45 protein-coding genes (2 of these 45 only partly in view) are annotated in these 57671 nt (G+C 32.2%); 30 read left to right on the top strand and 15 right to left on the bottom strand.

The window, feature by feature from the left end; all coding sequences use genetic code 11:
- From BUA99_RS10845 to BUA99_RS10810, 8 genes are all read left to right on the top strand, one after another.
- Positions 1-861, top strand: the 3' portion of a protein-coding gene (locus tag BUA99_RS10845) for a bifunctional UDP-3-O-[3-hydroxymyristoyl] N-acetylglucosamine deacetylase/3-hydroxyacyl-ACP dehydratase (RefSeq protein WP_072992139.1). It extends 525 nt beyond the left edge of the window; 861 of the gene's 1386 nt are visible here — the last part of the coding sequence; its start codon lies beyond the left edge, outside the window; it ends in the stop codon at positions 859-861.
- A gap of 72 nt (positions 862-933) precedes the next feature.
- Complete coding sequence (gene lpxA / locus BUA99_RS10840) at positions 934-1719, top strand: acyl-ACP--UDP-N-acetylglucosamine O-acyltransferase (RefSeq protein WP_072992051.1); 786 nt, start codon at positions 934-936, stop codon at positions 1717-1719.
- Between the two features lie 102 nt (positions 1720-1821).
- Positions 1822-2388, top strand: a complete 567-nt coding sequence (efp, locus tag BUA99_RS10835) for an elongation factor P (protein WP_072992049.1) — start codon at positions 1822-1824, stop codon at positions 2386-2388.
- A gap of 76 nt (positions 2389-2464) precedes the next feature.
- The gene (locus BUA99_RS10830; RefSeq protein ID WP_072992046.1) at positions 2465-3394 is read left to right on the top strand and encodes a UDP-3-O-(3-hydroxymyristoyl)glucosamine N-acyltransferase; all 930 of its coding nucleotides are present in this window, start codon (positions 2465-2467) and stop codon (positions 3392-3394) included.
- Between the two features lies 1 nt (position 3395).
- Positions 3396-3758, top strand: a complete 363-nt coding sequence (locus BUA99_RS10825) for a nuclear transport factor 2-like protein (protein ID WP_072992045.1) — start codon at positions 3396-3398, stop codon at positions 3756-3758.
- A gap of 96 nt (positions 3759-3854) precedes the next feature.
- On the top strand, positions 3855-4727 hold the full coding sequence (gene sucD / locus BUA99_RS10820) for a succinate--CoA ligase subunit alpha (RefSeq protein ID WP_072992042.1): 873 nt from the start codon (positions 3855-3857) through the stop codon (positions 4725-4727).
- A 143-nt stretch (positions 4728-4870) separates the two neighbouring features.
- Complete coding sequence (locus tag BUA99_RS10815; RefSeq protein WP_072992040.1) at positions 4871-5293, top strand: hypothetical protein; 423 nt, start codon at positions 4871-4873, stop codon at positions 5291-5293.
- A 622-nt stretch (positions 5294-5915) separates the two neighbouring features.
- Complete coding sequence (locus BUA99_RS10810) at positions 5916-7541, top strand: amidase (RefSeq protein WP_072992037.1); 1626 nt, start codon at positions 5916-5918, stop codon at positions 7539-7541.
- Between the two features lie 65 nt (positions 7542-7606).
- Here the strand turns inward: BUA99_RS10810 and msrB are convergent, their stop codons facing one another.
- Complete coding sequence (gene msrB / locus BUA99_RS10805; RefSeq protein ID WP_072992034.1) at positions 7607-7999, bottom strand: peptide-methionine (R)-S-oxide reductase MsrB; 393 nt, start codon at positions 7997-7999, stop codon at positions 7607-7609.
- Positions 8000-8053: 54 nt separating this feature from the next.
- Entirely contained in the window at positions 8054-8923 is an 870-nt protein-coding gene (locus BUA99_RS10800) for an alpha/beta hydrolase (protein ID WP_072992032.1), read from the bottom strand.
- Between the two features lie 171 nt (positions 8924-9094).
- Between BUA99_RS10800 and BUA99_RS10795 the strand changes: the two genes are divergently transcribed.
- The 6 genes from BUA99_RS10795 (at position 9095) to BUA99_RS10770 (ending at position 18872) form a co-directional block, all read left to right on the top strand.
- The gene (locus BUA99_RS10795) at positions 9095-10522 is read left to right on the top strand and encodes a glycogen synthase (protein ID WP_072992030.1); all 1428 of its coding nucleotides are present in this window, start codon (positions 9095-9097) and stop codon (positions 10520-10522) included.
- A complete protein-coding gene (locus tag BUA99_RS10790) occupies positions 10512-11792 on the top strand; it encodes a glucose-1-phosphate adenylyltransferase (RefSeq protein WP_072992027.1) in 1281 nt (426 codons plus the stop codon). Before BUA99_RS10795 ends, BUA99_RS10790 begins: the two co-directional genes overlap by 11 nt.
- A gap of 68 nt (positions 11793-11860) precedes the next feature.
- Positions 11861-13768 (top strand): 1,4-alpha-glucan branching protein GlgB, encoded by a 1908-nt coding sequence (glgB, locus tag BUA99_RS10785; protein ID WP_072992025.1) that lies wholly within the window; start codon positions 11861-11863, stop codon positions 13766-13768.
- Between the two features lie 286 nt (positions 13769-14054).
- Positions 14055-16454: a glycoside hydrolase family 31 protein gene (locus BUA99_RS10780; RefSeq protein WP_072992022.1), complete on the top strand. Its 2400-nt coding sequence runs from the start codon at positions 14055-14057 to the stop codon at positions 16452-16454.
- Positions 16455-16540: 86 nt separating this feature from the next.
- Positions 16541-17353: a M48 family metallopeptidase gene (locus BUA99_RS10775; RefSeq protein WP_072992019.1), complete on the top strand. Its 813-nt coding sequence runs from the start codon at positions 16541-16543 to the stop codon at positions 17351-17353.
- A 190-nt stretch (positions 17354-17543) separates the two neighbouring features.
- A complete protein-coding gene (locus tag BUA99_RS10770; protein ID WP_072992017.1) occupies positions 17544-18872 on the top strand; it encodes an MFS transporter in 1329 nt (442 codons plus the stop codon).
- A 31-nt stretch (positions 18873-18903) separates the two neighbouring features.
- Here the strand turns inward: BUA99_RS10770 and BUA99_RS10765 are convergent, their stop codons facing one another.
- The 4 genes from BUA99_RS10765 to BUA99_RS10750 are packed head-to-tail and all read right to left on the bottom strand — an operon-like array spanning position 18904 to position 21803.
- On the bottom strand, positions 18904-19638 hold the full coding sequence (locus BUA99_RS10765; protein ID WP_072992015.1) for a head GIN domain-containing protein: 735 nt from the start codon (positions 19636-19638) through the stop codon (positions 18904-18906).
- 32 nt (positions 19639-19670) lie between these two features.
- Positions 19671-20732, bottom strand: coding sequence for a hypothetical protein (locus tag BUA99_RS10760; protein WP_072992137.1), 1062 nt, complete (start codon positions 20730-20732; stop codon positions 19671-19673).
- Entirely contained in the window at positions 20716-21252 is a 537-nt protein-coding gene (locus BUA99_RS10755) for an anti-sigma factor (RefSeq protein WP_072992135.1), read from the bottom strand. The genes BUA99_RS10760 and BUA99_RS10755 overlap by 17 nt, the downstream gene beginning before the upstream one ends.
- A complete protein-coding gene (locus BUA99_RS10750; protein ID WP_072992012.1) occupies positions 21249-21803 on the bottom strand; it encodes an RNA polymerase sigma factor in 555 nt (184 codons plus the stop codon). Before BUA99_RS10750 ends, BUA99_RS10755 begins: the two co-directional genes overlap by 4 nt.
- A 307-nt stretch (positions 21804-22110) precedes the next feature.
- On the opposite strand from BUA99_RS10750, the gene lon reads away from it, so the two are divergent.
- From lon to BUA99_RS10720, 6 genes are all read left to right on the top strand, one after another.
- Entirely contained in the window at positions 22111-24561 is a 2451-nt protein-coding gene (lon, locus tag BUA99_RS10745) for an endopeptidase La (protein ID WP_072992009.1), read from the top strand.
- Positions 24562-24704: 143 nt separating this feature from the next.
- Positions 24705-25724: a type IX secretion system protein PorQ gene (porQ, locus tag BUA99_RS10740; RefSeq protein ID WP_072992006.1), complete on the top strand. Its 1020-nt coding sequence runs from the start codon at positions 24705-24707 to the stop codon at positions 25722-25724.
- 30 nt (positions 25725-25754) lie between these two features.
- Entirely contained in the window at positions 25755-26450 is a 696-nt protein-coding gene (gene cmk / locus BUA99_RS10735; protein ID WP_072992003.1) for a (d)CMP kinase, read from the top strand.
- 71 nt (positions 26451-26521) lie between these two features.
- A complete protein-coding gene (locus BUA99_RS10730; RefSeq protein WP_072992000.1) occupies positions 26522-27898 on the top strand; it encodes a nucleoside permease in 1377 nt (458 codons plus the stop codon).
- 641 nt (positions 27899-28539) lie between these two features.
- Positions 28540-30324, top strand: coding sequence for a 30S ribosomal protein S1 (gene rpsA / locus BUA99_RS10725; protein WP_072991997.1), 1785 nt, complete (start codon positions 28540-28542; stop codon positions 30322-30324).
- 352 nt (positions 30325-30676) lie between these two features.
- Positions 30677-31231 carry a fasciclin domain-containing protein gene (locus tag BUA99_RS10720; RefSeq protein ID WP_072991994.1) on the top strand — a complete coding sequence of 185 codons (555 nt, stop codon included), beginning with the start codon at positions 30677-30679 and terminating at the stop codon, positions 31229-31231.
- Between the two features lie 112 nt (positions 31232-31343).
- On the opposite strand, the gene pheT is transcribed toward BUA99_RS10720, so the two are convergent.
- The 5 genes from pheT to recG all read right to left on the bottom strand — a co-directional run bounded on the left by pheT (position 31344) and on the right by recG (position 42191).
- A complete protein-coding gene (gene pheT / locus BUA99_RS10715) occupies positions 31344-33764 on the bottom strand; it encodes a phenylalanine--tRNA ligase subunit beta (protein ID WP_072991992.1) in 2421 nt (806 codons plus the stop codon).
- Positions 33765-34159: 395 nt separating this feature from the next.
- Positions 34160-35470: a TolC family protein gene (locus tag BUA99_RS10710; RefSeq protein ID WP_394333250.1), complete on the bottom strand. Its 1311-nt coding sequence runs from the start codon at positions 35468-35470 to the stop codon at positions 34160-34162.
- 51 nt (positions 35471-35521) lie between these two features.
- Positions 35522-38617 (bottom strand): efflux RND transporter permease subunit, encoded by a 3096-nt coding sequence (locus tag BUA99_RS10705; RefSeq protein ID WP_072991986.1) that lies wholly within the window; start codon positions 38615-38617, stop codon positions 35522-35524.
- Positions 38618-38676: 59 nt separating this feature from the next.
- A complete protein-coding gene (locus BUA99_RS10700; protein ID WP_072991984.1) occupies positions 38677-39741 on the bottom strand; it encodes an efflux RND transporter periplasmic adaptor subunit in 1065 nt (354 codons plus the stop codon).
- 341 nt (positions 39742-40082) lie between these two features.
- A complete protein-coding gene (gene recG / locus BUA99_RS10695; protein WP_072991981.1) occupies positions 40083-42191 on the bottom strand; it encodes an ATP-dependent DNA helicase RecG in 2109 nt (702 codons plus the stop codon).
- Between the two features lie 165 nt (positions 42192-42356).
- Here recG and BUA99_RS15125 point away from each other — a divergent pair, with 165 nt between their 5' ends.
- The 4 genes from BUA99_RS15125 (at position 42357) to BUA99_RS10675 (ending at position 45459) form a co-directional block, all read left to right on the top strand.
- On the top strand, positions 42357-42533 hold the full coding sequence (locus BUA99_RS15125; protein ID WP_159430946.1) for a hypothetical protein: 177 nt from the start codon (positions 42357-42359) through the stop codon (positions 42531-42533).
- A 349-nt stretch (positions 42534-42882) separates the two neighbouring features.
- A complete protein-coding gene (locus tag BUA99_RS10685; RefSeq protein ID WP_072991975.1) occupies positions 42883-43110 on the top strand; it encodes a hypothetical protein in 228 nt (75 codons plus the stop codon).
- A gap of 97 nt (positions 43111-43207) precedes the next feature.
- On the top strand, positions 43208-43753 hold the full coding sequence (locus tag BUA99_RS10680; protein WP_072991972.1) for a DUF1697 domain-containing protein: 546 nt from the start codon (positions 43208-43210) through the stop codon (positions 43751-43753).
- A gap of 494 nt (positions 43754-44247) precedes the next feature.
- On the top strand, positions 44248-45459 hold the full coding sequence (locus tag BUA99_RS10675) for a sensor histidine kinase (RefSeq protein ID WP_072991969.1): 1212 nt from the start codon (positions 44248-44250) through the stop codon (positions 45457-45459).
- Positions 45460-45472: 13 nt separating this feature from the next.
- Here BUA99_RS10675 and BUA99_RS10670 read toward each other — a convergent pair whose 3' ends face one another.
- Positions 45473-46210 (bottom strand): Dph6-related ATP pyrophosphatase, encoded by a 738-nt coding sequence (locus tag BUA99_RS10670; RefSeq protein WP_072991966.1) that lies wholly within the window; start codon positions 46208-46210, stop codon positions 45473-45475.
- Between the two features lie 98 nt (positions 46211-46308).
- Between BUA99_RS10670 and BUA99_RS10665 the strand changes: the two genes are divergently transcribed.
- The 3 genes from BUA99_RS10665 (at position 46309) to BUA99_RS10655 (ending at position 50658) form a co-directional block, all read left to right on the top strand.
- Complete coding sequence (locus BUA99_RS10665; protein WP_072991964.1) at positions 46309-48375, top strand: M1 family metallopeptidase; 2067 nt, start codon at positions 46309-46311, stop codon at positions 48373-48375.
- 39 nt (positions 48376-48414) lie between these two features.
- The gene (locus BUA99_RS10660; protein ID WP_072991961.1) at positions 48415-49314 is read left to right on the top strand and encodes a patatin-like phospholipase family protein; all 900 of its coding nucleotides are present in this window, start codon (positions 48415-48417) and stop codon (positions 49312-49314) included.
- Positions 49315-49527: 213 nt separating this feature from the next.
- Complete coding sequence (locus tag BUA99_RS10655; RefSeq protein ID WP_072991959.1) at positions 49528-50658, top strand: serine hydrolase; 1131 nt, start codon at positions 49528-49530, stop codon at positions 50656-50658.
- A 3-nt stretch (positions 50659-50661) separates the two neighbouring features.
- On the opposite strand, the gene BUA99_RS10650 is transcribed toward BUA99_RS10655, so the two are convergent.
- Positions 50662-51183: a DUF7935 family protein gene (locus tag BUA99_RS10650; protein WP_072991957.1), complete on the bottom strand. Its 522-nt coding sequence runs from the start codon at positions 51181-51183 to the stop codon at positions 50662-50664.
- 129 nt (positions 51184-51312) lie between these two features.
- Here BUA99_RS10650 and BUA99_RS10645 point away from each other — a divergent pair, with 129 nt between their 5' ends.
- From BUA99_RS10645 to BUA99_RS10635, 3 genes are all read left to right on the top strand, one after another.
- Positions 51313-52080 carry a sulfite exporter TauE/SafE family protein gene (locus BUA99_RS10645; protein WP_072991954.1) on the top strand — a complete coding sequence of 256 codons (768 nt, stop codon included), beginning with the start codon at positions 51313-51315 and terminating at the stop codon, positions 52078-52080.
- 117 nt (positions 52081-52197) lie between these two features.
- Entirely contained in the window at positions 52198-54534 is a 2337-nt protein-coding gene (locus tag BUA99_RS10640; protein ID WP_072991951.1) for an ATP-dependent helicase, read from the top strand.
- 81 nt (positions 54535-54615) lie between these two features.
- Positions 54616-55236: an L-threonylcarbamoyladenylate synthase gene (locus BUA99_RS10635; protein ID WP_072991949.1), complete on the top strand. Its 621-nt coding sequence runs from the start codon at positions 54616-54618 to the stop codon at positions 55234-55236.
- An 802-nt stretch (positions 55237-56038) separates the two neighbouring features.
- Here the strand turns inward: BUA99_RS10635 and BUA99_RS15120 are convergent.
- Both BUA99_RS15120 and BUA99_RS10630 read right to left on the bottom strand, forming a co-directional pair.
- Positions 56039-56215, bottom strand: a complete 177-nt coding sequence (locus BUA99_RS15120) for a hypothetical protein (protein ID WP_159430945.1) — start codon at positions 56213-56215, stop codon at positions 56039-56041.
- Positions 56216-56330: 115 nt separating this feature from the next.
- Positions 56331-57671, bottom strand: partial view of an acyl-CoA dehydrogenase family protein gene (locus BUA99_RS10630; protein WP_072991946.1) — the 3' portion only. Its footprint extends 918 nt past the window's final position; the window shows 1341 of its 2259 coding nt (coding positions 919-2259); its start codon lies beyond the right edge, outside the window; its stop codon occupies positions 56331-56333.

The raw sequence follows: 57671 nt of genomic DNA, 5'->3' as shown, positions 1-57671 counted from the left end.
AGCATTGCTGATTTTAAAACTGAAATTGCGCAATCTAGAACATTCAGCTTTTTGCATGAATTAGAATTTCTTTTAGAAGAAGGTTTGATAAAAGGCGGTGACTTAAATAATGCTATTGTTTATGTTGATAAGGAAATATCAGCTGCTACAATGGAAAATTTGAAAGTTGCTTTTGGTAAAGATGAAATAACAGTAAAACCAAATGGGATTTTAGATAATCTTACTTTACATTATCCCAATGAAGCGGCTCGCCACAAACTATTAGATGTAGTTGGAGATTTAGCACTAATAGGTACAAAAATACAAGGAAAAATTATTGCAAATAAACCGGGACATTTTGTAAATACACAATTTGCAAAGAAAATGGCTAAAATTATAAAAATTGAACAAAGAAACTTTGTTCCTGTGTACGATTTAAATCTTGAGCCCTTGATGGATATTCATAAAATAATGGCTGTTCTTCCACATAGACCTCCTTTTTTATTGATTGATAGAATCATTGAAATGTCAGAGAGTCATGTTGTAGGAATGAAAAATGTTACAATGAATGAAAACTTTTTTGTAGGTCATTTTCCTGAGGCTCCAGTAATGCCAGGAGTTTTAATTGTGGAGGCGATGGCTCAAACAGGAGGGATATTAGTTTTAAGTACAGTTCCAGATCCAGAAAATTATTTGACTTACTTTATGAAAATTGATAATGTTAAGTTTAAACAAAAAGTTTTACCAGGAGATACCTTAATTTTTAAATGTGATTTGATTACTCCAATTAGAAGAGGAATTTGTCACATGCAAGCGAATGCCTACGCGAATGGAAGACTAGTTGCTGAAGCAGAATTAATGGCTCAAATTGCAAAAAAATAATAATTTTTATTGATTTGATTAATCGATTATTCGATTAATCGGTTTAACATTTAATCGATTAAACAAAAAAAAATGAATCAACCACTTGCTTATGTGCATCCTGGAGCAAAAATAGCTAAAAACGTAGTTATTGAACCCTTTACAACTATTCATAACAATGTAATTATTGGAGATGGAACGTGGATCGGTTCTAATGTAACCATCATGGAAGGCGCGCGAATTGGAAAAAATTGTAATATATTTCCAGGTGCAGTAATATCAGCAGTCCCTCAGGATTTAAAATTTGGTGGCGAAGATTCGCTAGCTATTATCGGTGATAACTGTACTATTAGAGAATGTGTCACAATAAATAGAGGTACAATAGCATCTGGTCAAACCACATTAGGTGATAATTGTCTTGTTATGGCAACTGCACACATAGCTCACGATTGTCATATTGGTAATAACGTAATTATCGTAAATGGAGTTCTTCTAGGAGGTCACGTCACCGTGGGAAATTATGCCATCATTGGAGGACTATCGGCGGTGCATCAATTTATCAGTATAGGTGATCATGCAATGATTTCTGGTGGTTCACTCTTAAGAAAAGATGTTCCTCCTTATACTAAAGCCGCAAAAGAGCCATTGTCTTATGTCGGAATTAACTCAGTTGGACTAAGAAGACGCGGTTTTACATCAGAAAAAATTAGAGAGATTCAAGGTATATACCGAATTCTTTATCAAAAAAATTTCAACACTACGCAAGCTTTAGGTATTATTGAAGCCGAGATGGAAGCAACACCAGAAAGAGATGAAATTATTGATTTTATTAGAAATTCATCTCGAGGAGTAATGAAGGGTTACTCTGGTAATTATTAGAAAAAGTATGTGGCTATCGGCATTTTGCCTTTACCTAAAAAAATCAATAAAGAAATATAAATCGCTAGCAGTTAACAACTAATAGCCAAAATTAAATTACAAATGGCATCAACATCAGATATTAAAAATGGATTGTGTATTAAGTTCAATAATGACATCTATAAAATTGTAGAATTCCTTCATGTAAAACCAGGTAAAGGACCTGCTTTTGTAAGAACAAAATTAAGAAGTTTGACTAATGGAAGAGTTTTAGACAATACCTTCTCTGCAGGGCATAAAATTGAAGAGGTCAGAGTTGAAAACCATAAATTTCAATTCTTATATCCTGAAGGCGAAGAATTTCATTTTATGAATACTGAAACTTTCGAACAAATTACATTAAATAAAAATATTTTAGATTCGCCAGGATTATTAAAAGAGGGAGAAAATGTGATGATAAGTATTAATACAGAAACTGATTTGCCACTTTCAGTAGATATGCCAGCTTCAGTTGTTCTAGAAGTTACTTATGCAGAGCCTGGAATTAAAGGAAATACTGCAACTAATGCTACTAAATCAGCAACAGTTGAAACTGGTGCAACTGTAAATGTTCCTTTATTTATAAATGAAGGTGACAAAATTAAAATTGACACAACATCTGGAAATTACATGGAACGTGTAAAAGAGTAAGTAAATTGATAATTAGCAATTATAGTAATTAGATCATTTTCATTTTTGTTACTATAAATATTTTCTAAATAATATTATGAAATTCCCAAAAGTTTACTCGTTAGAAGAAATAGCAATTATTATCGGCAGTGATTATGTTGGTGATAGCAATTTCCCTGTATTGGGAATGAATGAAATTCATGTTGTTGAATTGGGTGATATTGTTTTTGTAGATCATCCAAAATATTATGATAAAGCACTGCATTCAGCGGCTACCATTGTTTTAATAAACAAGGAAGTTGATTGCCCTGAAGGTAAAGCATTATTGATTTCAGATGATCCATTTAGAGACTTTAATAAATTGACACAGTTTTTTAAACCGTTTCAGTTTTCAAATGTCTCGATCTCGCCTTCTGCAGAAATAGGTGAAGGAACTATTATTCAACCTAATACCTTTATTGGAAATAAGGTTATAATTGGAAAAAATTGTTCGATTCATTCTAATGTATCTATTTATGATCATACTGTGATAGGTGATAATGTTATTATTCACGCAGGTACAGTTTTAGGAGCTGACGCTTTTTATTATAAAAAAAGAGTCGAAGGTTTTGATCAACTGCTTTCTGGAGGAAGGGTAGTAATTAAGGATAATGTTGGAATAGGAGCACTATGTACTATTGATAAAGGAGTTAGCGGCGATACAATCATTGGCGAAGGCACAAAGATTGATAATCAAGTGCATGTTGGACACGATACTGTAATTGGTAAAAAATGTTTAATTGCCTCACAAACTGGAATTGCTGGATGCGTTATAATTGAAGATGAAGTTACAATTTGGGGACAAGTAGGAACCACTAGCGGAATCACAATAGGTTCTAAAGCAGTAATTTTAGGTCAAACGGGAGTTACAAAATCTGTTGAAGGAGGAAAATCTTATTTTGGAACACCTATTGAGGAATCACGAGAAAAATTAAAACAATTGGCTAATATCAAGAAAATTCCAGAAATTTTAAATAAAATTAAATAATATGTCTGCTAAAGAAATAGTTAAAAAATTTTATAAATCGGATGCCTTAATTGACAGCGAAGTATTAAAGGAATATTTACACCCTGATATAATTGTTGAATGGAACAGTAGTAAAGGTTTTGTTGAACTTAAGTATAATGGGTTAATTGACTTATCAGAGGAACTAAGTAAAGCATATGTGCGTTCTAAAGTTAGAATTAGTCACATAACATCAGAAACCGATATGGTTTCTGTTCGGTATTCACATTTTGTAAAAACAATTGAGAATCCAAGAGAGGAGATGTTATTAGCTCATTTTATGGTTATTTGGCAGATAAAAGACAATAAATTGTTTCGTGGATACCAGATGAGTCAGTTGTCTTAATTTTATATCAAAAAACTAAATAGCTAATGACCATTTAGTGCTTTCAATTTTATACTTTTGCATCACAATTTTAAAAACTACATAAAATAATATATCATGAGTGTTTTAGTTAATAAAGATTCCAAAATAATTGTTCAAGGTTTTACAGGAAGCGAAGGAACTTTCCATGCCTCTCAAATGATTGAGTATGGAACTAATGTTGTGGGTGGAGTAACTCCAGGTAAAGGAGGGACTACACATTTAGAAAGACCTGTGTTCAATACTGTAAAAGATGCTGTTGAACAAGCAGGAGCCGATACAACTATTATTTTTGTTCCACCAGCTTTTGCTGCTGATGCAATTATGGAAGCTGCAGACGCAGGTATTAAAGTAATTATTGCAATTACTGAGGGAATTCCTGTTGCTGACATGATAAAAGCGAACAGTTATGTTAAAGAAAGAAATGCAAGATTGATTGGACCTAACTGTCCTGGAATCATTACACCAGGCGAAGCTAAAGTTGGAATTATGCCAGGTTTTGTTTTCAAAAAAGGTACAATTGGAATTGTTTCTAAATCAGGAACTTTAACTTATGAAGCAGCTGACCAAGTTGTAAAACAAGGATTAGGTATTACAACTGCAATCGGTATTGGAGGGGATCCAATCATTGGAACAACTACTAAAGAGGCCGTTGAATTATTGATGAATGATCCTGAAACGGAATGTATTGTAATGATAGGCGAAATAGGTGGACAATTAGAAGCAGATGCTGCACACTGGATCAAAGCTGATGGAAATCGTAAACCAGTTGTAGGTTTTATTGCAGGAGTAACGGCTCCTCCAGGAAGAACTATGGGGCATGCTGGTGCTATTGTAGGTGGATCTGATGATACAGCTGAGGCTAAAAAACAAATTATGAGAGAGTGTGGAATACACGTTGTAGATTCTCCGGCAGAAATTGGAAAAAAAGTAAAAGAGGTACTGGGATAGACCTAAATAGAGTAATAGAAGAAATACCTCACGGACTTGTGGGGTATTTTTTTTATAACACAATATTCTATAGATGGGTATAACAGGAAGATAATTAATAAAACACATCTAGCCTAAAAGCTTTTGTGATAAAAACTAAATATATGTATAAGGAATTAAAAAAATTTAAAGTTACCAATCAGTTTTCATTTTCAACTGAAGATAGTTTGGCCGAAGTTTGTAATGCGTCGGAAGGATCTGGAGTATTCCTAGTTTATTCAGTAGGGGAAGAGAAGGAATTAATTATGGTAGGTTCAACTGGCACTATTCAAAACGATGGAACTTTAAAAATAAAAAATGGTGGTTTGAGAGACAAAATCGTTGAAGGACATCAATTTGCTAAAACTGGAAGAAAATATTCTTGGCCAGCACAAATGAAAATTGAACATATAAGCTCTCTTGAAGTAGTTTGGTATGAAACTTTTAACGATAAAACTAAAGTAATACCAACATTTGTAGAAGGTCAAGTTTTACAAAATTTCTTAGATGAAAATGGAAGATTACCAAAATGGAATGTAGCATTTTAAATGTGAATTTACGAAATGCGCCTTTCTACGAAGGCGCATTTTTATTTGTGGGATCTCCTTACATTCTATTCATAATTGGCAATAATTATTTAATTATATACTAATTGATTTTGTTGCACTACTATTTTTTTGCTATGCCAAGCATATTAATATTAATTCGTAAATTTTAAAAAGTAAAGGCACTTAATTTCCTTAAGTCTAATCAATTTTAAACAATTGCAGCTATTTTATTCAGTTATCCTATTCAAGTTAGCTTCCAAGCTTTAATTTTTATTACACTTCTAATCGTTTATTTGAATTAAAACACGTGGCGATTATTATGGAGACAAAATTGAAATCATAAATATTTAGGATAGCGATACAACGCGAAAACTTCAAATTATATTGAGATTCTAAACCATATTATTTTCATTTCTAATTTTTTAATATTTAGCATAAAATAATTTTATCTATTTTTGAGTTTTTTAATGACTTTAATAATGCTCCATTTTAAATTCCATCGTTTAAATTCTTCCCTTCAAAATTTTAACATTCGTTTTGTCAAATAATATTCAATTATTAGTAAATAAAAATTACTTTAGATAAACATTTGTTTAAATAATTACTTTAAAACAATTAATTTATGAAAAGAAGATCTTTTTTAACCACTGCAACTCTGGCATCTGCAGGCATCACTACACTTTTAATAACCGGTTGTAATTCTAGCACTACTAAAAATGAAGGTGCTGCCTTAGTTGAAAATTCAGGTAGTGACTTTGAATTAGACGAAGAAACCATTAGTAGTTTGAATGAAAAATTATCATCTGGGAAATACACTTCGAAACAACTGGTTGAAATGTATTTAGAACGAATCAAAGCCATAGATCAGAATGGGGCGAAGTTAAACTCCATTATTGAGGTGAATCCTGATGCGGTTGCAATAGCAACTATGATGGATAAAGAGCTTAAATTAGGTAAAAGTAGAGGTCCTTTACATGGAATTCCGGTGGTTATAAAAGATAATATAGATACTGCTGATAAAATGCAAACCACTGCAGGATCTCTGGCGATGGTTGGTAATATTGCCAAAAATGATGCATTTGTGGTTAAAAAATTGAGAGAGGCTGGAGCCGTAATAATTGGTAAAGCAAATTTAAGCGAATGGGCAAATTTTCGATCAACTCAATCTTCTTCTGGATGGAGTAGTAGAGGTGGACAATCAAAAAATCCTTATATTTTAGATCATAATCCTTGTGGTTCTAGTGCCGGTTCTGGCGTTGCTGTGTCTGCTAATCTTTGCGTAGTAGCAATAGGCACAGAAACAGATGGTTCTATTGTTTGTCCAGCTTCAGTGAATGGAATCGTCGGTATTAAGCCAACGGTTGGTTTAGTTAGTCGTTCTGGAATTATACCAATATCAAAAACACAAGATACTGCTGGTCCTATGACACGGACTGTTACGGACGCAGCAATATTATTAAGTGCAATTGCTGCAGTCGATACTAATGATGAAGTAACTCTCGAAAGTGCAGGTAAAGCAAAAAAGGATTACACTGGGTTTTTAGATTTAAATGCTTTAAAAGGAAAAAGAATTGGAATTGAAAAAAAGCCGCAAGGTAATGATATCAATATTAATAATTTGTTAGATGCCGCTCTAGATCTATTAAAAAAACAAGGTGCAACTGTAGTAGAGATTGACTATATTGAAAAAATAAATGCATTAGGTCAATCAGAATCTGATGTGTTACACTATGAATTTAAAGATGGAGTAAATAAGTATCTTTCTAATAGTACTGCCAAAGTTAAAACCTTGAAAGAGGTGATTGAATTTAATAAGAACAATGAAGATAAAGCAATGCCTTACTGCAAACAAGAAATCTTAGAAAACGCTAATGATAGACAAGGCCTTGATGATAAAAAATATATCGAATCATTAACAGCAAGTTTTGAAGGAAGTAAAAGTATTTTAGATGCTGTTTTTCAAGAGAATAAGTTAGATGCTATTTGTGGAATTACGATGGGACCAGCGTGCAGTATTGATGTAATTTACGGTGATAAATGGGGTAGCTATTCACTAACATCACCGGCAGCTATGAGCGGTTATCCGCATATAACAATTCCATGCGGACAGGTTTACGATCTTCCGGTAGGTTTTTCTTTTTTCGGGAAGCCGTACAGTGAAGGTGAGTTAATAGGTTTTGGATTTGCGTATGAACAAGCCTCTAAAAAAAGAGTGAAACCGGGTTTAAAACCTTCGTTTCTTTCTTAATTTAAAATAGATTTATGAAAAAGGGGTAAAAAGATTAGTTCTTTTTACCCCTTTTTATTATTACTTTATTCTTCTTTAAAATCTACGGATAAAGAGTTTACGCAATATCGTTGACCTGTTTTTGTGGGTCCATCATCAAAAACGTGGCCTAAATGACTTCCACAATTGGCACATAAAATTTCAGTACGTTTCATGCCAAGAGTAACATCCGAAATATATTCTACTTTGCCCGGAATTGACTCATCAAATGAAGGCCATCCACAATGCGCATCAAATTTAGTATTGCTTTCAAACAAGTTTTCACCACAAGCACCACAACAGTATGTTCCTTTTTCAAAATTTAGGTTGTACTTACCTGTGTGAGGATACTCAGTTCCTTTTTTTCTAAGAATTCGATAACGTTCCTCTCCTAATTCTATTTTCCATTGCTCTTCTGATTTTTCTATTGGATATTTCATTGTTTAAGTTTAAAATTTATTATTCTAATGTATTAAGTAATTATAATGTTGAGTTTATGATTTTAGTTTTATGAATTGAATTATCTTTTCTAAAACGTCATCATTTCCTAGTATTTTACGATGTCCCAAACCTTCGGTGAGTAATAATTCTCCATTTTTCAAATGTTTGTGAATATTAATTCCCGCTTTTACTGGAACTTCAAAATCATTTTTATCGTGAATTACTAGAACAGGTATAATTGTTTCTGCTGCTGCTAAATAAGCTGAATAATTATTCATTTTTTCGCCATATTTTTTCTCAAAGTGCAATCTCAATTGTGTGCTTATATTTGGATTAAGTTTTAATTTTGCTACAAAATCATCTATTATATCCTCTACTATATCTCCGCTTCCTATTACAACCGCTTGATTTACTTTTAAACCTTGTTTTATCGCATTTAAAACTGACATTCCTCCGAGAGAATGACCAATTGCAACTTCAAACGGGCCTTCTTGCTTATTAATTTCTAAAATTATCGAAATAAAATCAGTCATAATACTTCTGTTTCCTGGTGATTTTCCATGCCCAGGCGCATCAAAGCTTATAGTTGAATATCCAATGCCTAGTAGCTCATCGGCTATTTTATACAATTGTGTACCTCGACCTGACCAACCATGAACTAGCAAAATTTTCTTGTCGCTTTTGCCATATTTGTACATATTAATTTGCTTATTTATCACTGGAATATGGATCAATTTTTGAAAACTTTTTTGATCCATTCCTAATTCTCTTTTAGGAATCTTGTGTTTAAATGGAGTAGTAAATAATTTAGCAGTAAATAGAGTTAGTAATTTTGTTGAAATAAAAGAGATTAATTTACTAGTTATTATAATAATTTTCGGAATTTCTAGTGATTGGGTATGTATTGAAGATTTTTTTGTCATTATAATAAATTTTCTTGTATGTATTTACTTTAATTATTTTTTGCTAAATTTAGAAAAACATAAAAGTACAATTTTTTTGTGACGGTTCTTTCAGGCCTTTCGAGATTGTGAAATTTTTATCGTTTGCTTAAACAGCTTAAATAGATTCTAAACTAAAACTATAATTTATAAATGGAAATTTTTCATATCAGTGCAGAATGCTATCCCGTTGCCAAAGTGGGTGGTTTAGCAGATGTAGTTGGGGCGTTACCTAAATACCAAAATAAAGCAGGTCATCTAGCTCGAGTAGTAGTTCCATGCTATGATACAAAATTCAAAAGAGATAATGAGTTTGAATGTGTTCACTGGGGCCATATTAAATTAGGGAACTTTAATTTTCCTTTTAATATTCTAAAAGAAGTCAACAACATACTAGGATTTGAATTGTATTTAGTTGAAATTAATGAATTATTTGACAGGAAAGAAGTTTACGGCTATCAAGATGATATCGAGCGATTTATAGCTTTTCAAATTGCGACATTAGATTGGATAATAAATCGAGAAAATATTCCAGATGTAATAAATTGTCATGATCATCAAACTGGATTAATTCCTTTTATGATGCTATACTGTCATAAATATCAGAAACTCATTAATACTCCATCAATCATAACAATTCATAATGGATTGTATCAAGGACGGTTTGGTTTTGATAAACTGTATTATTTACCAGAGTTTGACTTGGCTCATGTCAAAGTCTTGGAATGGGACAATTGTATTAATTCTTTGGCTGTGGCTGTTAAATGTGCGTGGGCTGTTACCACAGTTTCACCTAATTATTTAAATGAAATCAATTATTCAGCTAATGGATTAGAATCTTTATTCAATATGGTAAGATATAAATCTAAAGGAATATTGAATGGAATTGATATTGAAGTTTGGGATCCGGCGACAGATGGTATGCTTGAAAAAAACTACTCTATTATAAATTATGAAATTGGCAAACAAGAGAATAAAGAAAAATTATGTAATCTTTTTAATCTAGACCCTACAAAGCCTTTATTCAGTTTTATTGGTCGATTATTAGAAGAAAAAGGAGGTGATTTATTACCTCAAGCTGCGGCAATAGCATTATCAGAAAATTATCAGCAAATTAATATTTTAATTTTAGGTTCTGGAAATACTGCCATAGAAAAGCAATTAAATAGTTTGTTGCAAGATTATAAAGGTAATTATAATACGTTTATAGGGTATAATGAAGAGCTAGCACATTTGATCTATGCAGGTTCTGATTTTTTATTAATGCCGTCACGAGTAGAGCCCTGTGGATTGAATCAAATGTATTCTTTACGTTATGGAACTATCCCAATTGTTAGGAGAACGGGAGGTTTAAAAGATACCGTAATTGATTTTGGAGATGATGGTAATGGAATTTGCCATGATCAAGCTAGCGTGGGGGATATTTGTTATTCTATTCAGCGAGCTTTTGCTTTATATGATGACAAAAAACAGTTAAATACTATTAGATTAAGAGGAATGAATATTGACCATTCATGGGAGCGTGTTTGCCAAAAATATATAGAAATGTATAAATTAATAATCAACAAAAATGAAAGCTAAAAAGAAAAATGTAATTGCAATTATCCTTGGTGGTGGACAAGGATCTAGATTATATCCATTAACAGAAACAAGATCAAAACCAGCAGTACCGATAGGAGGAAAATATCGTTTAGTTGATATTCCAATCTCAAATTGTATGAATTCAGATATTTATCGCATGTTTGTTTTGACACAATTTAATTCAGCTTCATTAAATGCGCACATAAAGAATACGTACAACTTTAGTATTTTTAGTCATGCTTTTGTAGATATTCTCGCTGCAGAGCAAACTCCTGACAATCCAACGTGGTTTCAAGGCACTGCCGACGCGGTTAGGCAATGTATGCCACACTTTCTAAATCACGATTTTGATTACGCATTGATTCTTAGTGGTGATCAATTATATCAAATGGACTTTAACGACATGTTAGAAGAGCATATTAAAAATGAGGCGGATATTTCTATTGCTACATTGCCTGTAAACGCTAAAGATGCTCCTGAATTTGGAATTTTAAAAACCAATTCAGAAAGCTATATTGAATCATTTATCGAAAAACCTGCCAAGGAATTATTACCAGATTGGGAGTCAGATGTTAGCGACCAAATGAAAAGTGAAGGCAAACATTATTTAGCTTCAATGGGAATTTATATCTTCAACAAAAAATTGTTGATCGATATTATGTCGGATAAAGAAACTAAGGATTTTGGTAAAGAAATTATTCCACAAGCCGTAGGAAATAAAAAGATATTGAGTTATCAATACGAAGGATATTGGACAGATATTGGTAACATAGATTCGTTTTTTGAGGCTAATATTGGACTTACAGAGGATTTACCAAAGTTTAATCTATTTGATAATGAAAATAAAATCTTTACTAGACCACGATTATTACCACCTTCTAAATTCCAAAAAACAACGGTTGATAAATCGCTAATATCTGAAGGGTGTATCTTGAATGCTAAAGAAATAAATCGATCCGTAATTGGTATTCGTTCAAGAATAGGTGATGGAACAATAATCCAAAATTGCTATGTTATGGGCAATGATTACTACCAAAATATTGATGACATGAATGAGGATCTTAGAAATCGAAAACAATTAGTAGGAATCGGCGAGCGTTGCTTTATCAATAATGCTCTAATTGATAAAAACTGTAGAATAGGTAATGATGTTTATATCAACGGAGGAAATCATTTAGAAGATTTTTCAAATGAATTGTATGCGATAAAAGATGGAATTGTAGTTATCAAAAAAGGAGCTGTAATTCCGGATAATTACATCATAAAATAGATTTTAATTAATTTTCTTTGAATAATATTCTAGTTGTTTTTACAATATTTGAATAATACAATTTTTATATGGCTACTGTAATCTCGCACTCACTTTTTACTGATTTTGATATTGATTTATTTAAATCAGGAAAGCATTTCCGCCTTTACGAAAAACTGGGTGCTCATATAATATCTGTTGACGGAGTTGACGGTGTTTATTTTGCTGTTTGGGCACCAACTGCGAAATCTGTTTCTGTAGTTGGCGACTTTAATTTTTGGACTTTTGGTGAGCATCAATTAGAAGTTCGCTGGGATTCTTCAGGAATATGGGAAGGTTTTATTCCAGATGTTACAAAAGGATCGACTTATAAATATAATATTCAATCCAATAATGGCGGAATAATTACTGAAAAAGCTGATCCTTTCGCGTTTTACTGTGAAAAACCGCCTCATACAGCTTCAGTCGTTTGGGGTTTAGATTATCAATGGAAGGATAGTAAATGGATGAAAACGCGTCAAGACTTTAATGGACTTAATAAACCTTTCTCCGTTTATGAGGTGCATTTAGGATCTTGGAAGCGACATATTGAAGGAAATAAATTTTTAACATATTTAGAATACGCAGAAGATTTAGTAAATTACATAAAAGAAACTGGGTTTACGCATGTTGAGTTTATGCCTATTATGGAATATCCTTATGATCCTTCTTGGGGTTATCAGTTAGTGGGTTATTTTGCACCTACCTCTCGATTTGGCAATCCACAAGAATTTATGTTTTTAGTTGACAAACTTCACGGCGCTAACATAGGGGTAATTCTCGATTGGGTTCCTTCTCATTTTCCAGATGATGCGCATGGTTTAGGATTTTTCGATGGCTCAAATTTATTCGAACATCCTGATCGCAGGAAAGGTTATCATCCGGACTGGAAAAGTCTGGTTTTTAATTATGGTCGCAATGAAGTTAGGTCGTTCTTAATAAGCAATGCACTATTTTGGTTGGATTATTATCATGCCGATGCTTTGCGTGTTGATGCTGTTGCATCTATGCTGTATTTAGATTATAGTAGAAATGAAGGAGAATGGGAACCAAATATATATGGAGGTAGAGAAAATCTTGATACGATAAGCTTTCTAAAGGAATTTAACGAAGCCGTATATTCTAATTTTGAAGGAGTGCAAACAATTGCCGAAGAAAGCACTTCTTTCCCATTGGTTTCGCGGCCGACATCTATTGGAGGTCTAGGTTTTGGAATGAAATGGATGATGGGCTGGATGCACGATACATTAGAATATTTTCAGAAAGAAACTGTCTACCGAAAATACCATCAAAATGATTTGACTTTTTCGATGACTTATATGTTTTCAGAAAATTTCATGTTACCGCTATCTCATGACGAAGTTGTGTATGGTAAAAAATCAATTGTCGATAGAATGCCGGGCGATGAATGGCAGAAGTTTGCGAACTTAAGATTATTGTATGGATACATGTTCATGCATCCTGGAACGAAATTACTGTTTATGGGATGTGAGTTTGGACAGACAAAAGAATGGAACTTTGAAGAAAGTTTAGATTGGCATTTACTGAAATATCCCGCACATAATGGTATAAAAAAATTGATTACTGATTTAAATTATCTATATAAAAACCAACCTGCATTATATGAAAAACAATTTAGTGCTGAAGGTTTTGAATGGATTAATTATTCTGACCATCAAAATGCCGTAATAGCTTTTATTAGAAAGGGAATTAATGTCAAGGAGGACGTCATTGTAGTTTGTAATTTTACACAAGTTGTTCGAGAAAATTATAGAATAGGAATACCTCGTAAAGGAAAACTAATTGAAATTTTTAATACAGATGCAATATTTTATGGCGGAAGCGGTGTTTCAAACTCTAAGAAAATGATAGTGGAAGCTGTTCCTTATGACGGTAGAGATTATTCTATTGAAATGATTTTAGCCCCTTTAAGTGTTAGTGTTTTTAGAATCAAGTAATTGTGGGAATAAAAGTCATAGCGAATAATTCACATATGTTTATTGATAAATATCTTCCTCTCTTGTGATTAAACACCGAGTTACAACTGGATAATCAAATGGCTTGAATGCCATACTTCAATAGATTGAAAGTTAATTAAGTTTGAAAGTAAAGTAGAAAAATTTAAAAAAATAAGTACTTAAAAGCTATAACGTTTTCGTTAATACTTAGTTCTCAAAGCATTGTCTACGAAGTATTTTTGTATTTTTGAATTCCAAAAATGTCTATAAAATAACATCATAAAAAATGATTACAAAAACCGAATTAGAATATAAAGGAGATTTATATCCCACAAAAATAGTATCATTCGAACATGATGTAGATTCCATAAGTTTTTACACTGATAAAAGCGTAATTCTCAAAGTTACCGTTCTTAGAGATAGTTTAATACGATTTAGATTTACCACAAAAGGCTATTTTAGCAATGATTTCTCTTATGCTATTGATAAAAGTCACAGTCACGGTTATAATTTTTTAGATGTCACTGAACAAGATGATTGTTATCAAATCGTTACAAGTAAAGTTAAATGTAAAATCCAAAAGATTGACATGAGACTTTCTATCTATGATCTAGATAATAACATTATTCTTGAAGATGAATTAGGCTTTCACTGGGAAGAAAGTTACGAGTTTGGTGGAAATATTGTAAAAATGAGTAAATCCTCAAAAGAAGGTGAATGTTTTTACGGACTTGGTGACAAAGCAACTCAACTTAATTTGAAAGGAAAAAGACTAGAAAATTTTGCAACAGATCAATATGCATTTCAAAAAGATCAAGAGCCATTATACAAAGTGGTCCCTTTTTATATAGGCTTACACAATAAAAAATCTTACGGAATATTCTTTGACAATACTTTTCGTACTTACTTTGACTTTTGCCATGAAAGACGTAACGTAACTAGTTATTGGGCTGAGGGTGGCGAAATGAACTATTATTTTATTTACGGTCCTCAGATGGAAGATGTAGTAACCACTTACACTGACCTAACTGGTAAGCCAGAGCTACCGCCACTCTGGGCATTAGGATATCATCAGTGTAAATGGAGTTATTATCCAGAAAGTAATTTAAAAGAAGTTGCAGCTAAATTTCGAGAACTTAAAATCCCATGTGATGCGTTGTATTTAGATATCGATTATATGGATGGATTCCGCTGCTTTACTTGGAATAAAGAATATTTTCCAGATCCAAAAAGAATGGTGGCTGAATTAGCCGAGGATGGTTTTAAAACTGTCGTTATTATTGATCCGGGGATAAAAATTGATAAAGAATACTCAATTTATAAAGAGGCTTTAGAGAAAGATTACTTCTGCAAGCGAGCTGATGGACCTTATATGAAAGGAAAAGTATGGCCTGGTGAATGTAATTTTCCCGACTATACAAATCCTGCAGTTAGGGAATGGTGGGCTGGTTTATTTAAAGAGTTAATATCAGATATTGGCGTAAAAGGAGTGTGGAATGACATGAATGAACCCGCTGTGATGGAAGTTCCTAATAAAACCTTCCCAATGGATGTACGTCATGATTATGATGGAAATCCATGCAGTCATAGAAAAGCACATAATATTTATGGAACTCAAATGGCTCGAGCAACTTACCATGGCGTAAAGCGTTTTGCTTATCCTAAAAGACCTTTTGTTATTACAAGATCAGCATACGCAGGAGCACAGCGATATACATCTTCATGGACAGGAGATAATATTGCCACGTGGGAACATTTGTGGATTGCAAATATCCAAATGCAACGCATGTCTATTTCAGGAATGGGCTTTACTGGATCAGATATTGGAGGTTTTGCCGAGCAGCCTTCCGGCGAATTATATGCGCGCTGGATTCAATTAGGCGTTTTTCACCCATTTTGTCGAACGCACTCTTCTGGAGATCATGGAGATCAGGAACCATGGGCATTTGATGATGAAGTAATTAATATTACTAGAAAATTTGTCAATCTACGTTATCAATTACTACCTTACTTATATACAATGTTTTGGCAGTACATAGAACAAGGTATTCCTATGTTGAAACCATTGGTTTATTATGATCAAGAAGATATTCAAACCCATTATAGAAATGATGAATTTATTTTTGGAAATCAAATTTTAGTTTGTCCTATTTTAGAACCAAATTCTTTAGGAAGAAGAATGTATTTGCCAAGAGGTGAATGGTATAATTACTGGACAAATGAGGCAATTAAAGGAGGTAAAGAAATTTGGGTAGACACTAAATTTGATGAAATTCCAATTTTTATAAAAGCGGGATCGATTATACCTAAATATCCTGTTCAGCAATACGTAGGTGAATTAGAATTTGATGAGTTAACTTTAGATTTATATTTTAAGGAGGGTAAAGAAAAGTCAGTCGTTTATGAAGATGCGCAAGATGGTTATGATTATAAAAAAGGGCGCTATAGTTTTCTATCATTTAAAGTAACAGGAAAAGAAAAAGAACTATTTATACAGTTGCATAAAGATGGTAAATATGATACTAATTATTCAAAATATAGAATGAATCTTATAGGTTTACCATTTGAAATACAAAGAATAGAAATTGATAATGTAGCAATTGAATTTGACAAAGAATCGTTCGAAAACGAAAAATATTTGCTGGTAAATAAAGATTTTACAGCATTACATATTATAGGATATTAACGGTAAAGTTTTAGTATTTATCTCAAATTATGTAAGAATAGAAGTTTTTAAAACGTTTACCTTTATCAGCTAATAAAATAAATATCATGAAAAAACAAATAGTATTAGGAATATGCGCACTAGGTTTAGTGTTCTCGTGCGCAACAAATCCTATCACTGGGAAAAAAACTTTAAACTTTGTTTCCAACAGTGAATTATTTCCATCAGCATTTCAGCAATATGGAACTTTTTTGAAAGAGAATAAAGTCATTACTGGAACAGCTGATGCAAGAAAAGTAGAATCTATTGGTTTAAAAATTAAAGCTGCAGCTGAAAAGTATTTAACTTATCTGGGTCAATCTCAATACTTGAAAGATTATCGATGGGAATATAAGTTGATCGACAGCAAAGAAGTTAATGCCTGGTGTATGCCAGGTGGTAAAATAGTGGTATACTCAGGAATTTTACCAATAACAAAAACGGATGCAGGTTTAGCAACCGTAATGGGTCATGAAGTTTCTCATGCTCTAGCAAATCACGGGGCACAACGTATGAGTGCCGGTCAATTACAACAATTAGGTGCAGTAGGAGTAGCGGTTGCAACTAGCGGTAAGAGCGCTGAGACTCAACAAATATGGAATCAAGCTTATGGAGTGGGCTCTCAAGTAGGAGTAATGTTGCCTTTTAGCAGAGGTCATGAAACGGAAGCAGATAAAATTGGCTTAACATTGATGGCTATTGCAGGATATAATCCAGAGGAATCAATCACTTTTTGGTCAAGAATGGCAGCACAATCTTCGGGACAGGCACCACCAGAATTTATGAGTACACACCCATCTGATGCTACAAGAATCGCCAATTTAAAAGCATTAATTCCAGAGGCTAAGGCAATGGCTGCTAAAGTTGGGATACTTAAATAAAAATTTGCTTTTTGAATTAAAAGAGGACTATTTCGTTGAGAAATAGTCCTTTTTTTATTTTAACAGTTTTCTATGTTATTTTTTACTTCATAAATTTTATAATTATTTCTAATAATATTGACTTTTGGCTTACAAAAAATTGTAAGTATTCAAAATAATTTAAATAAATTCGCATCACAAAAAATTACTTATGGCAGATTTACCTAAGGGGAGTAAAAAACTATTAAACGCATGGGCTTTTTACGATTGGGCAAACTCTGTTTATACCCTTACAATTGCTTCAGCAGTATTCCCAATTTTTTATGAAGCTTTGTTTTCAGATCGAAGTCATTACATTTCTATTTTGGGTTTTAATTTAAAAAATTCTGCATTAATCAGTTTTGTAACTGCTGCAGCTTTCATGCTTGTATCAATTTTATCTCCTTTGCTGTCAGGAATTGCAGATTACGTTGGTAACAAAAAGTCATTTATGAAATTTTTCTGTTACTTGGGTGCATTGTCATGTATGGCTTTATACTGGTTTAACCTCGAAAATATCTATACTGGATTGTTTTTTTATTTTTTTGGATTAATCGGTTATTGGGGAAGCTTAGTTTTTTACAATTCGTATTTACCTGATATAGCATTTGTAGAGCAGCAAGATAAAATCAGTGCGAAAGGTTATTCTATGGGATACATTGGGAGTATACTACTATTGATTATTAACCTTGCAATGATAATGAAACCAAAAATTTTTGGTATTTCAGGTTCAGATGGAGAAGCAGCCATGAAAGCTATGCGATATTCATTTGTAATGGTGGGAGTCTGGTGGATTCTCTTTAGTCAATATTCCTATTATTATTTACCTAAAGGCAATAAAAAATCAGAAAGTAAAGTAACCTACCATGTGATTTTTAACGGTTTTGCAGAATTAAAAAAAGTGTGGGCTTTGCTGCAAGCGAACATTCCTTTAAAGCGTTACTTAGGAAGTTTTTTTGTCTCTAGTATGGCTGTACAAACTGCAATGCTCGTCGCTACTTATTTTGGTGCTCAAGAAATTTCTTGGTCATCTAAGGAACAAAGCACTATTGGACTGATTGTTTGTATATTACTGATACAATTAGTTGCGGTTTTAGGTGCTTATCTAACATCAAGAGCGTCGGCAAAATTTGGAAACATCCCCACCTTAATTTTTATAAATAGCTTTTGGATTATACTTTGTGCTGGAGCATTTTTTATCACTAAACCACTTGAATTTTATGTTATGGCAAGTTTAGTAGGTCTTGTAATGGGTGGAATTCAATCATTATCTCGCTCTACTTATTCTAAACTTTTACCTGAAACTGATGATACTGCCTCGTTTTTTAGTTTTTATGATGTAGCAGAGAAAATTGGAATTGTAATAGGAATGATGGTTTATGGAATAATTGACCAAGTTACTGGAAGTCCAAGATTTGGAATAGCATCGTTAGCTTTATTTTTTATCATAGCAGTAATTCTTTTAAATAGAATTCCAAAAAAAGCTGTTCTACAGCAGTAAAACAGCTTTTTTGAAAAATCTAAAATTTTTTTTAATATTTTTTTATACTTCCAGATCCAGTCACTTTAGAATCTTTTTTCTTTGGTTCTCCTGCATACTTAATTTCTCCAGAACCTGTAACTCTTCCATAAAAACTTTCAGAACAGTTTACTGCGTTATCTCCCGATCCAGAAACTGTTACATTAGCATTAAGTGCTTTTAGCTTAGTAGCATCAATGTCACCTGAACCGTTTAAATCACTATTTATATTCTCCGTATTTCCTGATAAATCTATATCTCCAGAACCCGTTAAGTTTACATCCACATTAGTTGCTTCAATTTCTAAATCTACATCTCCAGAACCTTTTAATGTAATAGAAAAGTTTTTTGATTTAATTTTATTTTTCCCAATTATATCGCCTGATCCAGAGAGCGTAACTTGATTGATAGCTTCAAACGGAACAATAATTACAATTCCTTTTCTTTTACTTACGCTAATGTATTTATTTTTTTCAATTGAGATTTTTAAAACTTGATCTACAACTTCAATTTTAATAAATGGTAGTAGATTTTCCTCTCCTTTTACAATTATATTACCTTCTTTACCCGAAACTAATTCGACATCAAAAAAACCAGCAATAGCAATTTTTTCGTAGGAACTTGTAATTCTATTTTCTGATATGAAGTTGCCGTTGCCTCTTATTTTTTGATTAGACGACCATTGCGCCTGCATTAATGTTGGCATTAATAGCGCGCACATTATAAGTAATACTATAGATTTTTTCATAATAAATTAGATTTTTGATTAATGATTGTTGATTATTGATTTTTGGTTAATGTTATACTCCCATAATCTGAAATTATGGTTAAATTATTATTATCTTTTTTCTTGTAAAACCCCGTATATTTTTTTGAATTAGAAATCTCTTCTTTCGTATAGAAATCTAATTCATTTCCATATTTAAAATTAGCATATTTCAAAGAAATACTAAAATCAAAAGCGAAATTAGCATCAAATCCTATTGCAATTCCAGTATATCCAGAAACAATAGAAATTTTATTTGCGCGTTCATTGATTGAGTCAATCTTGAGAGAGCTATATTTTGTATTTAGTTTTAAATTTTCAAAAACTTCTCCTAAACGAATGGTTAAATAATTTCCGGATGCGTCCAAAGTTTTAATATTTTTGACTTTTATTTTTCCATATTTGCTTTCATATTTAAGAACATTACAATCATCAATTTCTATATCAGTGTAATCAGATACTAAATCGAGCTTATCTACTTCCATTATTTTTAAATTGGAATATTTTGCATTTAGCGTTCCGTTTTTCACATAATTAATAACAGAATTAGAGCAGTAATCTATTTGAATAGTACTTTGATTCCATAATTTTCCTAAAATTATTTTCCCATATTTGCAATTAATATCTACGTTGGCAAAGAGATCGGTCGTTATTATATTGCCGTATTTATTAGTAAGTTTAACACTTCCATTTTTTGGAATTTTAAGATTATAGTTTATTTCAAAACTATTATTTCTACCTTGATTTTGATAACCTGAATTACCTAAAATTGTTTTTGCAGATATGATAGCTTTTAAAGCATTGATATCTATGTCAATATCATTAATTCTTTGGTTGACCCACTTTTCATTATCTCCACTAACTTTTATAGTAATGTCCAGTTCTATTTTATCCTCATTCCAAGTTGTAACTGAAATTGTGCCGTACGAATTCTCTACAGCAAGAGTCGCATCTGAATTGACTATGTAGGCTTTACTAATGTTTTTTTGTTTCGTGTAATTAAAATCATTTTCTATTGAAAATCCTAAAAATGGAATCAAAAGTAATATAAATAATGATCTATAATGTTGTTTCATTTGGAAATTGTAATGATTGTTCATTTTTTTCAATATGTTTTAGAACTGTTTGTAAAAAGGAGATCCTTGTTTGAAGGTTATTTAGCATGGCATAAATTATCTGTTTATTTTCACCATTTGTTTCTAGTTCTTTAATAATTTTTTCATAATCCTGATCTAACACTTTCATTTGTATTAATGCGTCAGTAATTATTTTTTTGTTTTCGGGTGATCTTTTATCTTTTAATTTTTCTAATTCTCTATTGATTATAATTGTAAAAATTGAATCAGTTTGCTTTGTTTCTCTCGATGCAAATTGCAATTCATTTTTTTTATCATCATTGTTATAAAACAGAGAAAGTCCCAGAAAAAGTACAATTGAAGCCGCGATTGTTAGGGGTAAAAGATATGTGCGAATTGATTTCGTACCGTTTAATTTATTCAAAAATCGTTGTTTATGATTCTCTCTAATTTCTTCAATATCCCATTGCTGATTAAACTTTTCAAATAAACCGTCTAATTTTTCATTTTCCTTTTTCATATTTCCTTTAATTTTTTTCTTAACCATTCTTTTGCCCTGCTTAGTGTTGTTCGACAATTAGCGCAGCTAATATTTAAAATTTCACTGATTTCTTCTGAGTCATAACCTTCAATGTAAAACAACGTCAGTACCATTCTATAATTATACTTTAGTGAATCGATTGTTTTTAAAACTTGTTTTACTTTTAGTTCATTAAATGAATTGGTTTCAGATAGATCAACAACAGTTTCCTCTATTTTATAAAGTGTAGCTTCAAAATCTTCAGGTTTAAATTGATTGTTTTTTTTATAAAAATCAATGCTACAGTTTACAATTATTCTCTTTAACCAAGCGCCAAAAGCGACTTCTTGTTTAAAATCATCAATTTTAGTAAATGCTTTTAAAAACCCTTCTTGCATAATATCCTCTGCAAAATGTACATCTTTCACTATTCTGAATGAAACATTATACATTGATTTTGCGTAGCGAGTATAAATTTCGCCTTGTGCTCTCTGATTTTTCTTCTTACAGAGTAAAATCAATTCGTCGGTATTAAGTTGTTTTAGACTCAAGCGGTTGTTAATAATTTATAGTAAAGACTTATTAATATTTCATTTGTTACAGTTTATAAAATTAAACTTTATTTATTTTAGTGATAAAATCTTTAAGCTTTTAATTGTGTAGCTTCTTTTTTAAAAACTCTCTAAATCATTACTTTCAATAGTTAATTAAATCGCATCTTGGCACAATGATTGAACCTTCAGGTGATTAGTAATTATTCGTTTTCAAAGAATGTATTTATAGCAAAAAATTACTTTGAAACCTTATATTTGCTCTATAATCGATAATTTTTAATGACAAAAAGACTTAAAATAATATATGTCAAATCATAAAATACTTACTATTGACAATCTGTCACTTCAAGAATTTGATTCAGAAGCAGATTTAATTCCACTTTTGACTCCTGAAGATGAGGAGGAAATGAATAATGAAGAATTACCAGAAGTTCTTTCAATTCTACCACTACGAAATATGGTATTATTCCCGGGAGTTGTAATACCAATTACTGCTGGACGTGATAAATCTATAAAGCTGATAAATGATGCGAACGCTGCTGGAAAAAATATTGGTGTTGTAGCGCAGATTAATGAGGAGGAGGAAGACCCAACTAAAAAAGATATTCATAATATAGGAACTGTAGCACGAATTCTTCGAGTTCTTAAAATGCCTGACGGTAACATTACTGTAATTCTTCAAGGTAAAAAGCGTTTCGAAATTGAGACTGTTATTGAAGAAACGCCCTATATAACCGCTAAAATTAAAGAGGTTGCTGAAAAAAGACCTAAAAAAAATGATACTGAATTTGTTGCAATTCTTGATTCAGTAAAAGAACTTGCGATCCAAATAATAAAGGAAAGTCCAAATATTCCTAGCGAAGCAACTTTTGCAATAAAAAATATTGAAAGTCAATCTTTCCTGATCAATTTTGTTACTTCAAACATGAATTTATCAGTTAAAGAAAAACAAGATTTGCTTGCTATTAACGAGCTAAAAGAAAGAGCATTAGAGACCTTGCGTTATATGAATATTGAGTTACAAAAACTCGAATTAAAAAATGATATTCAGTCTAAAGTTAGGTTTGATTTAGACCAGCAACAACGGGAATACTTTTTGCAGCAGCAAATGAAAACTATTCAGGAAGAACTTGGTGGTGTTTCCCAAGAAGAGGAAATGGATGAAATGTTGCAAAAGTCTTTGAAAAAGAAATGGGACGAGAAAACGAAGAAGCATTTTGAGAAAGAGCTATCTAAAATGCGTCGCATGAATCCACAAGCGCCGGATTTTGGAATTCAACGCAATTATTTAGAGCTTTTTTTAGAATTACCTTGGAATGAATATTCTAAAGATAATTTTGATTTAAAACGTGCACAAAAAATTCTTGATAAAGATCATTTCGGTTTAGAGGAGGTAAAGAAAAGAATGATTGAACATCTAGCAGTTTTGAAATTGCGAAATGATATGAAATCACCTATTATTTGTTTGACTGGACCTCCAGGTGTTGGTAAAACTTCTATTGGTCGTTCGATTGCAGAAGCTTTAGGAAGAGAATATGTGCGTATTTCACTTGGTGGATTGCGTGATGAATCTGAAATTAGAGGTCATAGAAAAACGTATATTGGCGCAATGCCAGGAAGAATAATCCAGAGTTTAAAAAAAGCGGGAACTTCAAATCCTGTTTTTGTCTTAGATGAAATCGATAAGCTATCGAACAGCCACAATGGGGATCCATCTTCGGCATTATTAGAAGTTTTAGATCCAGAACAGAACAATTCTTTCTATGATAACTTTTTAGAAATGGGTTATGACTTATCAAAAGTCATGTTTATTGCTACTTCTAATAATATGGCAGCGATTCAGCCAGCTTTGCAAGACCGAATGGAAATAATTAGAATGTCTGGTTACACAATTGAAGAAAAAGTAGAAATTGCACGTCAGCATTTATTTCCTCGTCAATTAAAAGAACACGGAATGACGTCTAAGCATTTGACAATTGGAAAAAAACAATTAGAAAAAATAGTTGAGGGTTATACAAGGGAATCTGGAGTTCGTGGCTTAGAAGCTAAAATTGCTCAAGTAATTCGAAATGCAGCTAAGTCAGTTGCTATGGAAGAAGACTATAATAAGAAAGTTACGGACGAAGACATTATTAAAGTATTAGGCGCCCCAAGATTAGGTAGAGATAAATATGAAAGTAATGATGTTGCTGGTGTGGTAACTGGACTGGCGTGGACATCAGTAGGTGGTGATATTCTTTTTATTGAGTCTTTACTTTCTCCAGGAAAAGGAATAATGACTATTACAGGAAACTTAGGAACTGTAATGAAAGAAAGTGCAACAATTGCGTTAGAATATATAAAGGCAAATACTAAGTTATTAGGATTAGATTCAGATATTATTTCGAAATACAATATCCATTTACACGTTCCTGAAGGTGCTACTCCAAAAGATGGTCCAAGTGCTGGAATTGCGATGTTAACATCACTAGTTTCATTATTTACGCAAAAAAGAGTTAAAAATAATTTAGCAATGACTGGTGAAATTACGTTGCGTGGAAAAGTTTTGCCAGTGGGTGGAATTAAAGAAAAAATTCTAGCTGCAAAGCGAGCAAACATAAAAGAAATTATTTTATGTCAACAAAATCAGAGTGATATTGAAGAAATAAAACCTGAATATTTAGAAGGACTTACTTTTCATTATGTAAAGGAAATGAGCGATGTTTTAAAATTTGCTTTAACCGATCAGAAAGTGAAAAATGCTAAAGAGCTTTAGATAATAAGATTTAAAATTTTTGAATTCCAAATACCAAAACTTGTAAAATAAGAATTGGAATTTGGAATTTGTTTTTTGATTAATTTTAAAATTATAATTTTATCTTCGCAACTGCGTTTTTCTTGCAACATGTCATTTACTATATGTTTAAAAAATTTCTATTTTTCTCATTTTTTATGGTTTGTGCTGTTTCTCAAGGACAAATAGGAGGAAAGTACACCTATCAGTTTTTGAACTTAGTTACCTCACCAAGACAAGCAGCTTTAGGTGGAAAAGTAATCACTATTTACGATGATGATGTCAATCAAGCACATTTTAATCCGGCTACTATCAATGCAGACATGGATAATCATTTAGCACTCAACTACGGAAGTTATTTTGGTGAAGTGACTTATGGAACCGCGTCATACGCTTATACTTATGACCGTCATCTTCAAACTTTTCAAGCTGGAGTGAACTATGTTAATTACGGCAATTTTGAAGGTTATGATGAAAATGGTTTAGCTACGTCCTCGTTTACAGGAAGCGAAATAGCCGTAAATCTAGGCTACTCCTACAATGTTCCTTTTACAGACCTTCATATTGGAGCTTCTGCAAAACTCATTTCTTCAACTTTAGAATCCTATAACTCTTTTGGTGGAGCCTTCGATATTGGTGCTTTGTATATTGACGAGAGAAATGATGTTAATTGGGCTTTGGCAATACGTAACATCGGAACTCAGTTTTCTACCTATAATGGTATAAATGAAAAATTACCGCTAGAAATAATTGTAGGAGTTTCTCAAGAACTAGAAAATGTTCCTATTCGCTGGCATCTAACTTTAGAAAATATACAACAATGGAACATTAGTTTTTCAAATCCAAATAGAGCGCAATCTTCCTTTTCGGGAGATTCTATTAATGAAAAAGTATCTTTTTTTAATAACGCCTTAAGACATGTAGTAATGGGAGTAGAGCTTTTTCCTAGAAAAGCTATAAATTTACGGATAGGATATAATTTTAGAAGAGCTGAAGAGTTGCGTATTGAAGAACAACGCAATTTTTCTGGAATTTCACTCGGATTTGGACTCAAAATGAACAAACTTAAATTTAATTATTCCTATTCGAGGTACACTTTAGCAGGAAATACAAGCCTTTTTGGCTTGACCGTAAACTTTCAATAATTAGGCATTATAAAATTTTAATTAAATATTTTGGAAAAAAAAATTACTATCGCAATTGACGGCTTTTCATCCACTGGAAAAAGCACTTTAGCAAAACAACTCGCAAACCATTTAGGATATGTATTTGTAGATACTGGAGCTATGTATCGAGCAGTAACATTATTTGCAATGCAAAACGGTTATATTGCTGCTAATTTTTTTGATAAGGAAACTCTAATTAATAGTTTGCCATTTATAAAATTGGTTTTTAAATACAACGATGCCTTAGGTCACGCAGAGATGTACTTGAACGATGAAAATGTTGAAAATGAAATTCGGAAAATAGAAGTTTCTCATTTTGTTAGTAAAGTTGCCGAAATTTCAGAGGTTAGAAGCAAGTTAGTCGAGCAGCAACAAGAAATGGGAAAGGATAAAGGAATTGTGATGGATGGCAGGGATATAGGAACCGTTGTTTTCCCAGACGCAGAGCTCAAAATTTTCATGACAGCTAGTCCGGCAACTAGAGCTCAAAGGCGTTATGACGAATTAATTGCAAAAGGAGATAGCATAACATTTGAAGAAGTATTAGAAAATGTTGAAGAACGTGATTATATTGATTCACATCGTAAAGATTCTCCACTTGTTATGGCAAATGATGCTGTTGAAATTGACAATTCGTACATAAGTAGAAAAGAGCAATTTGAACTGGTTTTAGATTTAGTAAATGAACATACTAAATCGTTATAATTATTTGCAGATCTCATTTTAAATAGTAGATTTACGACCTGTTATTTTTTAAAATAAAAACAAATTAACACATGGGTATTAAAAATAGATTAATCATAATGAGTTTTCTACAATTTTTTGTTTGGGGAGCTTGGTTGATTACAATTGCAAATTATTGGTTTGGTACTAAAAATTGGGATGGAACACAATTTGGATTAGTGTTTGGAACAATGGGAATTGCCTCGTTATTCATGCCAACACTTACGGGAATCATGGCCGATAGATGGATAAATGCCGAAAAACTATATGGAATTTTGCATCTTTTATATGCGGGAGTTTTATTTTATATTCCGCAGGTTACCACACCAGAAAATTTTATTTACATAATGCTTTTAGCAATGTGTTTTTACATGCCAACGATTGCTTTAAGTAATTCTATTTCGTACACCGCGCTTAAATTAAATAACAAAGATGTTATCAAAAGTTTTCCTCCTATTCGGGTTTGGGGGACAATAGGTTTTATAGTGGCGATGTGGATCACTAATTTAACAGGAAATAAAGCGACTGAATATCAATTCTACATTGCAGGATTAGCTGCTTTGTTGCTGGGAATTTATGCTTTTACCTTACCAGAATGTAAACCGCAGCGCTTGTCAAAAGAGAATGCCTCTTTAATGGAAACATTAGGTTTAGAATCATTTAAATTGTTTGCTGATTATAAAATGGCCTTGTTCTTTATATTTTCTATGTTTTTAGGAGGCGCATTGCAATTAACCAATGCGTATGGTGATGTGTTTTTAGATGAATTTAAGCACTTCCCTAAATACGCCGACTCATTTGTGGTTACATATTCAACAATTATCATGTCCATTTCACAAGTTTCAGAGACTTTATTTATTCTTGCTATTCCATTCTTTTTGAAACGCTTTGGAATCAAACAAGTTATGTTGATTAGTATGTTAGCTTGGGTACTACGTTTTGGATTATTTGCTTATGGCAACCCAACCACAGGTTTATGGATGATTATTATGTCTTGTGTGGTATATGGAATGGCGTTTGATTTCTTTAATATTTCAGGATCATTATTTGTGGAGACTAACACGGATCCTAAAAATCGATCATCAGCTCAAGGTCTATTTATGATGATGACAAATGGTTTTGGAGCAGTTTTAGGAAGTTTTACATCAGGATGGGCAATTGATAAATTCTTTACAAAATCCTTTAATAATACATCAGCATTAGCCGATTTTTTAGAAACGCAAGCAACAAATTCAAAAATGATTGAATTTATAACAAGTCAAGGAAATACAATAAGTAGTAATGGTTTGTTTAGCAAAGTAGTTCTAATGAAAGATTGGCATACGATTTGGCTTGCTTTTGCGGCCTATGCTTTAGTTATTGCAATTGCATTTGCTATTTTGTTTAAACACAAACATGATCCAAAAGCTTTAGAAAATGTAAGTCATTAAAACTTCTTCAATAAATAATAAGCCCGATAAATTTTTACAATTCAGCGGGCTTTTTTGCTTTATAAAATAATGTTTCCAATTCTTGCTCATAATCAATGATTACAGAGCTTGCAGCACTGCAAAGATTGGAAGCTTTAAAAACAATTGATGAAAAGAAGAACAATATTTTTTTTAAACTACTAAAAGTTGTTTAGTCTCCAGTAAATCAATTAATTAATATTACTTCTTAGCGTTAAAGAATTTAAGTCGTTACTGATTTGGATAGAATCTAAAACGCATAAAAATTTATAGTAATAATTGCACTTTACGATTCTCAAAAAAACGAATTAATGTAATTTAGCCCCGATTGAAGTGGCATCCTTTTTTATAGCTTCCAGCCTTTTGAAGGCTGGAAGCTATAAAAAAGATATAGCGTAAAGCGGGTGAAAATTTGTAAAAAAATATTAAAAGTTGTGCTCCTAATAATCAATGAATTATCCTGATTATAAAGTTTTGTTGTTTGACATAAATGTGTTACTTTTGCAAACCTTTTGGTGAGTAAGAGTTTCCTCTAGGTCTCAATTAATTATACAAACAACTTCTGCTGTTTTCTAACACATTAAGAAACTCGAGAGAATACAGAATACAAATTTTTAATCAGCATGTCTGAACAAGTAAAATCACAAGAAGAGTTTTTAGCAAATTTTAACTGGCACAATTTCGAAGAAGGTATTGATGCTGTTGATGAGAAAAACTTATTAGAATTCGAAGAATTAGTTTCAAAAACTTTTATCGCTACTGATCAGGAAGAAGTGGTAGATGGAACAGTTGTTAGAATCACAGATAGAGACGTAATTGTTGATATCAACGCAAAATCGGAAGGTGTTATTTCATTGAATGAATTCCGTTACAACCCAAACTTAAAAGTAGGTGATACTGTTGAAGTATTAATCGACATTCGTGAAGACAAAACTGGTCAATTAGTTTTATCTCACAGAAAAGCGCGTACTATCAAATCTTGGGATAGAGTTATTTCGGCTAACGAAACAGGAGAAATCGTTAATGGTTTTGTAAAATGCAGAACTAAAGGTGGTATGATCGTTGACGTTTTCGGAATTGAAGCGTTTTTACCAGGATCTCAAATTGATGTTAAACCAATTAGAGATTATGATGTTTACGTTAACAAAATGATGGAATTTAAAGTTGTGAAAATCAACCACGAATTCAAAAACGTTGTTGTTTCGCATAAAGCGCTTATTGAAGCGGATATCGAAATTCAGAAAAAGGAAATCATTGGTCAATTACAAAAAGGTCAAGTATTAGAGGGTGTTGTTAAAAACATTACTTCTTACGGTGTCTTTATTGACTTAGGTGGAGTTGATGGATTGATTCACATTACTGACCTTTCTTGGTCTAGAATCAACCACCCATCTGAAGTGCTGGAATTAGATCAAAAATTAAACGTTGTAATCCTTGATTTCGATGATGAGAAAACAAGAATTCAATTAGGATTGAAACAATTAAACGCTCACCCTTGGGATGCTCTTGATGCTAAATTAGCAATTGGAGACAAGGTAAAAGGTAAAGTAGTTGTAATCGCTGATTACGGTGCATTTATCGAAGTTGCTGAAGGTGTTGAAGGTTTGATCCACGTTTCTGAAATGTCATGGTCTACTCATTTACGTTCTGCTCAAGATTTCGTAAAAGTAGGAGATGTTGTTGAAGCAGTTATCTTAACTTTAGATAGAGATGACCGTAAAATGTCATTAGGTATCAAACAATTGTCTCAAGATCCTTGGACTGATATCACTGCTAAATACCCAGTAGGTTCTAAGCATACAGGTATCGTTAGAAACTTTACAAACTTTGGTATTTTCGTAGAACTTGAAGAAGGAATTGATGGATTAATCTACATTTCTGATCTTTCTTGGACTAAGAAAATCAAACACCCATCTGAATTTGTAAATGTTGGTGAGAAACTTGACGTAGTAGTATTAGAATTAGATGTTGACGGACGTAAATTATCTTTAGGTCACAAACAAACTACTGCTAATCCTTGGGATCAGTATGAAGATTCTTTCGCTGTAGGAACTATCCACAACGGTGAAATTTCTGAAATTGTTGACAAAGGAGCTACTGTAGAATTTGGAGAAGATATCGTTGCTTTCATTCCAACTCGTCACCTTGAAAAAGAAGACGGAAAGAAATTGAAAAAAGGAGATACTGCTGATTTCAAAGTAATCGAATTCAACAAAGAATTTAAAAGAGTTGTTGCCTCTCACACTGCAATCTTCCGTGAAGAAGAAGAGAAAAATGTGAAAGCAGCTACTGAAAATACTTCTTCTGCATCTTCATCTACTAATAATGCAGCAGCTGCAACCTTAGGAGATAACAATGATGTATTAGCAGCATTGAAAGCTAAAATGGAAAAATCAGAGAAAAAATAATTTCTTGAATTTTTTTGAATATAGAAAGCCTCACAGTAATGTGAGGCTTTTTTTTGCTCTATACTATTTTGTTATTTCTTAGGAGCACAGTTATTTGTTTTTATATTCACTAGTAGTCCCGCTTTCCGCTTTATCTTTTATAAAGCTTCCAACCTTTTAAAGACTAGAAGCTGTGTAAAAGGATACCGCTTCAATCGGGGCTATTCTATAACTTTCTATTTTTACATGATTATAAATCATTGATTTTAATTTACTATAAATCAGCATTTTAAAAAATAATTTAATTTTTTTAAAACCAAATTTAATCTTTGTGCGTAAATGACTTTATATAACTTTAAAAAAATAGATTATCATGAAGACTAGAAAATTTTTATCAGTTGCTTTTATAGCATTAGTATTTGGAGCTACATCATTTGCTCAAAAAACAGTAATGGTTGGTGGCGCAGCAATGTATCCTACAAAAAATATTGTTGAAAATGCTGTTAACTCAAAAGATCACACAACTCTTGTAGCGGCTGTAAAAGCGGCAGGATTAGTTGAAACATTACAAAGTAAAGGACCATTCACCGTTTTTGCTCCAACAAATGCAGCGTTTGATAAATTACCAGCAGGAACTGTTGATACTTTATTAAAACCTGAAAATCTTAAAACTTTGCAAACAATTCTTACCTACCATGTTGTTGCAGGAACAATGAACTCAATGGATATAGCAAAAGCCATTAAAAAGGGTAAAGGTAAAGCTACATTAAAAACAGTAAGCGGTGGAACCTTAACGGCTATGATGAAAGGTAAAGCATTGATGATCACTGACGAAAATGGTAATAGTGCAAAAGTAACTATCGCTGATGTAAACCAGTCAAATGGAGTAATTCATGTAATTGACGCAGTAGTTTTACCAAAGAGTTAATTTCGATAATAGTTTGGTTTTGTTTTTTGAAAAAGTGCTGCAATTTGTAGTGCTTTTTTTTTATAAAAAAATCCCATCTACCGAAGCAAATGGGATTTCAAAAAAAAAAAAATTATCTTAAGCTAGCTCCAAGTTCGGTTTCAAAATTATTTTGCAATTTACTCATGATTTTATCAATTTGAGTATCGGTCAAAGTTTTTGTATTATCCTGAATTGTAAAACTTAGCGCGTATGATTTTTTATCTTCAGGCAAATTTTGACCTTCGTAAACATCAAAAAGATTAACATCTTTTAATAATAATTTCTCTGTTTGTCTCGCTAGATTGTAAATACTATCATAGGTTACATTTTTATCAACTAGCAACGCTAGATCTCGTCTAACTTCAGGATATTTTGGAATATCGGTAAACTTTATTTTAGTTGAAATTGTCTTTAAAATTAAAGCCCAATTGAAATCAGCATAGAAAACTTCCTGTTTAATTCCAAAATGCTTTAAAATAGATTTTTTTACAATTCCCAACTTCACTAAACTGTCATTGCCATATCCAATTGTAATTCCCTCTGAAAAAACATCAGAATCTACAGGTTGATTTTGAATTTTCGTAATACCTAACCTCGATAATATTCCTATCGCATAACCTTTAAATAAAAAGAAATCTGATGGTTTTTGAGTTTGTGTCCAACTTTCTCGGTTTCTATTACCTGTTAGGAATAAACTTAAATGTTTTTTCTCCTCATATCCTGCAAGGTAATTATGATAGGTTTTGCCAAATTCAAATAGTTTTAAATCAGCATTTTTTCTATTAATATTATAGGAAACCGCTTCTAGTCCTGAGAAAAGCAATGATTGTCTCATAGTTGATAAATCAGCACTTAAAGGATTTAACATGCTAACATTATGGGATGTTTTTAATTCTGCTGATAATTCTGCGTAATCGGCGGTAGTTAATGAATTGGCCATTATTTCATTAAATCCTTGCGAATTTAACTGAGCCGCAACAATATTTTGGATTTTGTAATCTTCATTTCTTGGAGCATTGGAGACTGACGCATTTAATTTTTTGGAAAAATTAATATTGTTGTAACCGTAAACTCTCAATATTTCTTCAATTACATCTATTTCTCTTTGAACGTCTACACGATAAGCAGGAATTGTTAATCCTAATCCAGCATCAGAAACGCTATTTACTTTTATGTCAAGGGAAACTAAAATCTTTTTGATAATATCTTTTGGTAATTCTTCGCCAATAATTTTTGCCACTTTAGTAAAGTTCAAAAACACGCTAAAATCTTCAATCTTTTTTGGATATAAATTGATTATATCGGACGTAATTTCTCCGCCAGCAACTTCTTGAATCAATAAAGCCGCTCGTTTTAAAGCATATTCCGTAATAGTTGGATCAATTCCTCTTTCAAATCTAAAAGAAGCATCAGTATTTAATTGATGTCTTTTTGCTGTTTTACGAACACTAACAGGATTAAAATAGGCACTTTCTAAAAAAATAGAACTGGTACTCTCTGAAACTCCTGATTTTTTTCCACCAAAAACACCAGCAATACATAAAGGTCCTTTTTCGTCACATATCATTAAATCTTCTTCATGTAATGTTCTTTCAACATCATCAAGTGTGGTAAATTTAGTGCCTCCTGGTAAAGTCTGAACTATTATTTTTCCATTTATTTTTGCAGCGTCAAAGGCATGTAGCGGTTGACCTAGGTCATGTAAAACATAATTAGTAACATCAACAATATTATTTTTTGGATTTATTCCAATCGCTTTTAACCTATTTTGCAACCAGTCTGGCGATGGTTTCACTTCAATTCCTGAGATTGTTACACCACAATATCTTGGTGCTAATTTTGAATCTTTAACATCGATATCAATTTTTAAAGTTCTCTTATCCACTCTAAAATTACTAACCGATGGTGTAATTAGTTCAACAGTAATACCCTTTTGTAACATTCCTGCTTTTAAATCCCGAGCCGTTCCTAAATGACTCATCGCATCAGCACGATTAGGTGTCAAACCAATTTCAAAAACTTCATCATTTTCTATTTTAAAAACAGTAGCAGCAGGAGTTCCAGGTAACAGTGAATTATCTAGAATCATAATGCCGTCGTGACTATTTCCTAAACCTAATTCGTCTTCTGCACAAATCATTCCATGGCTTTCTTGTCCGCGTATTTTTCCTTTTTTTATGGTAAATGCAATTCCTTCCTTATCATGTAATACTGTTCCAATTGTTGCTACGGGCACTTTTTGTCCTGCTGCCACGTTAGTAGCACCACAAACAATTTGAACCGGGAGTCCATTACCTAAATCTACAGTTGTTATTTTCAGTCTATCAGCGTCAGGATGTTGTACACATGTTAGTACATGACCTACGACAATACCTTCTAATCCTCCTTTTATTGATTGGTATTTTTCAACAATTTCTACTTCTAGACCTAAATCAGTTAGAAGCGTTGCAGTATCTTCTGAAGTACTGTCAACTTTAACGAATTGTTTCAACCAATTGTATGATATTTTCATTTGTTACTTTTAATAAGATTGCAAATATAACGATTGCAGACTATAGAAAGAAACAATTTTTTTCCTTTTTTGTTCGTCTGTAGTAAAACAAGAGACTAATTTAAAATGAAGTTTTATGTTCATTATAAAGTTAGATTATAAAAAAATTGTGTTAAAAACTAGATTTTAGATTGTAACGAAAGGGCAATGTAATCTATTAAGTGGCAAAACGATTTTATCACATATATTTCACTAAAACTTAAGCTAGATTATAAATATTTCATTAATAAAGTGATAAATAGTGAAGTTGAAATTATAGAATACCGTTTTTACAATTTTAAAACTGAAAAATTCTAAAATTTAGAAATGATACATTTAGCGAGTAAACTATAAAAGTAATTATCTAGTTAGTGCTTCTACAACTCTATCGTTCCTGCCAATTCCTTTAAGGCAATTTCAGATAATTTACCTTGAAATTGAGCATTGCTAAAACGCACCTTTGCATTCACGTAGTTTAATTGTGCAGTCCTAAATTCGAGAGTGGTGATAGTTCCAATACGGAATTTCTCTAACGTAATATTTAAATTTTGTTTAGCTATTTGTTCGTTTTTATCTTCTAAAATAATTAATTCTAAATTGGTTAAGTACGTTTGAAATGAAGTAGATAATTGCGATGTTAGAGCAAGATTTTGTTGGTCAATAGATAATTTAGAATTTTCAATTTGAATTTTTGCAATTTTTTCACTTCGATTTTGTGCAAAACCATCAAAAAGATTAAGTGATGCGCTGAAACCATAATTCAATCCTCGTGCCTGTGACTGAGATAAAAATCCTAGACTAGATTTACTTTCTGAAAAATTATAGGCAGTATTCACTCGAATCGTAGGATAACGTCCTGCTTTAATTTGTTTTAATTCTAATTCTGCTATTTTTTTACTTATGATTTGCGACTGTAATTGTGGATTTTGTTTTTCTGCTAGCGTTCGTAATTCCGATAAAGACAATAGCGAGTCAACCACTAATATATCAATCACTCGGAATTCAGTTGTCACATCTCTAGCAAGAAGCTGATTTAATAATATTTTACTGTTAGCATATAATTCCTTTTGCCTTAGTAACGCAACTTGATCAGTATTTAAATCAACTTGTGCATTTAAAACTTCTAACTTAGATGCTTTTCCTATTGTAAATCTATTTTGAGCCAAAGTCATTCGTTGATTAGAAATGACGATTGTTGTATCTAAAGCTGCTAGTTGTTGTTGCTGTTGAACTAAATCGTAATAAGCAGCATTGACATCACTAACTCTTGAAATAATAGTTAATTTTAATTGGGCTTCACCCATTTTTTGTAATTCTTTTAACTGATCAAGTTTAGCAAACATTCTCAGACCATCAAAAATGGTCCAATCTAGACCTACGCCATAACTTAAATTATTATTTTTTGCGTTATTTAGCTTATTACTAGTTCCATCTTGTCGTACCTGTGAACTATTTTGTATACTGTTATTATCTAATATATTTGCGGTAACGGTAGGTAACATTCCTGCATTTCCGACAGCTACATTTGTTTCTTGAATTGATGAATTATTAGTTGCAATCTTTATTTCATAATTGTTTTCTAACGCAATTTTTACCGCACTTTCTAATGTTAGAATTTCTTGCGCGTTGGTTTGCACTATACAGAAAAGGAAAATAATAAAACTTTGAAGTTGTATTCTGGTATTTATCATAATTATATTTTTTTGCCTCGAATAATTTTATTCTAAGCATCAGTATTTTTAATTTACTTCTCTCTCATATTCTTCGATATGATCAAATTCTGGATAATGTTTTCTTGTTTTTGACCACATTAAGTAAAGTGCTGGTATAACAAACAAGGTTAAAACCAGTGAGAAAATAGTTCCACCTACAATTACAACTCCCATTCCCATTCTACTGCTTGAAGCTGCACCAAACGATAATGCAATAGGTAATGCTCCTAATGAAATAGTTAAACTGGTCATTAAAATCGGTCGTAATCTCGCTTCCGAAGCTTCAAGTATTGCTTCTAATTTTGGTTTGCCTTGTTCACGCAATTGATTTGCAAATTCGACTATCAAAATTCCATTCTTGGTAACTAAACCTATCAACATGACAGTTCCAATCTGACTGAAAATATTCCATGTTTGGTTAAACAACCACAATGAAAATAAGGCTCCTGCTACTGCCATAGGCACTGTCAATATTATGATAAAAGGATCGATAAAACTTTCAAATTGTGCAGATAAAATTAAAAATATTAATAGTAATGCCAATCCAAATGCAAAAGCGGTATTCGAACTACTTTCAACAAAATCACGAGATTCACCACCTAGATCAGTTGTAAAAGTATCATCAAGAACTTTTCCTTTAATCTCATTCATGGCATCTATTCCATCACTAATACTTTTTCCTGGAGCTAAACCTGCAGAAACTGTAGCTGCCATGTAACGGTTGTTGTGATACAATTGGGGAGGATTACTCTGCTCTTCTATATCAACAACATTATCCATTTGTATTAATTCACCTTTATCATTTTTCACAAACATTGATGTCAAATCAAGTGGTTTTGAGCGATCTTTTTGATCAAATTGTCCAATAACTTCGTATTGTTTACCATTTCGCATAAAATATCCAAAACGTTGTCCACTTAACGAAAGTTGCAATGTTTGAGCAATATCAATTACAGAAATCCCTAAACTTTGAGCTTTTTCTCGATCAATTGTTACATTTATTTCCGGCTTGTTAAATTTTAAGTTTACGTCAGTGATCGAAAAAGTCTCATTTTTAGCTGCTTCATCCATAAATATAGGGATCTTTTCTCTTAGTTTTTCAAAATTTGGAGCCTGAATAATGTATTGTATTGGCAAACCACCGCGTCTATTTACCGCAATTGTAGGTTGTTCAATAATAGAAGTTTTCGCCTCAGGATATTGTTTTGTCCATTTTGTTAACTTCTCGGCAATTTCTTTTTGAGAATTTTCTCTCTCACCAGGATCTACTAATGAAACCCTGATAAATCCACTATTTACGGATGACGATCCAAAACCAGGAGAGGTAATTACCAAACTTACTTTTTTACCAGCAATAGAATCATCAACTAGTTGTGATATTTCTTGCATGAATCGATCCGTATATTCATAAGAAGAACCCTCTGGAGTAGTCATTCTCATTACAAAACCGCTTCGATCATCATATGGCGCAGTTTCTTTTTGTAAAAGATTAAAAAATAAATAAATCAAACCAAAACACACAAAAAGAATTGGAAAACTCAGCCATTTTCTTTTCATAAATTGGGCTAATGAACTAGCATAACCTTTATTTAATCTTTGAAAGTAGGGTTCTGTTTTAATATAAAAATTAGATTTTTTCTGCTCGCCACCTTTCATCAAGTAAGCATTTAACATAGGAGTTAAAGTCAAAGAAACAAAAGCTGATATTAAAACTGCGGCACCTATGACGACGCCAAATTCCCGAAATAGCCTGCCGACGAATCCTTCAAGGAAAATAACAGGTAAAAATACAGCTGCCAGCGTAATCGAGATGGAGATTACAGCAAAAAAGATCTCATTTGAACCCTTTATAGCTGCTTCAATAGGAGTCATTCCTTCTTCTACTTTCTTATATATATTTTCTGTGACTACAATTCCATCATCTACAACTAAACCAGTCGCAAGAACAATTGCCAGTAAAGTCAATACATTTATTGAAAATCCAAAAAGCCACATAATAAAGAATGTCGCAATCAATGACACTGGAATATCTATTAATGGTCTAAAAGCGATTGCCCAGTCCCTAAAGAACAAGAAAATAATCAAAATTACCAATACGATCGATATTCCTAATGTTTCTGCTACCTCAATAACAGATCTCTTCACAAATATAGTATTGTCAATAGCAATATTTAATTTAATATCTTTTGGTAAATCCTTTTTTAAGGCTTCAAAAACTTTATAAAATTCTTTAGAAATATCAAGATAATTTGCACCAGGAAGAGGAACAATAGCAACACCTACTAAAGGCGATCCTGATTGCGTCATTTTAGTTTCTATATTTTCAGCACCAAGAGTGGCATTCCCTATATCGCTTAAACGAACGATTTTTTCGCCGTCTGATCGAATGATAATATTATTAAATTCTTCGGCTGTAGATAAATTTCCTATTGTTTTTACCGTTAATTCAGTATTTGCTCCTGTCAATTTACCCGAAGGTAATTCGACGTTTTGCTTGTTTAAAGCAGCTCTAACCTCTGATACCGTACAACCATAGGACGCTAGCTTCACTGGATCAATCCATAAACGCATGGCGTAACGCTTTTGTCCCCAAATTTGTACGCCACTTACTCCCGGGATCGTTTCTAAACGTTGCGAGATAACATTTTCAGCATAATCACTCAGTTCTAATGCGTTTCGCGTGTCACTTTGAACCGTCATCGAAATTATCGCATCACCATTGGCATCAGCCTTAGAAACCACTGGAGGTGAATCAATATCTTGTGGAAGATTTCGTACTGCTTGCGAGACTTTATCTCGTACATCATTAGCAGCATCTTCTAGATTTTTATCTAAATTAAATTCAATAGTAATACTGCTACTCCCTTGTGCACTTGATGAAGTTACATTACGGATTCCATCAATTGAATTAATCGCTTTTTCTAATGGTTCCGTGATCTGGGATTCAATAATATCAGCATTTGCTCCTGTATAATTGGTACGAATAGAAACCTGAGCAGGATCGATTGAAGGAAATTCGCGAACGCCCAGAAAAGTATAACCTATAATCCCGAATAACACAATAGCCAAATTGATCACAATGGTCATTACGGGTCTTCTAATACTTGTAGTTGATAAACTCATTTAAAATTTAGATTTTAGATTTTGGAATTTAGATTTTTAAAAAGGATATAGTCTAATTTTTAAATCTTTTTAATGGTAACTTTTACTTTATCATCATTTTTTAAGGACATAACACCATTCGTAATCAGAGTATCACCTTCCTTAAGTCCTGAAAGTACAAGCACTGATGTTTCTGTTCTAGTGGCTGTTTCTATCATTAATTCTTTAGCAATTCCGTTATCAGTAATGAAAACTTTTTTACCGTTTTGAATTGGGATTATAGCTTCTGTAGGAATGACTATGGCGTCCTTGATTATGTCTAACGGTAATTCTACATCTGCAAAAGTTCCAGGTAATAATTTGCCGTCTTTGTTTTCTGCAATTGCTCGAACTTGCAATGTACGTGTTGCAACTGCAATTTCTGGGTCAATAGCATAAATTTTAGCACTATACTGTTTGTCTGAACCTGCTACTTTAAAGGATATGATAGTATTTGTTCTAACTTGATTTGCATATTTCTCAGGAATTGAAAAAGTAATTTTAAGTTTTCCAATGTTTACTAATTTTGCTACTAATATCATTGGGGTGATATAAGTTCCGGGAGAAATAGAACGCAAACCAATTTTCCCAGAGAAAGGTGCTCTTACTGCTGTCTTCGAAATTTGAGCTTGTATCAATTGGCTTTGTGCTTGTGAGGACTTAAGATCAGCTCTTGCTAAATCGTATTCCTCTTGACTTATAGCTTCTTTTTGTAGTAATAATTTGGCTCTTCTTTCATTTTCAGAGGCTAATCCTTCACGCGTGGCTGTTTGTCTTAATTGTGCTTTCAACTCAATGTCATTAACTTTAAAAAGTACTTGACCTTTAGTAACGTTAGCACCTTCCTGAAAATAAATACCTTCTACAATTCCTGAAACCTCACTTCGAATTTCTACTTGCTCATTAGCTTCAATAGATCCTGAGAGCGAAAGATTATTGTCAAAAGTTTCGAATTTAACAACCATTCCGCTTAGCGCCGTTGGTTTGCCTTTTCCCTTTTGATCCTTTGAATCGTTGGCCTTATTGCTGTTAGAATTAATTCTATAACCAATAAATCCAACGATTCCTATGGTTAATAAGGTATAAACTATGTATTTAATTTTCATATTATAAAATGTAAAGTAGGATTATTTATCAGTAATTTTAGTTAAAAAGCAAATTTAGCTTTTACAATTGGGATTTCAGTATATGTTGATTATTATTTAACGTTTGTACATACAAATATTAAACCAATCGCGAAAATGTATTTTTTTTTTGTCAAAAAATATGTTTTTTTGCAATTATTTGTAAGATTTTTTTATGCTAAATTAATTACATTTTATTTCAAATTAGGATACAAATTAGTATCACTGAACAAAAAAATCATTATCAGAATACATTACATTTAAATTGTATGCGTATTGGACAACTGAAAATGTAGAAGGTTTAATCAAAAATCAAAAACTTTCTAACTAATATAATTCCAGATATTCTTTTTCTTTGTCATTTCCATATAAACTGCTCGCAAAGTACTGTGCTCCAATTTTTGCATTGCAGGGTCTTCCCGTAACAATTTCATTGCATAATTTCTTGCTAAGGCTAAAACATCTCTGTCTCGCACTAAATCTGCGATTTGAAGATTTAGCACTCCACTTTGCTGCGTACCCATCAAATTGCCCGGACCTCGAAGTTTTAAGTCGACTTCAGCAATTTCAAATCCATCATTAGTTCGCACCATCGTTTCCATTCTAGTTTTACTGTCAGCACTGAGTTTGTGACTTGTCATCAAAATACAATAACTTTGTTCAGCACCGCGACCCACACGACCCCGAAGCTGATGCAATTGCGATAAGCCAAAACGCTCCGCACTTTCTATTATCATTACACTCGCATTAGGAACATTTACGCCCACTTCAATAACTGTTGTAGCGACCATGATATTAGTTTTCCCACTTGAAAAGCGCTTCATTTCAGCATCTTTATCCAGTGGTTTCATCTTTCCATGTAAGATGGAAATGGAATACTGAGGCAACGAAAAATCCCTAGAAATGCTCTCGTAACCATCCATTAAATCTTTATAATCCATTTTTTCTGATTCTTGAATTAATGGATATACAATATAAATTTGTCGACCAAGAGCAATTTCATCGCGCAGGAATTTCCATACTTTCAATCGGTTACTGTCAAATCTATGAACAGTTTGTATCGGTTTTCTACCCGGTGGTAATTCATCAATTACAGAAATATCTAAATCCCCATATAAACTCATCGCTAAAGTCCGAGGAATAGGGGTAGCGGTCATCACTAAAACATGTGGTGGAATTGTATTTTTCCGCCACAATTTCGAGCGTTGTTCAACTCCAAAACGGTGTTGTTCATCAATTACGGCGAGTCCTAAATTTTTAAATTTTACTTTATCTTCAATTAAAGCGTGAGTTCCTATAAGTATGTCTAAGGTGCCGTTTTCTAACTCCTCGTGAATAATTCTTCTTTGAGCAATTCTAGTTGAGCCAGTAAGAATTTTAATATTGATATTTGTGGTTTGTGCCAATTCAGATAAACCTATAAAATGCTGGTTCGCTAAAATTTCTGTAGGAGCCATCAAACAAGCCTGAAAGCCATTATCCAGCGCTAACAGCATGCTCATAAACGCAACAATCGTTTTGCCAGAACCCACATCGCCTTGCAACAAGCGATTCATTTGCGCATTGCTACCCATGTCAGTTCTTATCTCTTTTATCACTCTTTTTTGAGCATTCGTTAACTCAAAAGGCAAGTGGTTTTGATAAAAATCATTAAAATATTCTCCCACTTTCGTAAATGGATGACCTTTAATTTTATGTTTCTGGATGAGATTTTTAGTAATTAATTGCAACTGAATAAAGAATAATTCTTCAAAAATTAATCTAAATTTGGCTTTAGCCAACGTATCAGTGCTAGTAGGAAAATGGATGTTGAACAACGCCTCTTTTTTAGAAATTAACTTTAATTCGTCAATTAAATAATCAGGCAATGTCTCAATAAATAAGTTTTGCGTTTCGAGAAACAGCTGTTGCATCATTTTATTAATGACTTTGTTTGAAACGCCGCGATTTGTAAGTGTTTCAGTTGACGGATAAACGGGTTGCATTGCTGAACGCAAGCTTTGTTTGTGTTCGCTCATCATTTCAATTTCCGGATGCGCCATATTAAATAGATTCCCAAAAGTGGTGCATTTGCCAAATATTACGCAAATTTCATTCAACTTTAAACTCTCCTTTATCCATTTGTGACCTTGAAACCACACTAGCTCCATTTGTCCCGTATCATCCACAAACGTAGCAACCAATCTTTTTTGGCTTTTACCAAATTCAACTGTTTTAACATTGATTATTTTGCCAATAATTTGAACTTCCGCACCATTATTTTGTAATTCGTTTATTTTATAATAGCGGGTTCTATCAATGTATCTATTTGGAAAAAAATTAACCAAGTCTGCATACTTATGAATTCCCAGCTCCTTGCGCAGCAATTCGCCCCTGTTAGGACCAACACCTTTTAAATATTCGATAGGAGTGAGAAGAAGGTTATTAGACATTATAAGTATTAGAATTAAAATTGTAGATTGTAGAATTTAGCACTTTTTTAAGAGGTTATATTCTATTTTATTTCCAAAAGCGAAGGTAGTTTTTTGTTTGGAATTTCGAAAATTGTAAAAGGGAATAATAGGTTTGTTGCTACTCTTAAAAAGTTCTGTAAAAAATTGATTTTATTCTCAGAGATGATTTTTTTTGTGGGAGCTATTCTCGCTAATCGTTTCAAGCTTTGTGGCGTCACACCTTTTTTCTATTTTGTGGCAGGATCTTCCTTTGGTCGCTCTACCACAACTAGAAAAAATGGTATTCCGCTCGCAAAGGCTTTTCACTGTTATCATGGCTAGGAAATTTATTATAAATAATTCTAATCAAAAATCTAAAAAACAGTTCACACGTAAACTCTCTTAGTATCACTGCGGATGTTTCATGAAAATTGCCGAAATGTAAGTGATTTACAGATGATAGTTCATGTGATCTGTTTTTATTTTTTTTACTTTGCTATTTATGCGCACAACTCTCTTCGAAATGCGATAAAAAACTATTTTTGCTTTTTTAAAAAGAATTTAATTTTTAAAATTGATTGTTAGAAAAATAAAAACAATGAAAATATCACATTTAAACAAAAAGAACAGCAAATTTATTTTTATTAATATTTTAATTTCTTGCACCTTAATTTAATCACTTTAACTGTTTATGAAAATATCTAAAACCATTTATTTGATCTTAGCGATTGTGTTTTTAATTTCCTTTCTGCGATCATTATTTATTGAAGAGGCGATGCATAGACTATTTATTTGGGAGGTAAATATATGGGTGTATCGCATATTTCGTTTGGTTATAGCTGTCGTGTTTATGAAGTCGTATTTAGAATTGCGAAAAATAGAAAAAGTTAGTAAAGAAGACAGTTCTAAAAAAGAATAAGCTTACGTTAGAAAAGTTTAAATAAAATGATGTTACAATATTAAATTCTTGTTTTAATTCAAATCATAATATCTTCGCAATAAATAAAAAAATAATTATGACAACTCATCTTGCTTTACTTCGTGGTATCAATGTTTCTGGTCATAGCATGATAAAAATGGAAGCTTTAATAAAAAATTTGGAATCTATTGGTTTTCAAAATGTACAAACTTACATACAATCAGGTAATGTATTTGTGGATGCTGAAGAGGAAAATGCAGCTGCTATAGGTTTCAAAATAAAGCAAGAAATTTTTAAGAGTTTTGGTCACGAAGTTCCAGTAGTGGTTATTGGAAAAAAGGATTTGGAAGCTTGCCTAGAAAATAATCCTTTTTTAAAAGACAAAGAAGTGGATCTTAAAAAATTATATGTTGCTTTTATCTCCACAACTTTGTCTAGTTCTAGTATGAATGATCTAAGGATAAGTCAATTTAAGCCTGATGAAGCTTGTATTGAAGGTAATAAAATTTTTATAAAATATGCAGTTGGCGCTGGTAAAACGCGATTTGATCAAAAGTATATTGAAAAGAAATTAAGTGTAATTGCCATAATACGCAACTGGAACACCGTCACACAACTTCTTAAAATGTACGATGAGCGCTAAATCTTTCTCTTTTTTCATCGCTAAAAAAATGTTTACAACTTCTAAAAAATAGAAATAAAGAATACTTTTAGAGTTATTAAAAATATAACTATGACCCGTTGGGTGTAATTATTCAAAACGTCAGTTCGAGTGTTTTTTTATGAATTAAAAAGGAGCAATAAATGTATCGAGAACCGTTTTTAATGAAATTTTTCTTGTTCTCGACATATTTTTCTATCGAAAAATACTCGAACTGACGAAAAATCACCATCATAAACTAATTACACCCAACGAGTGAACTATGCTTTTAAGGAATCGTTTATTAACTACTAACACTGCTTTATTTTAAATTCTAACTCTAATTGTATTATTAAATTTTACATAAAAATATAGGTCTTAAAAATACAAATTTCAAAATTTGATTAATTTTACATTTGTGCTATGTTTTTATTTTATTGAAGAAATTGACAGCCTCACTTGCTACATGTTCACAATAATCAAAAAAAAAATAATCAATGATCGCCCCAGATAAATTTACCAAAGAAAAAGAAAGAATTAAATCTTTAAAAGCATACTCGATTTTAGATACTTTACCAGAAGCCGAATACGATAATTTAACAATATTGGCTTCTCAAATATGCGAGACTCCTGTTGCTTTAATCACTTTCGTTGATGATAATCGCCAATGGTTTAAATCCCGGAAAGGATTAGATATTGATGAAACACCAAGGGAAATTTCTTTTTGTGCTCACGCTATCAATGATACAAACCCAGTTTTTGAAATTAGTGATGCTCGTCAAGATACTCGTTTTCGTGATAATCCTCTTGTGAGTGGTACAAATAATATTGTCTTTTATGCTGGTGCATCGATAAAAAATTTAAATGGACTTCCTCTTGGGACTATTTGTGTGATTGATCATAAGTCTAAAACTCTAACAGAAGCGCAAAAAACAGCGTTGCAGGCATTAGCGGACCAAACAATGAAGTTATTAGAATTACGAGCTAATAAAATTGAACTCGATAAAACGATGTTTGCGCTTAAAAAGAAAAATGATGACTTGGAGCGCTTTGCCTATATTGCTGCACATGATCTAAAATCTCCTTTAGTCAATATTAGTGGCTTAACTGACTTTTTTATGGAGAATTATGGTAATCTAATAGATCTTGAGGGTATTGAAGTGATTAATTTGATTAAAAGTTCAACAGTAAAATTGAAAGAAATGATCGATAATTTATTACTCCATAGTAAATCTAGTCTGTTAGACAAAGAAAACTGTAATGAAGTTTTTATCGCTGATCTTGAGAAAGATTTTTCGAATCTCTACGTTTTTAAAGATAATTGTATCATTACTTTTAAAACTACAGCAAATTCAATGTGCGTGGACAAAATCGCTTTTGAGCAAATTTTGAATAATTTAGTTACAAATGCTATAAAATATAATGATGAAGAAAAAATAAAAATAGATATTATTATCACTGAAGAGCTTGATTTTTATATGATTACCGTCACTGATAATGGAATTGGAATTTCAAAAGAAAATCAAAAAAATATCTTTGACTTGTTTACCATAGTCGAAGGTGTGGATCGATTTGGGGTAAAAGGAACTGGAATAGGCTTAGCAACTGTAAAAAAAATAGTTGAAGATTTGGGTGGTACTATTTCAGTACATTCAAAACTTGGCGAAGGATCTAAATTCTTTTTTACGTTGGCACGAAATAAAAAGTAACTTTTTTAAATCATCATTTTGGTTTTAAATCAAGATACCAAAATCCAAATTTAAATGGGTCGAAAATACCTATTTCGCAATTTGTATTAGATGATTTTTCTTGTTTTGGTCCCTGATATTTTCGATAAACAATGTCACCAATATCAAAAAGTATTGGTTTTGAAAAAATGGGTCCGTCGAAAGTAAAAGTATGAAATTCACCATTTTCACCGCACACGTCTACGCTCTCGGGTAAGTCATTGATAAAATCTTGATCTATAATTCGTCCAAGAAAACTTTTATCCAGAAACTGTTCGTTGACACAAACCACTATTGTTTTAAATCCCAAAGTAATAAATTGTTGAATCAAATCTATAGATGGTGTTTTCCAAAGAGGAAAAACTGCCTTCATACCTAATTTTTCTAATTGATATTCTCGATATTTTCTTAAATCCTCCAGAAAAATATCTCCAAAAATTGAATACGTATTTCCCTGATTCTCTAGCTTCGTCAAAGTTTCATTCATTACATCTTCGTAAGCATCCATTGAAGGCATTTCGGGTATTTGCATGATTTCCAGCGACAATCCAATACTTTGAGCTTGCTGTTTTAAAAGCGCAACACGCACACCATGCATGGAAATACGCTGAAATTCTTGATTCACACTTGTTAATAAGCAAGTGATTTCAAATTCTTGATTTTGTATGACTTTATAAAGAGCTAAAGCAGAATCTTTTCCGCTGCTCCAGTTAAATACGGCTTTTGTTTTCAATGGGATTTTAGTGTAGTTTTGTTACCGTAAACTTAGGCAAAGCATTCTGTTTTTAAACAATTGATTGTAACTTTGAGATTTTTGTAAAAATAATACCAATGAAATATTTCTTCTTTTTATTCATAACCTCATTTGTTTTTGCACAACAATCAAAATTTGTTGATTTTAAAAGTGTTTTGGGAAAAATTAATATAAATCCTCTGAGTAAAACTGTTGTTGGGGATGTGCAATATGATTTTGAAGTACTCAAAAGCATAGATACTATTAAAATTGATGCTCAAAACATGATATTTTCTAATTTAAAATTGAATGGTAAAACGATTAATTTTATAAATACTCAAAAGGATTTACAAATTATTTTCCCATTTAAAAAAGGAAAAAACACTTTGACTTTTCAATATTCCGCTACGCCAAAACAAACGATGTATTTTATTGGTTCCTTAGAAAAAAATAATTTACAAATTTGGACACAAGGACAAGGAAAATATACGAGCCATTGGTTCCCTAGCTTTGACGATGTGAATGAAAAAGTGACTTTCAATTTAACTATTTCCTTCGATAAAGAATATGAGGTAATATCGAATGGAGCATTAGACTCAAAATTAGAAACTGATAGATTATCTGTTTGGAGTTACCGAATGAAGAAACCCATGAGCTCCTATTTATTGATGCTTGCGATAGGGAAATATGCAAAGCAAACTCAATTATCGACATCAGGAATTCCATTAGAAATGTATTACCAACCTGAAGATAAATCTAGATTTGAACCTACTTATCGATACTCTAAAATTATGTTTGATTTTTTAGAAAAAGAAATAGGAGTGAAGTATCCTTGGGAGACTTATAAGCAAATTCCTGTTCGTGACTTTTTATATGCCGGAATGGAAAACACTGCGGCAACCGTATTTTCATCAAGATATATGATTGATTCAATAGGTTTTGAAGATCGAAGTTATACCAATGTGAATGCACATGAATTAGCACATCAATGGTTTGGAAATTTAATCACTGCCATAAGCGGCAAGCACCATTGGTTACAAGAAGGTTTTGCGACTTATTATGCTTTGTTAGCAGAAAAAGAAGTATATGGTGATGATTACTTTTATTCTAAATTATATGAATCAGCACAGCAATTAAAGTTTGCCTCAAGAACCGATACTATTCCTGTGTTGAACGCCAAAGCAAGTTCACTTACATTTTATCAAAAAGGTGCTTGGGCATTGTTTGTATTACAAGAATCAATAGGCGAGAAAAAATTCAAAAAAGTAGTATATTCTTATTTGAAAAAAAATGCTTTTAAGTCTGTTGATACGCAAGATTTCTTTGCTGAAATTAGCAAAGTTTCTTCTTTTGATCTAAATAGTTATAGTAAAGTTTGGCTGGAAACAACTGAATTTGATACGTCAAAGGCCAATGATTTATTAAAAAAAAATAATTCAATGAAGGTGTTTTTAAAAGTTGATCAATTACGAAATAAACCGATTTCTGATAAAAAGGATTTCTTTGTCGAAATTATGCACACAGATGTTTATTTTACGGTAAAAGAAGCCATTCTTAACCAGGTTAAAAATGAAAAATGGGAGGACAAGAAACAACTGCTACTGCTTGCATTACATACTAATAATTTACAAATTCGTCAAGCCGTGGCTAGTAATTTTAGTAAAATCCCAGCGGATTTTAGAATACAGTATGAAACTTTACTAGATGATAAATCATATCAAACGCAAGAAATCGCTTTATTTAATTTATGGAATAATTTTCCAGAACACCGCGTTGAATATTTAGAAAAAAGTAAAACTTGGATAGGATTTAACGATTACAACTTAAGAAATTTGTGGTTGTCCTTAGCTTTAAATACACCAAATTTTATTCAAAATAGAGTGCAATATATAAATGAGTTAATAGAATATTCATCAGGTGATTTTGAAGTATCTACACGTCAAAACGCTTTACAAAATCTAATTTCTTTTCGATTAATCGATGATTTAGTTTTAAAAAATTTAGTTAATGCTACTACAAGTCATATTTGGCAGTTTTCTAAATTTGGACGCGACAACATCAGGAATCTATTAAAAAACGATAAAATGAGACTTTCATTTGAAAATATTATTGTTGATTTAAATGAAAAGGAAAAATTTCAATTGAATCGGTTATTGAAAGAATAAACTTTTATTCTAAATTTGGATAAAAGTAAACTATAATTAATGAGGGCATTGGTAATTTCAGGTGGTGGCAGTAAAGGAGCATTTGCCGGAGGAGTGGCAGAATATCTTTTAGAAATCGAAAAAAACAAGTATGATATTTTTATAGGCACTTCAACAGGAAGCTTGCTTATTCCTCATTTAGCACTTGGAAATCTAAGCAAAATTAAAAGGATCTACACCAATGTAGACATGACAAAAATTTTTGATGTTAATCCGTTTTTGGTAAAAAATAAAAACGGAATTGAATTTGTCTCTATCAATCACTTTAATGTTATTTGGCAATTTATAAAAGGGAAACGAACCTTTGGCGAAAGCAAAAAATTACTTACATACATTAAGAGAAACTTCAAAATTGCTGAATTTGAAAACTTAAAGACACTCAACATGGATGTTGTGATTACTGTTACTAATTTATCTAAAAATGAAGCAGAATACAAATCGATTCACGACTGTACATACGATGAGTTTTGTGAATGGATTTGGATTTCAAGTAATTATATTCCTTTTATGAGTTTAGTCACTAAAAATAATGATGAGTACGGCGATGGTGGATTTTCAAGTCTAGTACCTATACGAGAGGCCATTACTCGTGGAGCGACTGAAATTGACGTGGTGATTTTAGAAACTGAAATTAATTTAGAGAAAGCTGTTGTGGGAAAAAATCCATTTTCTCTGATGATTGATTTATTCAGAATTGCTTTAAATCAAGTCGAAAAACATGATATTGCAATTGGTAAATTGATGGCTAATAATAAAAACGTAAAACTAAATTTGTATTATACACCCACCAAATTGACGAACAATGCACTTATTTTTAATAAAAAAGTGATGAAAGAGTGGTGGAAACAAGGTTACGAATATGCTCTTAATAAGTCGGAAATTATGAGTGACAATCGATAGAATTTTACTCTAAGTCAATAGAAGATATTGATACTCTTAATTTTTACTATTTAAGCTATGTAAGTTTTTAAATATGTTAAAAAAAATTAAGAGAAAATGATACTTCTTTAATATCGATTAAGAACATATAAAGGACTAAAACAAATATAAAAAACAAATTATGCTTATATTTTAAAATTTATTTTACAAATTTAACACCTACCGACATTAGCTATGAATCAAATTAAAAATTTATTAATTGTCTTAACGATTTTATTGCTTTACAACTGTGGTGCGAAAAAAGATATTTTACAAAAGACATTAGCTTCCAAAAATCCTAATATAAAGAGGGTTATGGATATGGCCGTACCACACGAAATACAAATTATTTACACCGAAATTTTAAGAAATAAAAATGGGAAAGTGTCTTTTAAAGATCACATATACAATTTAAATGCTACTAATTATTTTTATCCAGCAAGCACTATAAAATTCCCTATTGCAGTTTTAGCATTAGAAAAATTGAACACAATAGAAAATACTTCTATAAATACAGAGTATAAAATAGAAGGTAACGATTCTAAACTAAAATTTTCTGAAGAAATTTCAAAAGTTTTTGCGGTGAGTGATAATGAAGCGAGTACAAATTTATTAGAATTCATAGGATTTGATTACATCAATCAAAAAATGGAACAAAAAGGTTTGTCGCCATTTCGATTGAGCCACAGGCTTTCGGGCGCTGACTCTAGTAATCCACTAGTTAAATCAACAACAATCTATAAAGAGGACAATACAACTGAAATTTTCCCTTCCAAAGTCAATCAACAACCTATGAATTTGAAGCTGAATGGTTTACAAAAAGGAAGTGGATATTTAGCAGCCGGAGGTAAGCTTATCAATGAGCCATTTGATTTTTCAAAAAGAAATTATTATCCATTAGAAACACTTCATAACACCTTAAAACGAATTGTATTTCCAGAAAACTTTAAAGAAAGTGAACGATTTAAAATAACTGAAAAAGATAGAGAATTTATACTTTTTTCTATGCAAAATCTTCCAAAGAATGCGGGTTACGATCCTATTGAATATTATGATGGATATTGTAAATTTTTTATGTTTGGCGACACCAAAAAAAATATTCCATTAACTGTAAAGATTTATAACAAAGTGGGAAATGCGTACGGCACAATGATTGACTGCGCTTATATTGTAGATACTGAAAACAAAGTTGAATTTATGCTTTCGGCAACGATTTTAGCCAATAAGAATGGTATTTACAATGATAATATTTATGAATATGATGAAATTAGTCTGCCTTTCTTAGCAGAATTAGGACGTCAGTTATATCTTAAAAACAAAAAATAAAGACTACCATAATTGTCCCACTTCATTTCTAATGTATGACAAAGCAGCAAAACTTGGTGATTGCTTTTCAATTAATTCATTAATTACAAATTCACGCAAACTATCTGCATTGCTAACTTTTTGACTTTGAGTTGCTAAGCAAATTATTTGAATAGTTGCATTTTTTGCTGTCGTTATAATACTCCAGCATTCCTCAGAAACATAAATTTGTTGTGATAGATTATGTTCAAATTCTTGATCTATCTGTGCTATCACTAAATTTTGATAATCAAATTTATCCGTTGATAATGGATTTACTCTCACCATCATTTGAGAGGGATTGATTCGCTCCATTAATAATGTCAAACGTTCATAAGCTTGCAATCGAAGCGGCAAAATGGATGGTTGAGAGTCTTTTTGCAATAACCAACGGCGATTGTTTTGCTGATCTTTAAAATAAGAGCTAAATAATAAATAGGCCACAGCTCCGGTAATTAGCGAAGGTAGGGAATAAGCAAGTATTTCAATAATTTTACTAGAATCCATTTTGATGTAATTTTTAATAGGCAAAAATATACTTTTTTGAGTTCAAATCAACTTGATTTAATTAGCAATAACACAATGTGAATAGTATTTTTGCCATTTTAAAAACAGACTTTAATTTTGATAATTGAAATGGAAACGTATATACTAGTTTTACTTTGTGTTGCCGCCTTTGTCGCTGGATTTATAGATGCAATTGTTGGAGGCGGCGGGTTGATACAAACACCAATGGGATTAATACTACTGCCTAATCTACCAGTTTCAACGGTTATTGGAACTTTAAAAGTTCCTGCATTTAGCGGAACTTCATTTGCAGCGTATCAATACCTTAAAAAAGTAGATATGAACTGGAGACTACTCAGTATCATGATGCTCTTAGCGTTTCCATCGGCATTTTTAGGCTCTACTTTATTGACGTATGTGAGCAACGATTTTATGAAGCCCTTACTTTTAATTGTACTCTCCTTTTTAGTTATTTATACTTATGCGAAAAAGAATTTTGGACAGCATATAGAAAAGAATCATTCGCCCAGAACACAAATTTTTAATGCAATAGGAATTAGTTTTATCGTTGGTCTATATGATGGATTTATTGGTCCTGGCACTGGTAGTTTCCTCGTGGTAGCATTTATTGCCATTATGGGTTTTGATTTTTTACATGCTTCTGCAAATGCTAAAATGGTTAATTTGTCGACCAATTTTGGTTCTATTTGCTTATTTATTTTGAAAGGAAAAATAATATGGGCAGTGGCAATACCCATGGCATTTAGTAACGCAATTGGTGGTTGGCTTGGCGCCAAATTAGCCATAAATAAAGGAAATAGTTTTATACGTATATTCTTTCTGGTAGTTGTAGTTGGTACATTAATTCGCTTTGGTTACGATGTTTTTTATAATTAGTAATTGAATATTCCTTTTTCAAATATCTCTAGGTTAAAGCGATCTATTGTTGATTATAGATGCTTAAAACCTCGGTCAAATTCGCTATTTTTGTACTCTTATAATTAAAAATTTCCCATGCATAAATATATCGATCAACTAAACGAAGCACAACGTGAACCTGTTCTACAAAAAGAGGGTCCTATGATAATTATTGCAGGCGCAGGTTCTGGTAAAACCCGTGTGTTAACTATTAGAATTGCTTATTTAATGCATCAAGGAGTTGACGCATTTAGTATTTTATCACTGACTTTTACTAACAAAGCGGCACGCGAAATGAAAAAGCGTATCTCTGATATTGTTGGAGTCGGCGAAGCTAAAAATCTTTGGATGGGGACATTTCACTCGGTATTTGCACGAATATTACGCTCAGAAGCGGAACATTTAGGCTATCCATCGAACTTTACCATTTATGATTCACAAGATTCCCTTCGTGCCATCTCTGGAATTATTAAAGAGATGCAGTTGGATAGAGATGTTTATAAACCGAAACAGGTTTTGAGCAGAATTTCTAATTTTAAAAATAGTTTGATTACTGTTAAAGCGTATTTTAATGATCCTGATTTACAAGAAGCAGATGCAATGTCTAAAAAACCTCGCATGGGGGAAATCTATCAGAATTACGTAGATCGTTGTTTCAAATCAGGAGCTATGGATTTTGATGATTTGTTATTGAAAACTAACGAACTTCTAACCCGTTTTCCCGAAGTTCTTGCAAAATATCAAAATCGTTTTCGTTATATATTAGTAGATGAGTATCAAGATACAAATCACTCTCAGTATTTAATTGTCCGAGCTTTGTCTGATAAGTTCCAGAATATTTGTGTGGTAGGTGATGATGCCCAAAGTATTTACGCGTTCCGTGGTGCTAATATCAATAATATATTGAATTTCCAGAAGGATTATGAAGGCGTCAAAACCTATCGATTAGAACAAAATTACCGTTCGACAAAAAATATTGTGGAAGCGGCAAATACTATTATTGATAAAAATAAAGTAAAACTAGACAAAGTCGTTTGGACCGCTAATGATTTTGGTGCTAAAATTAAAGTACATCGCAGTTTAACAGATAATGAGGAAGGTCGTTTTGTTGCGAGCACTATTTGGGAACAGAAAATGCAAAATCAGTTGCATAACGGCGCTTTTGCAATTTTATATCGCACTAATGCACAATCTCGTGCAATGGAGGATGCGTTGCGTAAAAGAGATATTCCCTATCGTATTTATGGCGGACTTTCATTCTATCAACGAAAAGAAGTCAAAGATGTTTTGTGCTATTTGCGCTTAGTGATTAACCCAAAAGATGAGGAAGCATTAATGCGTGTTATCAATTATCCAGCTCGCGGAATTGGAAACACAACCATAGAAAAATTAACAATTGCAGCAAATCACTACAAAAGATCTATGTTTGAAGTGATGCAAAATATTGAACGTATCGATTTAAAATTAAATTCAGGTACTAAACAAAAATTGTTAGATTTTGTAACAATGATTCAAAGTTTTCAAGCGATCAATGAAAATCAAGATGCTTTTTATCTCGCCGATCATGTTGCAAAAAAAACGGGCCTAGTTCAAGAATTAAAGAAGGATGCAACGCCAGAGGGAATGGCAAAAATTCAGAACATTGAAGAATTATTGAATGGTATAAAAGATTTTACTGAAGGTCAAATAGAAGTGGATGGAGCAAGAGGTGCGTTATCTGAGTTTATGGAAGATGTGGCATTAGCGACAGATTTAGATAAAGATACCAGCGACGAAGATCGTGTGGCACTAATGACGATACATTTAGCAAAAGGACTAGAATTTCCACATGTTTTTGTGGTGGGAATGGAGGAAGATCTTTTTCCAAGTGCCATGAGTATGAGCACAAGAAGCGAACTAGAAGAAGAACGTCGATTGTTTTATGTGGCGCTGACACGTGCAGAACATCAAGCGTATTTGACTTATGCGCAATCCAGATATCGCTGGGGAAAATTAACTGATAGCGAACCTTCCCGTTTTATTGAGGAGATTGATAGTCAATATTTAGAATATATTACACCACCAGAGAATAATTACCGTTATAAACCTATGATTGATAGTGACATTTTTGGAGATGTTGATAAATCTAAATTGCGTTTAGCAAAACCAATTGGCGGAACGCCTCCAAGTCCATCAGCTAATGCAGGCGGAACACAATCAAGTGTTTCTGTTCGTAAATTAAAGCCCGTTTCTACTAATGCCGTTTCTGGTAATGCTAATTTATTTGATAATAGTTTAACTGCTGGCAATATAGTGATGCATGAACGCTTTGGCAAAGGCCACGTGATAAATCTAGAAGGAATAGGAGCGGATAAAAAAGCAGAAATTAAGTTTGAAGTAGGCGGAATTAAGAAATTATTATTGCGTTTTGCAAAGTTGGATATAATTGGGTAGTACTCAGCAAATAGTATTTAGTGTGCGGTTTCAGTTTGAAATCAAGTAATCATAAATCGTTAATCAAAAATTAAAAATCTCATGGCGCAATTTATAAAAATATACGAAGACAAACCTAACGAGGCGGCTATCGCTAAAGTGGTAAAGGTTTTAAAAGACGGTGGATTAATTATTTATCCAACAGATACTGTTTATGGGTTAGGCTGCGATATTACTAATACTAAAGCGCTAGAACGAATCGCTAAAATAAAGGGGATTAAGTTAGAAAAAGCTAATTTCTCGTTTATTTGTAATGATTTGAGCAATATATCTGATTATGTTAGACAAATAGATACCTCTACTTTTAAGATCTTAAAAAGAGCTTTGCCAGGTCCTTACACTTTTATTTTACCGGGAAATAATAATTTGCCTAAAGAATTTAAGAAGAAAACGACGGTAGGTATTAGAGTTCCTAATAACTCCATTGCCCTAGAGATTGTTAAAATTTTAGGGAATCCCATCGTTTCCACTTCCATTCGTGATGAAGATGATGTAATTGAATACACAACTGATCCAGAACTTATTTTTGAAAAATGGCAAAACCTTGTGGATTTAGTTATCGATGGTGGTTACGGTGATAATGTAGGTTCTACTATTATTGATTTATCAGGTGATGAACCAATAGTTGTTCGAGAGGGAAAAGGAAGTTTAGATGTTTTATAAATAATCCAAATACAAATTTTTAAATCTAAATGTAACATATAAACTCATTGATCGAATCAACACTAAAAATACCTAAGATAATAGGTAAGTTATAAAAGTTAAATTCGAAGCGACAAAAATTTCCTCCCAAACAAAATTACAATTTAGTTCGTACGCTATAAAATCTAAATTCATAGAGTTTTGACAAATATAATTTCAATAAAATTGAGAGCTTATAGTTATGACTGATGATACCGTTTGATCGTTTATAGAATTAATTTTAAAAAAAAACTGCCTTAAAAATGATAAGACGGTTTGCAATATTTTAAATGATTTTTACACGATTATTGCGAAAGAAGTAGTTTCTAATCATTTTCGAGAAAACTAAAGGTACTTATTTTTACATTAATTTACTTGTTAACTAACCTCTCTTATCAGCTCTACTATTTGCTTAAGATCAAATCTAAAAAAGTTCAAATGTATACAATATACCGTAAACCTGGGGCCTCAATGATTCTGCAGCACTATATTTTTTACGTAAAAGAGTACAGGAAAAATAGAAACTATTAATATTCCTAAAAGTGTACTACTCAAAAACAAAAGAGGGTCTATCACAATAAAATAGGCCATGAATACCAAAAATGGGTAGGTCATAGCTAAAATTAAAAATTGATCTACAAACGATAGTCTTGTTGCTACTTTAGATTTTTTCTAAAATTCACAAAAACATATTTTGCTATAGCTAAATTTTCACTAACATTGCTTCGACCCCAACGGATATACATTTTATATAATCTCTGATATTGTTCCAGAAGGTCAGGTATCACAATAGCATTTTTTTTAAAAGTACTTTTTTACCTTGTTTCAAAATCATGTTAGTCATTGCTGGATCTTCACCAATATCCGAGGCAACTCGCATAAATCTTTGATTAATCCGCTCTGGAAGGCATTCAAAAACGGCTGAACCTCCATAAGCTGCTAAGGCTTCTGGTGTGCACAAAACACTAGCTCATTGAATCTCCACTGACCCTACAAATCTAAATCTCGTAATAAACTTAAGTTTAGTAGTGTTGGTAAAATTGCATTTAATAAGATACTTTTTTGTAATAATTATTTTATAATGCTATTGGTGCCGAAAGACAACTATCTGGAATGGCAAATGCTTTTACTAATGAAATTGCTTCTGGTCTTAATTCCCAGCACAATTGATTGACCATTTTACGTATTGCTTTAGTTTTTATCGCCTCTAGGTATCCATCTTCAAGATACCATCCTTTGTTCTTATCTAGCAATGATAAGGCATAAAGTTGACTCAATTTGTTTACTATATCCTTACTTTTTGAATCTTCAAATTTATCTATTGCTATAATGAATTGTTCTAAAACAACTCGATCTAGATAAGCTTGTGCCACATCGATCATTTGATGTTGTACTACATTAAAAGCATCATACGGTTCTAATCCACCATCAATCAATTTTTTTAATCGTTTTGCTGCTGACGCTAGAATTGTTTTTTCTCTGTATTCAAATGCACTTAAATGAAAAGTAGCGTCTAATAAATGTGCTTCATCAGTCTTTCTAGTAATAATTGGATTTTTCTCGGCAATTACTGTCTTTGTATTTTCATAAACATAACTAATTATTCCCATAGCATCCATTTTACCATACGTTTTACGAAACTCTGAAAGTCTATTTTTAGCTACTAATTGCATTAAAACGGTATTGTCACCCTCAAAAGTGGTATAAATTTCGGTATCGCTTTTTAAAACACCAATTCTATTTTCAGACAAATATCCTTTACCACCACACGCCTCGCGACATTCTTGTAATGTAGCAGTTGTATTCCAAGTAGAATACGCTTTCATACCTGCCGCTAATGCTTCAATTTCGGGCATTTCAAGATCAGTTCTTTTAATAAAGCGATTCGTGACATACTGCAACGCAAAATGTATTGCGTAGGTCTTAGCGAGTAAAGGAAAAAGTCTTCGCTGATGCATTCTATAATTAAGGATTGAAACTTCTTCACCGCCTTCAGGACCAAATTGCTTTCGCTTGTCGCTATATTGAATTGCAATCGTTAGTCCTGATTTGGCTGCAGCCAAAGCTGATCTTGGAATTCCAATTCTACCTCCAACAAGTGTACCTAACATTGTGAAAAATCTACGGTTGTCACTTGGAATAGGACTTTCAAATTTACCTTGCTCGTTTACCGAAGCAAAGCGATCCAGCATATTGTCCTTAGGAATAATCACATTGTCAAAACTTATAGTACCATTGTCAACGCCGTTAAGTCCCATTTTTAATCCACAATCCTTTATTATAATTCCATTTAAAATCTGGTTATTCTGATTTCGAAGTGGAACTACAAAAGCATTTACACCATAGTCAACTTCATTAATTATCAATTTTGCAAAAACAGTTGCCATTTGTCCATGTATCGCAGCATTACCAATATA

It is taken from the genome of Flavobacterium segetis (assembly GCF_900129575.1).
Taxonomy (GTDB): domain Bacteria; phylum Bacteroidota; class Bacteroidia; order Flavobacteriales; family Flavobacteriaceae; genus Flavobacterium; species Flavobacterium segetis.
Note: the sequence above shows the minus strand (reverse complement) of the source record. Positions and strands in the feature narration are given on the sequence as shown.

What these genes read in the sequence shown, in the direction of transcription:
- BUA99_RS10705 (WP_072991986.1), bottom strand. Translation starts at nt 38,617, where the DNA reads ATGAGTTTATCAACTACAAGTATTAGAAGACCCGTAATGACCATTGTG.
- BUA99_RS10780 (WP_072992022.1), top strand. Translation starts at nt 14,055, where the DNA reads ATGATTACAAAAACCGAATTAGAATATAAAGGAGATTTATATCCCACA.
- glgB (WP_072992025.1), top strand. Translation starts at nt 11,861, where the DNA reads ATGGCTACTGTAATCTCGCACTCACTTTTTACTGATTTTGATATTGAT.
- BUA99_RS10790 (WP_072992027.1), top strand. Translation starts at nt 10,512, where the DNA reads ATGAAAGCTAAAAAGAAAAATGTAATTGCAATTATCCTTGGTGGTGGA.
- pheT (WP_072991992.1), bottom strand. Translation starts at nt 33,764, where the DNA reads ATGAAAATATCATACAATTGGTTGAAACAATTCGTTAAAGTTGACAGT.
- BUA99_RS10825 (WP_072992045.1), top strand. Translation starts at nt 3,396, where the DNA reads ATGTCTGCTAAAGAAATAGTTAAAAAATTTTATAAATCGGATGCCTTA.
- BUA99_RS10635 (WP_072991949.1), top strand. Translation starts at nt 54,616, where the DNA reads ATGGCGCAATTTATAAAAATATACGAAGACAAACCTAACGAGGCGGCT.
- BUA99_RS10770 (WP_072992017.1), top strand. Translation starts at nt 17,544, where the DNA reads ATGGCAGATTTACCTAAGGGGAGTAAAAAACTATTAAACGCATGGGCT.
- BUA99_RS10830 (WP_072992046.1), top strand. Translation starts at nt 2,465, where the DNA reads ATGAAATTCCCAAAAGTTTACTCGTTAGAAGAAATAGCAATTATTATC.
- BUA99_RS10655 (WP_072991959.1), top strand. Translation starts at nt 49,528, where the DNA reads ATGAATCAAATTAAAAATTTATTAATTGTCTTAACGATTTTATTGCTT.
- BUA99_RS10665 (WP_072991964.1), top strand. Translation starts at nt 46,309, where the DNA reads ATGAAATATTTCTTCTTTTTATTCATAACCTCATTTGTTTTTGCACAA.
- lon (WP_072992009.1), top strand. Translation starts at nt 22,111, where the DNA reads ATGTCAAATCATAAAATACTTACTATTGACAATCTGTCACTTCAAGAA.
- lpxA (WP_072992051.1), top strand. Translation starts at nt 934, where the DNA reads ATGAATCAACCACTTGCTTATGTGCATCCTGGAGCAAAAATAGCTAAA.
- BUA99_RS10650 (WP_072991957.1), bottom strand. Translation starts at nt 51,183, where the DNA reads ATGGATTCTAGTAAAATTATTGAAATACTTGCTTATTCCCTACCTTCG.
- BUA99_RS10680 (WP_072991972.1), top strand. Translation starts at nt 43,208, where the DNA reads ATGACAACTCATCTTGCTTTACTTCGTGGTATCAATGTTTCTGGTCAT.
- sucD (WP_072992042.1), top strand. Translation starts at nt 3,855, where the DNA reads ATGAGTGTTTTAGTTAATAAAGATTCCAAAATAATTGTTCAAGGTTTT.
- porQ (WP_072992006.1), top strand. Translation starts at nt 24,705, where the DNA reads ATGTTTAAAAAATTTCTATTTTTCTCATTTTTTATGGTTTGTGCTGTT.
- BUA99_RS10720 (WP_072991994.1), top strand. Translation starts at nt 30,677, where the DNA reads ATGAAGACTAGAAAATTTTTATCAGTTGCTTTTATAGCATTAGTATTT.
- BUA99_RS10730 (WP_072992000.1), top strand. Translation starts at nt 26,522, where the DNA reads ATGGGTATTAAAAATAGATTAATCATAATGAGTTTTCTACAATTTTTT.
- efp (WP_072992049.1), top strand. Translation starts at nt 1,822, where the DNA reads ATGGCATCAACATCAGATATTAAAAATGGATTGTGTATTAAGTTCAAT.
- BUA99_RS10645 (WP_072991954.1), top strand. Translation starts at nt 51,313, where the DNA reads ATGGAAACGTATATACTAGTTTTACTTTGTGTTGCCGCCTTTGTCGCT.
- recG (WP_072991981.1), bottom strand. Translation starts at nt 42,191, where the DNA reads ATGTCTAATAACCTTCTTCTCACTCCTATCGAATATTTAAAAGGTGTT.
- BUA99_RS10775 (WP_072992019.1), top strand. Translation starts at nt 16,541, where the DNA reads ATGAAAAAACAAATAGTATTAGGAATATGCGCACTAGGTTTAGTGTTC.
- BUA99_RS10685 (WP_072991975.1), top strand. Translation starts at nt 42,883, where the DNA reads ATGAAAATATCTAAAACCATTTATTTGATCTTAGCGATTGTGTTTTTA.
- BUA99_RS10755 (WP_072992135.1), bottom strand. Translation starts at nt 21,252, where the DNA reads ATGAAAAAGGAAAATGAAAAATTAGACGGTTTATTTGAAAAGTTTAAT.
- BUA99_RS10810 (WP_072992037.1), top strand. Translation starts at nt 5,916, where the DNA reads ATGAAAAGAAGATCTTTTTTAACCACTGCAACTCTGGCATCTGCAGGC.
- BUA99_RS10760 (WP_072992137.1), bottom strand. Translation starts at nt 20,732, where the DNA reads ATGAAACAACATTATAGATCATTATTTATATTACTTTTGATTCCATTT.
- BUA99_RS10765 (WP_072992015.1), bottom strand. Translation starts at nt 19,638, where the DNA reads ATGAAAAAATCTATAGTATTACTTATAATGTGCGCGCTATTAATGCCA.
- msrB (WP_072992034.1), bottom strand. Translation starts at nt 7,999, where the DNA reads ATGAAATATCCAATAGAAAAATCAGAAGAGCAATGGAAAATAGAATTA.
- BUA99_RS10815 (WP_072992040.1), top strand. Translation starts at nt 4,871, where the DNA reads ATGTATAAGGAATTAAAAAAATTTAAAGTTACCAATCAGTTTTCATTT.
- BUA99_RS10800 (WP_072992032.1), bottom strand. Translation starts at nt 8,923, where the DNA reads ATGACAAAAAAATCTTCAATACATACCCAATCACTAGAAATTCCGAAA.
- BUA99_RS10660 (WP_072991961.1), top strand. Translation starts at nt 48,415, where the DNA reads ATGAGGGCATTGGTAATTTCAGGTGGTGGCAGTAAAGGAGCATTTGCC.
- BUA99_RS10700 (WP_072991984.1), bottom strand. Translation starts at nt 39,741, where the DNA reads ATGAAAATTAAATACATAGTTTATACCTTATTAACCATAGGAATCGTT.
- BUA99_RS10640 (WP_072991951.1), top strand. Translation starts at nt 52,198, where the DNA reads ATGCATAAATATATCGATCAACTAAACGAAGCACAACGTGAACCTGTT.
- BUA99_RS10795 (WP_072992030.1), top strand. Translation starts at nt 9,095, where the DNA reads ATGGAAATTTTTCATATCAGTGCAGAATGCTATCCCGTTGCCAAAGTG.
- rpsA (WP_072991997.1), top strand. Translation starts at nt 28,540, where the DNA reads ATGTCTGAACAAGTAAAATCACAAGAAGAGTTTTTAGCAAATTTTAAC.
- BUA99_RS10675 (WP_072991969.1), top strand. Translation starts at nt 44,248, where the DNA reads ATGATCGCCCCAGATAAATTTACCAAAGAAAAAGAAAGAATTAAATCT.